Below are 56,736 nucleotides of genomic sequence, written 5' to 3'. Positions count from 1 at the left end.
CTGCACGAGATGGCGCACATGTGGTTCGGTGACCTGGTCACCATGCGCTGGTGGGACGACCTGTGGCTGAACGAGTCGTTCGCCACCTACGCCTCGGTGCTCTGCCAGGCCGAGGCCACCCGCTGGGGCCAGGGGGCCTGGACGACCTTCGCCAACGTCGAGAAGGCCTGGGCCTACCGTCAGGACCAGCTGCCCTCGACCCACCCGATCGCCGCCGACATCGTCGACATGCACGCGGTCGAGGTCAACTTCGACGGGATCACGTACGCCAAGGGCGCCTCGGTCCTCAAGCAGCTCGTCGCCTACGTGGGCCTGGACAACTTCCTCGCCGGGGTCCGCGACTACTTCAACGAGCACGCCTGGGAAAACACCACCCTCGCGGACCTGCTCGGCGCGCTGGAGCGCACCTCGGGGCGCGACCTGTCCTCCTGGTCGAAGGAGTGGCTGGAGACCTCCTGGGTCAACACGCTGCGCCCCTCGTTCACCGTCGACCCCGAGGGCCGTTTCCTGGAATTCGACGTTCTCCAGGAGGCCCCGGCCGACTACCCGACGCTGCGCTCGCACCGCGTCGCCATCGGCCTGTACTCCCTGCGAGACGGCAAGCTGGTCCGCGTCAGGCGGGTCGAGCTGGACGTCGTCGGCGCGCGCACGGCCGTGGCCGAGCTGGTCGGCGAGGTCCAGCCGGACCTGATCCTGATCAACGACGACGACCTGACGTACGCCAAGGTCAGGCTCGACGAGCGGTCGCTGCGGACCCTGACGGAGGGCGGCATCGGCAGGTTCACCGAGTCGCTGCCCCGCGCACTGTGCTGGTCGGCCGCCTGGGACATGACCCGCGACGCGGAGATGTCCACCCGCGACTACCTCACCCTGGTCATCTCCAACATCGAGTCGGTCACCGACATCACCGTCGCCCAGACCCTGCTCCGCCAGGTCCGCCTCGCCGTCCAGCAGTACGGCGACCCCGCCCGGCGCTCCGAGGGCCTGGCCAGGCTCGCCTCCGCGCTGCGCCGCCTGGTCGGCGAGGCCGCGCCCGGCTCCGACCACCAGCTCGCCTACCTGAACGCGCTGTCGGCCGTGGCCACCTCCACCGAGGACCTGGCGTTCCTGAAGGGGCTGCTGGACGGGGAGACGGTGCTCGACGGCCTCACCGTCGACGCCGACCTGCGCTGGACGCTGACCGGTGCCCTGGTCTCCGGCGGCCTGCTCGGCGAGGAGGACATCGCCCAGGAGCTGCTGCGCGACGCCACCGCGACGGGCGAGCGTTCCGCCGCGCTCTGCGGCGCCGCGATCCCGACCGCCGAGGGCAAGTCGAACGCCTGGACCGCGATCACCGAGGGCAAGCTGAGCGGCGCGCTGCTCCGTTCGACGATCGCCGGTTTCATGGACCCGCGTCACCCGGAGCTGCTGGAGCCGTACGGGGCGAAGTACTTCGAGGAGATCGGCGGGATCTGGGCGTCCTGGAGTTCCGACAGCGCCCAGAACTTCGCGAACGGCTGCTACCCGGCGCTGAGCATCTCTCCCGAGACGGTCGCCAGGACCCAGGACCTCATCTCGTCCACCCAGCCGCCGCATGCCCTCAAGCGCCTGCTGCTCGAGGGCGCCGACAGCATCGGCCGCGCCCTGCGCGCCCAGGCCAAGGACGCCTCGGCGGCCTGACCCGGCTGCGAGAGAGACCCGGGCGGGGCCGTCCCGCACCGCCCGGGTCGACCGATGGCGAAGTTTTGAGTGGTTCCTGGCGAACACTGGTAGGAATGTCGGTAAGCGCGAGAGGTGCCCCGCGTCTCGCCGCGTGTGGACGCCTGTCCCGTCGCCTCCGGGTCATGAGAGGGTAAATCACGTGGAATCAGCACGTGACCTGCTCATCTCCCTGGCCCGGAGATACGCCTTCGGTGACATCGGAGCCCTCGCCTCAGGTGTCGTGCGCGACGCGGACGACATCGAGGCGGCCTGCGAGTTCGGCCAGCGGCTGCTCTCCCTCGACGCGGAGGACTTCGCCGTCGAGGCGCGGTCCGTGCCGAGCGACCTTCGGCGGCGAGCGCGGGCCTGCACGATGCCGCAGACGCCCCGCGAGCAGCCGCGCGGCGCGCTGGAGTCGCTGCGGCCCGCGTACGGGCTGCTGCTGGAGGTCATCGCGGTCAGGTGGCACCGTCGCGAGCTGAGCCCCATGGTCGCCGCCCTCCACATCGCCAGCGAGTATCTCCCGCTGCTCGCCTTCGAACCGGTGCTCGGCAACGCCGGAGACCCGGCGCGCTGGCCGGAGGGGCTCAGCGCGCCGGACAGCAGGTTCGGGGTGATCGGCGACCGCGACTGCGACCACACCAGGGCCGAGCAGTCGGCCGCGAACCGGACCCTGCGCGTGGCCGGGGAGCCGCCCGAGGGATGGCGCGCCTACTTCGACCGCCAGCACAGCCAGGTGGCCGGGGCTCTGGCCACCTGCGTGGCCGACTGCCGCAACCCCTGCACCGCGATGGACTGGGTCGATCCGGACCTCCGCGAGGACCTCGCGCTGCGTTCCCAGGTGGCCCTCGCCTTCGCCGAGACCCCGCTGGTGCGGTTGCGCCACGCCGCCCCGGTGGGCCACGGATTCGGCGTGCCCTCCCCCGAGGAGGTCATCGAGGCCTGGGAGCGCAGCCGGACCACCCTGGCCAAGAACGGCGTGGGCGGGGAGGCCTCCAGTGACGACGGCTTCCCGCTGCCGGGGTTGCCCTCCCTGTTCTCCGCCGTCGCGGGCGTGGCGGTGAAGCCCTCGACGCTGCTGGAGGACACCAGCACGTACCTGGTGAGGCTTCTGCGGCACTGATCGTGCGGCCCGAGGAGCTCAGAGCCCGCCGTCGACGAACACCGCCAGCGCGCAGCAGGCGATGGAGACCATCATGAGCAGGACGCCGCGGCGGATGAAGCGCCGCTTGGCGTCCCCGACGGCGTTGAGTCTCCTGATCTCCAGGACGAGCAGGTCGACCCTGACCTCGGTACCACGGCCACTCCGTCCCACCCCGTACCCCAGCCGGGGGTCCGGCTCCGGCGGCGCGTCCAGGGCGAAGGTGCCGGGGTAGAAACGGCGCCGCTCCAGGACTCTGCCCGCGAGCCCGGAGGTACGGCCGCAGAGGGCTCCGGTGAGCGTGAGGATCCCCATCAGCCAGAAGAACACGCTCGTCCACCAGAGCCATTCGACCTTGCCGGACAGCTCGCCGGGCCTCCAGTGGCCGTTCAGCAGTCCGACGGCGACGGCACCGGCGGCGACGCCCGTCGTGAACAGCAGGGCGGCCGCCGTCTCGTCCTCCCCCCGGACCTTCCTGCGGGCGTCCGCGAGCGTCGCCTGGACGTAGTCGAGGATCCCGTCTGGCTCCCGTTCCGCCGTGGGGCGCCTGCGAGAGTGACCCGGCGGCGCGTCTCTCGTGATCCTCAGCACGAAGTGACCCGGCGGCGCGTCCCTCGTGATCCTCAGCACGAGCCGATTATCCGGGAAAACCGACCTCGTTCCGCCCGGACGGACCTTCGGGAAGATCACTTCCACCCCGGCGTGACCAGCCCACGAGATCACCTGCGCCGCGACGCCTGGTCCGCGAGCAGCAGGACCCCGGTGACCAGTCCGCCCACCAGGTCGCCCAGGCCGAGCACCGCGGCCATCGACGTCGCGACCACGCGGCATTCCGCGTCGGGCAGCCGCTCCCTGGCCAGGGAGCCCGTGACGATCTCCAGGGCCCTGCCCCGCTGGTCCACGAAGACGAGCACGGCCCTGTCGGCGTCGGCTCCCAGCGCGGCGTGCAGCCGCTCGGAGAAGTGGCGGCGCGGTCCGATCGCCGGACCGAGGTAGGCGGCGAAACGCAGCCCGGTGCGCTGTTCCGCGGTGCGCAGTGCCCCGCGGACATCGTCGCCCTGTGTCGAGGTCAGGGTGAGCATCCTTCGTCACCTCGCCTTTGTCGGTTTGGCGGTGGTCCGACGACCCGCCGGACCACCGGGTTCACCAGGCCGCCGACGCCCCGCCGGTGTGCCGTCCCGGCTCGGAGGTCACCGCGAGCGAGACCCAGTCGATCTCCGGCGCCGGGCCCCTCGCCGGACGCCGCTCGGTGAGCACGAGGACCGAGTCGGTGATCCCCCGCTCGCTGCCGAACGGGCCTCCCAGCCAGACCGCGCCCGCCGAGGTGCTCCTCGCGGCCCTGTCGCGCATCCTGCCCGGCATCGTCACGAGCAGGGCGATGAGCAGGAACAGACCGCCGGAGGCTGCGATGAGAAAGCCGAAGACCTCGATCGCACTGTCCACACCTCAAAAGTAACCCGGCGCGGAATCACCCGTCGAGAGGCACCAGGTGGCGGGGCGCGCCGGCCTGGGAAACCCCCTGCGGCGGCCTCGATCCGCGACTGCCGACCGCCCGGGACGTTAAGATCGCGAGTGTGAGCCACACCCCGCGCGGCACCCGGTGATCCAGAGTGAAAAGTCCCTAAGGTACCCGGTTCATAGCAGTGCCAAGCGGGTGACGGCGGTCACAAAAGTATGAGATACGCAATACTAGGCACCCCCGAGGACGTCAGCTACCGTGAGTTACGTGGATTCCGGTCAGGTACCAGAAGACGGTAACACTACGTCACCGATTTGGGTCAGTGACCGACAGGCCGAAGATCGGCCGACGTCTCGACCCGCCGCGCCAGCGTCTACGTACGCACCTGTTGAGCGCGCCTCACTACGCAACCTGCTCGACGACCCCAAATACCGCCACCTGCGCCGCCGCGCCATCATCGCGGTCGGCGTCGGCGTGCTCGCGGGCGTCCTGCTGGCCAGCTGGCCGCTGGGCTTCACCGCCGCCGTGGTGGCCGCGATCGTCGACACGGTGCTCCGCGCCCGCTCCAACTCCTCCGTGCCCGCCTGGCGGCGTGCCTCGGTCGCGGAACGGCGCACGGAGATGCAGCTCAAACGGCTGGAGCGCGGGGGTTACCGCACCCTGCACGCTCGCGCGATCCCCGGCAGCGAGGCCCAGATCGACCACCTGGTCGTGGGCCCCACCGGCGTCTACGCGGTCGACTCCGAGAAGTGGGACAAGCGCCTGCCGGTCCGCGTCCAGTCGCACCGCAAGCTGTTCCACGGCCCGTTCAACCAGAAACCCCGCCTCGACGAGGCCCGCTGGGAGGCGTCCCAGGCCGGCGAGCTGATCGGCGCCGAGCTGGGCCACGAGGTCACGATCGTGCCATCCCTCGCGATCTACGGCCCTGCCATCCCCTGGAAGGTCCTCAACGTCCGCGAGGTGGACGTATTCGACGGCAGTCGTGTCCGTAAATGGATCACCAAGCGGGAACGCTCACTCACCGACGCCGAGATCGACAGGATCTTCGAGGCCGCCGAGCGGGTTCTGCCCGCACGCTACCCGGAGAACTGATTTCCGGTTGTCCCGCGAGCCCTTTCCGGCACGCCCGTACCTCCGCCGTCTCTCGCACGACCGCACCTCTCCCTTCGGGGACCCGACGGGAGTCCGCCCCGCCACGACGCCCCGGCCGGGCGGCTCCCGTCCTCCTCCCCTCCCGGTTCCCGCGAGTGCGGGCCGGGTCGCGCTCCAGCGCGCGTTCCCTCTCGCGTGGACGTCGTGGCAGGTGATCGAGGGCCTCTCCGCGGATGGCGTTCGCCCCGGGTTCGCCGGGCGCGGAGACCTTCGGTAGTGTCGGAGAACACCCTGGGCCCGTATCGGGCCCGCCGGCCGTCGCCTCGGTGCCCATCCCGTGCCCCGTCGTCGTCCCGGAACCCTCCCGGCGACCAGCGCGCCCGCCTCGCCACCCCGGCCCCGTACGTCGATCACGCTCGTACGGTGTTCACAGAAAATGTGGCGAGAAGCGGGATGTCTCGCGGCATGGACAGGCGTCTCACGCACCGGGCGGTAGCCGTACCATTTGTAGACACGGTTTCGATGATGGGAGAAGCCTCATGCCCGCCCTCAGGTCTCGTACGGTCACTCACGGCAGGAACATGGCCGGGGCCCGGGCCCTTCTCCGGGCGACGGGCGTAGCCGGCGAGGATTTCGGGAAACCGATCATCGCCGTGGCCAACAGCTTCACCCAGTTCGTCCCCGGGCACGTCCACCTCCGCGAGGTCGGCGACGTCGTCGCCGGCGCGATCCGCGAGGCGGGCGCGATCCCGCGCGAGTTCAACACGATCGCGGTCGACGACGGCATCGCGATGGGCCACGGCGGCATGCTCTACTCGCTGCCCAGCCGGGAGCTGATCGCGGACGCGGTCGAGTACATGGTCAACGCGCACTGCGCCGACGCGCTGATCTGCGTCTCCAACTGCGACAAGATCACTCCGGGCATGCTGCTCGCCGCCTTCAGGCTCAACATCCCCACCGTCTTCGTCTCGGGCGGGCCGATGGAGGCGGGCAAGACCCCCAACGGCAAGCTCGACCTGATCGACCCGATGATCGCCGCCGCCGACGACGCCGTCTCCGACGCCGAACTGCTGGAGATGGAGGAGAACGCCTGCCCCACCTGCGGTTCGTGCAGCGGGATGTTCACCGCCAACTCGATGAACTGCCTCGCCGAGGCCATCGGACTCGCGCTCCCCGGCAACGGCACGATCCTCGCCACCCACAAGGCGCGCAGGAAGCTGTTCGAGGACGCCGGGCGCCAGCTGGTGGAGATCACCCGCCGCTACTACGAGCAGGACGACGAGACGGTCCTGCCGCGCGCCATCGCGACCAAGAACGCGTTCGAGAACGCCATGGCGCTGGACGTCGCGATGGGCGGCTCGACCAACACGATCCTGCACATCCTCGCAGCGGCCCGCGAGGCCCAGGTCGACTTCGGCCTGAAGGAGATCAACGAGATCTCGCTGCGGGTTCCCTGCCTGTGCAAGGTCGCCCCCGCCACGGCGAAGTACCACGTCGAGGACGTCCACCGCGCGGGTGGCATCCCGGCGATCCTGGGCGAGCTCGACCGGGCCGGCCTGCTCCACCGCGACGCCTACACCGTCAACGGCGGCACCCTGGGCGACTACCTCGACGGCTGGGACCCTCAGTCACCACAGGTGCTGCCCGAGGCACTGGAGCTGTGGCACGCGGCCCCCGGCAACGCCCGCACCGTCAAGCCCTTCTCCCAGGGCGCCCGCTGGGAGGAGCTGGACCTCGACCGCTCCGAGGGCTGCGTCCGCGACGCCGAGCACGCCTACACCCGCGACGGTGGCCTCGCCGTCCTGTACGGCAACATCGCCACCGAGGGCTGCATCGTCAAGACCGCCGGGGTCGACGAGTCGATCTGGAGGTTCGAGGGTCCGGCCGTCGTCTTCGAGTCGCAGGACGACGCGGTCGAGGGCATCCTCAACAACAAGGTCAAGGCCGGCGACGTCGTGGTGATCCGCTACGAGGGCCCCAAGGGCGGACCCGGCATGCAGGAGATGCTCTACCCCACCTCGTTCCTCAAGGGCAAGGGGCTGGGCAAGGACTGCGCGCTGGTCACCGACGGTCGCTTCTCCGGCGGCACGAGCGGGCTGTCCATCGGTCACGCCTCCCCCGAGGCCGCCGAGGGCGGCACCATCGCCCTCGTCGAGGACGGCGATCTCGTCGCGATCGACATCCCCGCCCGTTCGATCGACCTGAAGGTCCCCGAGGAGGAGCTGGCCGCCCGCCGCGAGAGGCTCCTGGCCGACCTGGGCGGCTACCGGCCGCGCGACCGCCGGCGCCAGGTGAGCGCCGCCCTGCAGGCGTACGCCGCGCTCACCACCTCGGCCTCCACCGGCGCCTCACGCGACCTGTCGCAGCTGTCCCGCTGACCTGGGCTTCCTGTCGGGTAGAGATGCCTTACCCGACAGGAAGTTCGAAAAAATGTCAGTGCTCGGACGTATTATCTGGGTATGACTAACGTCATGAAGCTCACCGCCCCGCTCACGACTGCCGAGATCGCCGCACTCGCCCTGTCGATGGCGCATCTGGGGTCGGGTCCGCAGGCCAATGCCGCCCGCAGCGGCCTGCGTCACGCCTTCGAGCAGATGGAGCTCGACGACGACATCGTCGCCACCACCCTGGCGACCCTCACCGAGCCGATGCCCGCCGAGATCGCCGACCGTGCCCGGACGATCGCCAACGCCATCACCTCAAACCTCGTCATCCGTCTCCACTACCAGGACGTCTCCGGACGGGTCACCGTCCGCGACGTCGACCCGGTGACCTGCATGGTTCACCGCGAACACTGGTATCTCGTCGGGATGTGCCGCCTGCGCGGCGCGATCCGGGCGTTCAGGTTCGACCGGATCATCGCCACCGAGCCCACCTTCGTGCCGGCCCGCCCGCACCGGGCCGAGGCGTTCCTGCCCTTCCAGGGCAAGCGCGCCGCATAACCCACGGTCCGGTCGCACGCTGCCGGGCGCGGAGCGGCCGTTTCGACTCGAGCTGTCACCCGGAGGCGCGAGCCGATCCGGGTGACAGCCCTCGGCGGGAGCTTTGCCGTGGCGGCTCCGGCTCCACACCGCGCGGACCTCGGCTCCTAACCGCAGCAGCCGCCTCCGCAACACCCACCGCCGCCTCCGGAAGGGCGGGGCGCGGCGGCGGAACCCGCGGAGCCTCCGGTCACGGCGACAGTGGAGAGCAGCTTGACGGTGTCGTCATGTCCCTCGGGGCAGCGCGCCGGATCGTCGGAGCGGGCCATCGGGCGGGAGATCTCGAAGGTGGACCCGCAGGCGCGGCAGCGGAAGTCGTATCTGGGCATGGCACCAAGGTTACCCAGCTCGCCGGGCTCGCTCACGCGAAGGTGATGGAGACATGGTCGCTCACCGGCCGATAGCCGATCGTCTGATAGATCGAGTTGGACGTGAGGTTGGACAGGTCGGTGAAGAGCAACACCTCCGTGGCGCCCTCGGCCCTCACCTTCGCACTAGCCGCATGGGAGACCGCGGTGCCGTAGCCCTTCCCGCGAAACTCGGAGGGCGTGTAGACCGGGCCGACCCGGCTCATCCCGCCGATAGGCGCGGAGACCCCGGCGAACGCGACGGGCCGCCCGCCCGCCTCCCACACGACCAGCTCCCGTCTCGCGATCCTGCTCGCCACCAGCGCGGTCAGGTCGACATGGTCGATGCCTTTCGCCTCGGCCTGAAACTCCTCGCTCCACCGGACCAGGAGGCCGAGATCGGCCGCGACGGCGACCCGTGAGGCCCCTGCCGCGTGGGATTTCGGGGGGACGAGCGCGTCGAGCCGGTAGAGGCGCTCGGCGCGGCGACTCTCCTCGGGCCGCCACCAGGAGGCGGCGAACGTCTCGGCCGGCGAGAGAGGACCGCTCACACCGGAGATCGCCCTCTCGGTCTCGATCAGGCGGGCGGCGAGCTCGGGCACGGTGTCGGCGGGGATCGCGGGGAGCAGAAGGGCGTGGGGCGGCGTCTGGATCGCCGTGGCCACGACCCGGCCGTCACGCTCCAGCCGCCCCAGCAGCGGGTCGTCACCCCACAGGCCGTTGCGTATGGCACGCAGGACCGTGAGAAGGACGGTGTTGCGAACCGGATCCCGCAGCAGCCACGGCTCCGCCACGCCCGTGTACGCCTCGACATCGGAGGTGAAGATCCACGTCATGAGGTGATTGTGCCCATCGGGGATCTTCCATGCCAGCGGATAAAGTCCGGCTCACGGGCATGACAAGGACCGCCGCGCTCCACCAGGTGGCGCGGCGGCCTCGTCATCGGGTGCCGGCCCTCAGGCCGCGCTCTCCGCGAGATAGGGCGCCCACTGGGGATCGCCGACGATGTGCGCGCCGATCAACCGCCAGTGGACGCCGCGTGGCACCACCGGGGCGACGTTGAGCGTCCACCCCAGCTCCTCCAACATGCGGTCGGCCTTGCGGTGGTTGCACGTCGTGCACGAGGCGACACAGTTCTCCCACGTGTGGGGGCCGCCTCGCGAGCGCGGGATGACATGGTCGATGGTCTCGGCCCGCTGACCGCAGTAGGCGCACCGGTAGTCGTCCCGGCGCATCAGCGCGGTCCGGGTCAGCGGGATCCGCGACCGATATGGGATCCGGACATATCTCCGAAGCCTGATCACCGAGGGGACGTCGAGCGTACGGCTCGCCGAGCGGAACACGGCGCCCCGCCCGTCACGGTGCACGACATCGGCCTTCTCCCTGAGCACGAGCACGACGGCCCGGTGCAGGGAGAGGGTGGTCAGGGGTTCGTAGGTGGCGTTCAAGAGCAGGACCTGGCGCATCAGCGGGCCTCTCCCGCCGCACGACGTGTCACATGAGGGGGCACGCCACTGCGTGCCCCGGCTGGCGGCCCCTCCTGGGGCCCGGGCGCTTCCGTCACGAGGACCTCCGCCGGACGGCCCAGCGGATGCTCACCACGGCACCGTCCTTCACCAAGTTTGGCTGCTGCTACCTGGTTCTCGCCACCCATAAATGACTGGAGAGACACCTGATACGTTTTATGCCCCCATTACCAGTTCTTAACTCCTCCTGCCGCAGATCAGATACGCCGCCCGCGCAATGGCCGCGTCTCGTGGCCTTTAGGTCGTAGGGTTCCAGCCATGACGAGACAGCCGTATCCTCCAGCCAGCCGTCTTGAGCTCGTCGACGAGCTCCACGGTGTTCCTGTTCCCGACCCCTACCGGTGGCTTGAGGACCCGGACGATCCGGCGACGAAGGACTGGCTGGTGGGGCAGGAGAGACTGCTGGAGACCGAGCTGGACGCCCTTCCCGGACGTGAGGGCTTCAAGGCCCGGATCGCCGAGTTGCTCGGCTCCGGGTCGATCGGCGCACCGACGTGGCGCGGGGAGCGGCGGTTCTTCATGCGGCGCACCCCCGGGCAGGAGCACGCCGTCCTCTACACCGTGGACCCCGGTGGTGCCGAGCGGGCGCTGCTCGACCCGATGGCGCTCGACCCGACCGGGCTGACGACCCTCGACTCCTGGCAGTCCGACAAGGAGGGCCGCCTGCTCGCCTACCAGGTCTCGGTGGGCGGTGACGAGGAATCGAGCCTCTACCTGATGGACATCGCGTACGGCGACCGGATCGAGGGGCCGATCGACCGTTGCCGCTACTCCCCCGTGGCGTGGCTGCCGGGCGGTGAGGCCTTCTACTACGTGCGCAGGCTGCCCTCCACCGAGGTGCCCGAGGGCGAGGAGCAGTTCCACCGCCGGGTCTACCTGCACAGGGTCGGCACCTCCACCGAGAAGGACGTCCTGATCTTCGGTGAGGGTCTGGAGAAGACCAACTACTACGGGGTGGCGGTCTCCCGCGACGGCCGCTGGCTGCAGATCTCCGCCTCCAGGGGCACGGCGCCACGCAACGACCTGTGGGTGGCCGACCTCCAGGCGTCCTCGCCCTCCTCACCCGAGCTGGTCGTCGTCCAGGAGGGGGTCGACGCCCAGAGCGCCCTGCACTTCGGCCGTGACGGCCGCCTGTACGTCTTCACCGACCGGGAGGCCCCGCGCGCCCGCGTCTGCGTGACCGATCCGTCCGATCCCCGGTTCGAGAACTGGCGCGACCTGATCCCGCAGGATCCCGAAGCCGTGCTCAGCGACTTCGCGATCCTCGACGACCTCGACCGGCCGGTGATGCTGGTGGGCTGGACCCGTCACGCGATCAGCGAGATCTCGGTCCACGACCTGGTCAGCGGCGAGCGCGTCGGCGAGGTGCCGACCCCGGGGCTCGGCACCATCGGCGGCATCAGCGAGCGCCCCGAAGGCGGCCACGAGGCCTGGTTCGGCTACACCGACAACACCACGCCGCCGAGCATCCAGCGCTACGACGCCCGCACCGGCGAGACGACGCTCTGGGCGTCCTCCCCCGGCGCCATCGAGGTGCCCGCCATCACCACCGAGCAGGTGACCTACCTCTCGGCGGACGGCAGCGAGGTCCACATGCTGGTGATCTCCCCTCCCGGCGTCGAGGGCCCGCGCCCCACCCTCCTGTACGGCTACGGCGGCTTCGGCATCTCGATGACCCCCGGCTACTCTGCGTCCGTCCTGAGCTGGGTCGAGGCGGGGGGCACGTACGCCATCGCCCAGTTGCGCGGCGGCGGAGAGCAGGGCGAGGAGTGGCACAGGGCCGGGATGCTCGCCAACAAGCAGAACGTGTTCGACGACCTGCACGCGGCAGCCGAGCACCTCATCGACACCGGTGTGACCACGTCCTCGCAGCTGGCCATCTCCGGTGGTTCGAACGGCGGCCTGCTGGTCGGCGCGGCCCTGACCCAGCGCCCAGAGCTTTACGCCGCGGTGGTCTGCTCGGCGCCGCTGCTCGACATGATCCGCTACGAGCTGTTCGGCCTGGGCGCGACGTGGAACGTCGAGTACGGCTCCGCCGAGAAGCCCGACGAGTTCGCCTGGCTGCACTCCTACTCCCCCTATCACCGCGTTCGGGAGGGCGTGGCCTACCCGGCGACGCTGTTCACCGTCTTCCAGTCCGACACCCGGGTCCATCCGCTGCACGCCTGGAAGATGTGCGCCGCCCTGCAGCACGCGCAAACCTCGGAGCGGCCGATCCTGCTCCGCAACGAGGCGGAGGCCGGTCACGGGGCCCGCGCGGTGAGCAAGACCGTCGAGCTCGCCGCCGACCAGCTCAGCTTCCTCGCCTACCACACCGGCCTGACCCCCTGAGGGTGCGGGCCTGAGAGCCACCGGTCGAAAAGGGCGCGTCCGGGAGTCCGGGGGCGCCCTCTCCACGTCCGCGACGGCCGGACCGTCGAGGGCTGTGGCCATGGTCGCGGCACGGTCGGGGCTGCCGGACTGTCTGGGGCGGCGGCTATGGTCGGGGCGTGAACGACGCGGCGACGTCCGAGGGCCTGACCTTCACCGAGAGTGAGCCGGGAGCCTTCCTGCGGCCCTACGTCACGCACCTGTCGGCCTACACCGAGCGTTACGCCGATCCCATGCCCCGGCGGCAGCCGCCGTTCGCCGGGGTCGTCATGATCTTCGGGTTCGGCGCGCCGCTGACGCTGAACGGCCCCGAGGGCGCCCAGCGGCTGGCCTCGTTCGCCGGTGGCCTGCATGACACCTACGTCGACACCACCACGACCGGGATCGCCGAGGGGGTGCAGGTCAACCTCACACCGCTCGGGGCCAGGCGGCTGCTCGGGATGCCCCTGCGGGAGCTGGCCAACCGGGTGGTCCCGCTGGAGGAGGTGCTCGGGGGGTGGGCCGCGGAAACGGTCGAGCGGCTGGTGGAGGCCCCCGGTGGGGCCGCCAGAATCGCCCTGCTGGACGAGGCGCTCAGCGCGCGCATCGGCGACGCACCGGCGCCCGACCGCCGCGTCGGCTGGGCGTGGCAGCGGCTGGTCGCCACCCGCGGCACCGTGTCCGTGGCCTCGATCGCCGCTGAGCTGGGATGGAGCCACCGGCATCTCGTCTCCCGCTTCCACGACCAGATCGGGCTGGCGCCGAAGGCCGTGGCCAGGGTGCTGCGCTTCGAGCACGCCACCGGCCGCCTGAGGTCCGGCATGTCGCCGGCCGACACCGCCGCCGTCTGCGGCTACTACGACCAGGCCCACATGAACCGCGAGTTCAGGGCCATGGCGGGCGTCACTCCCCGTGCTCTGGCGTCTCTCCCTCGTGCCATCGGGTGATCGAAAATCTTGGGCGCGGACCTCCGTGGGGAGGAAGTCCACAGGTCAGATTTTTCCAAGCCCTGACGCTCCCACCGGTGACATCGTGGTGATCACTACAAGGGAGGAGAGAACATGCGAACGGTGTATCCACTGGTCCATTACCGCGACGCGGGCAAGGCCGTCGACTGGCTGGTCCAGGCGTTCGGTTTCGAGGTCCACGAGCTCACCACGACTCCCGACGGGAGCATCGGTCACGGGGAGCTGATCGTCGGCACCGGAATGATCATGACCGGTCCGGGCGAACCTGGAGGGCCGGGAGTCTACGTCGCCGTGGACGACCCCGACGCCCACCACGCCAGGGCCGTCGCGGCCGGGGCGGAGGTCACCATGGAGTTGGCCGACAAGGAGTACGGCTCCCGCGATTACGCCTGCAAGGATCTGGAGGGCAACATCTGGTACTTCGGCACGTACCGGCCCTGATACGGCGGTCCCGGCGCGGCGACCGCATGCCCGGTGGTCCAGGCCCGGTAGCAGCGTGCCCGCTCAGGGAAGGCCGAGGGTGTCGCGGGCCGCGGCCACGGCGGCCTGGCCGAAGCTGATGCCGCCGTCGTTCGGAGGGACGGCGCGGTGGGTCAGAACCCGCAGCCCGTGTAGCCGGAGGGCGGTCACGAGACCGTCGAGTAGCAGCCGGTTCTGGAAGACCCCGCCCGACAGGGCGACCGTGCCGAGGCCGGTGTCCTCGCACAGCCGCGCGCACACCCGTGCGGCAGCGGCGGCGAGGCCGTTGTGGAAACGGGCCGCGACCAGCGCCGGAACCGCACCGGCACGTGTGTCCTCGACGACCGCGCGGACGAGGTCCGCGGCCCGGATCGTCAGGAGCTGCCCATCGTCGACGATCCGGGCTCGATAGGCGCCCTTCTCCACGGGGTCGGCGCACTGCTCCAGGGCGATCGCGGCCTGCCCCTCGTATCCGGCGGTGTCGCGGAGCCCGAGGATCGCCGCCACCGCGTCGAACAGGCGTCCGGCGCTGGAGGTGAGGGGGGAGTTCGTCCCGGACTCGGCCACCGCGACCACCTCGTCCCAGCGCGGGCCGTGGCGAACCCTGACCGGCAGGTCCTCGGGGAGCGCGTCACCATAGGCCGCGTGCAGGTGCGCGGCCGCCATCCGCCAGGGCTGCCTGATCGCCGCGGTGCCACCGGGCATCGGCACCGGCGCCAGGCGCCCTGCACGGGTGAAGCCCGCCAGGTCTGCCACCAGGAACTCACCGCCCCAGATGGTGCCGTCGGTGCCGTAGCCGAGACCGTCGAAGGCCACCCCGATGACCGGGCCGCACTCCCGGTTGTCGGCCAGGCAGGAGGCGATGTGCGCGTGGTGGTGCTGGACACCGGTCAGGTCCACCGACCCGGGCACCTCCAGATCGAGGGCGTACTTCGTGGACAGGTACTCGGGGTGCAGGTCGTGGGCGACGAGCGCCGGGGTGATGCCGAGCAGGCGCCGGAGGTGCTCGATCCCCTCGGTGAAGGAGCACAGCGTCTCGTAGTTCTCCAGGTCGCCGAGGTGGTGGGAGACGAAGGCGTGCTCCTGCCGCGCGAGGCAGAACGTGCTTTTCAGCTCGGCGCCACAGGCGAGTACGGCCCGGCGGGCGGGCGGTGAGAGCCACAAGGGCTCCGGGGCGTACCCCCGGGACCTGCGCAGCGGCATCGCGCCCCCTCCTACGGCGAGGAGCACCGAGTCGTCGGCGCGGGCGTGGATCGGCCGGTCGTGGGTGAGGAAGGCGTCCGCGACCCCGGCGAGCCGGGCGAGCGCGTCGCCGTCGCGGTAGGCGATGGGCTCGTCGGAGAGGTTTCCGCTGGTGAGAACGTACGGTCGGGCGAGTTCCGCGGCGAGCAGGTGGTGTACCGGCGTGTACGGCAGCATGAGACCGAGGCGGCGGTCGCCCGGCGCGACCGCTTCGGCCACCGCGGCTCCTGGGCGGCGGGGCAGCAGCACGATCGGGCGCCGGGAGCCGGTGAGCAGCCGCTCGCCCTCGGCGTCCAGCTCGCACAGCGCCCGCGCGGTACGCAGGTCGGGGACCATGACCGCGAACGGCCTCTCCTCGCGGCGCTTACGGGAGCGCAGGATCCGGATGGCCTCCTCGTCGGTGGCGTCGACCGCCAGGTGATACCCGCCTAGCCCTTTGACGGCCAGGACGCCTCCCGCTCGCAGCACCCGTGTCGCCGCCACGATCGGATCGGCGCCACCGTCCAGCCTCTCACCGGGATGCCCGGTGAGAGGTCCTTGAACATGCGAGCCGCCCTCCAGGAGGCGGAGGACCGGGCCGCAGGCCGGGCAGCAGATCGGCTGGGCGTGGAAACGGCGGTCCGACGGGTCGAGGTACTCCCTCTCGCACTCCCCGCACATGGCGAACCCGGCCATCGTGGTGGCGGTCCTGTCGTAGGGGACGTCCCGGATGATGGTGAACCTCGGCCCGCAGTTGGTGCAGTTGACGAAGGGGTGGCGGTGACGCCGGTCGGCGGGGTCGAACAGTTCGGACAGACAGTCATCACATGTCGCGACATCAGATGAGACAAGGGTGAACCGGTGGTTCCCCTCTCGGCTGGCCACGACGCGAAACCCCCGGTCCCCGCGTACCGGTATCTCGGTGGCCGTCAGGCGGTGGATCGCCGCCAGCGGCGGGGCCTGGTCCCGCAGGCCCTTCCGGAAGCGCGCGAGGTCACCGGGCTCCCCCTCAGCCTCGATGAACACGCCCCGGTCGTCGTTGCCCACCCACCCGGACAGACTCAGGCGCCGGGCGAGGACGTGGACGTGGGGGCGAAATCCCACCCCCTGCACGATTCCCTCGACCCTGATCCTGACCCTGATCCGTGCTCCCCGCCCCGCGCCCATCCCGCCATCCTTCCCGTCCCCACGGGAATGCCTCCGGGGCTCGCATGATCTGGACGGGAAGGTTACGTGGATGATCAGAGCTTTGCCGTTGGTTGTCGAGCCGGGGGTGTCGGGGCTGAAACGGCCAATCGTAATGTGGCGACTACCGTGAGAAATACGGAGCGTCAACATGCCTGGCACACCGAGTACGCGAACGATGCCTCTCTCACCACCGGTGGTCATACCGGTCACCGAGTCGACGGTGATCGCCGCCTTCGCGCGACGGGATCACGCCGGGCGCGCTCTGACGGGTGAGGTCGAGCGTGTCGCGTGTGCCGCCCGCGCCATGGCCGCGAGGTTTCGTCTCGGCGGCAAGCTGATCGTGTTCGGCGACGCGAGCGCGGACGCCGCGCACATCGCGGTCGAGTTCATGCACCCGGTCGTCGTGGGCAAGAGGGCGCTCCCCGCGGTGGCGCTGAGCAGCGACGCCGCGACGGCCGACCGGATGAACGATGAGTGCCGCGAGAGCGACGGGGACCGCAGAAAAGGCGGGACCGGAGGCGGAAAGAACGGAAACCACCGGCAGAGCGGGGACAGCCGGAAAGGCGGGGGCGGCGACGAGGTCTTCGCCCACCAGGTGCGCCACTGGGCGGACCCCGCCGACACAGCCCTGGGGATCTTCCGCGACGGCCGGTGTCCGAGCGTCCTGCGAGGTCTGGAGACCGCCGGGGAGCTCGGCCTGCTGACCATCGCCCTGACCGGCGCCTTGGCCGGTCGCCTTCCGGCCGACCATGTCCTGGTCGCCGCGTCCGACGAGCCGGCCGTGGTCAAGGAAATCCACGTCACCACCTACCACCTGCTGTGGGAGCTGGTTCATGTGTTCCTCGACCGGCTCGGTCCGCCCGCGCGAGAGGCGGGCCGATGAACGGGCCAGAAGACTGCACCGACGGTGTCTGCGTCACCTGTTCCGACCAGGCACTGCCGATGAGCGTGGTCAGGCTCCTTGAGGGGGACCTGGCGATCGTCGACGCGGGCGGGGTCCTCGAAGAGGTGAGCGTGGCACTGGTCGACCCCGCGGTGGGCGATACCGTCCTCGTCCACGCCAGGGAGGCCATCGCCGTCGTCGCGCGCGGAAGCGACAAGAAGAGCGACGAGGAAAGCGACGACGACGCCAAGGAGGAGGACGGCGATGAGCGCGCTTGACGAAACGCCCGCGGAGGGCGTGCGCGATCTGTACCCCTTCCTTTACGCCCACCCCGAGCACGACGAGCACCTCGGCCAGGCCGATTTCGGAACGGCCGAGGTGGAGGCGGAGGCGACGCGGTCGGCCGTGGAGAAGACCGGCGAGATCGTACGGCTGCGCGAGCGGATGGGCGAGGAGTCGGCGGCGGAGCTGGCGGCGTGCGCCGGGGAGATGGCCGCACGGTTCGTCGCGGGCGGGCGGCTGTTCAGCTTCGGCAACGGCGGGAGCAGCACCGACGCCCAGGAGGTCGCCACCGCCTTCCTGCACCCCTGCGGCGGCCCGGCCCTGCCCGCCCTCTGCCTGACCGGTGACGTCGCCGTGGTTACCGCGCTCTCCAACGACGTCGGCTTCGAGGTGGTCTTCGCCAGGCAGCTCGCGGCGCTGGGCCGTCCGGGGGACATCGCCGTCGGGCTGTCCACGAGCGGCGGTTCGGCCAACGTCGTCCGGGCGTTCGAGGAGGCGGCCCACCGGGGCATGCTCACCGTCGGGCTGGCCGGCGGCGGGGGCGGCAGGCTGGCCGAACTGTCCGAGCGGGGCGTCCTGGCCCACCTGTTCGTCGTCCCCTCCTCCTCGGTGCACCGGATCCAGGAGGCGCAGACCACCCTCTACCACGTCCTTCGGGAACTGACCTGGCACGCGCTCGGATCGGCGCCGATACCGCGAGCGCACAGCCCGGGGTGAGCCCGGCAGCCCGGGCGCACAGCCCGGGTGAGGAGAACCCCCTCCCCCTTCACGTTCCGCAGACATCACGAGGAGTGGGAGGCGTCATGGCAGCGCCGACGGACACAGCGAACGGCAGAGCTCAGGGGCGGGAGGAGCCCGTCGTCCACATACTGTGGATCAACGCCGGGCTGAGCTGCGACGGTGACTCCGTCTCGCTCACCGCGGCGACCCAGCCGAGCATCGAGGAGATCGTGCTCGGCGCGCTTCCCGGGCTTCCCAAGGTGGCCGTGCACTGGCCGCTCATCGACTTCGAGTCCGGGCCGATGCAGGGCGCCGATGTCTTCATCGAGTGGTTCTTCAAGGCCAAACGTGGCGAGCTGGACCCGTTCGTTCTGGTTGTCGAGGGCTCGATCCCGAACGAGACGATCAAGCAGGAGGGTTACTGGTCCGGGTTCGGCAACAACCCCGAGACCGGCCAGCCCATGACGACCAGCGAGTGGCTGGACCTGCTCGCGCCCAAGGCGACCGCGATCGTGTGCGCGGGCACCTGCTCGGCCTACGGCGGCATCCACGCCATGGCGGGGAACCCGACCGGGGCCATGGGCGTCGCCGACTATCTGGGCTGGGACTGGAAGTCCAAGGCGGGACTGCCGATCGTCAACGTGCCGGGCTGCCCGGTGCAGCCGGACAACCTCTCCGAGACGCTCCTCTACCTGCTCTACCAGGTCGCCGGGCAGGCACCGATGATCCCGCTCGACGAGGCGCTGCGCCCCACCTGGCTGTTCACCCAGACCGTCCACGAGGGATGCGACCGGGCCGGCTACTACGAGCAGGGCCAGTTCACCACTGAGTACGGCTCCCCGAAGTGTCTGGTCAAGATCGGCTGCTGGGGACCGGTCGTCCGGTGCAACGTCCCCAAGCGCGGCTGGATGAACGGGATCGGCGGCTGCCCGAACGTCGGGGGCATCTGCATCGCCTGCACGATGCCGGGCTTCCCCGACAAGTTCATGCCCTTCATGGACGAGCCGCCCGGCGCCCACATCTCCTCGACGGTGAGCGGCGCGTACGGGACCGTCGTCCGCGCGCTGCGCGGCGTCACCCTGCGGACCGTCGACAAGGAACCCAGATGGCGCCACAAGGGGCGCGAGCTACTGACCGGCTACAAGGCGCCCTGGAGCTGACATGACAACCTCGGAGCAGAACCCCGACCTCGTGGAGATGGCCTGGGATCCCATCACCAGGATCGTCGGGAGTCTCGGCATCTACTGCAAGATCGATTTCAAGAACCGGCGGATCGCCGAGTGTCACAGCACCTCGTCGATCTTCCGCGGCTACAGCATCTTCATGAAGGGCAAGGATCCGCGCGACGCCCACTTCATCACCAGCCGCATCTGCGGGATCTGCGGCGACAACCACGCCACCTGCTCGGTCTACGCGCAGAACATGGCGTACGGGGTGCGGCCTCCGGCCCTGGCCGAGTGGATCGTCAACCTCGGCGAGGCCGCCGAGTACATGTTCGACCACAATCTCTACCAGGAGAACCTGGTAGGGGTCGACTACTGCGAGAAGATGGTCCGCGAGACCAATCCCGGGGTGCTGGCGATGGCCGAGCGCACCGAGGCCCCGCACGCGGGCGACCACGGTTACCGGACCATCGCCGACATCATGCGTTCGCTGAACCCGTTGGAGGGCGAGTTCTACCGCGAGGCGCTCGCGGTGAGCCGCCTCACCCGCGAGATGTTCTGCCTCATGGAGGGCAGGCACGTACACCCTTCGACGCTCTATCCGGGCGGGGTGGGCACGGTCGCGACGGTGCAGCTGTTCACCGACTACCTGACCCGGCTGATGCGCTACGTCGAGTTCATGAAACGGGTCGTGCCCATGCACGACGACCTGTTCGACTTCTTCTACCAGGCGCTGCCCGGCTACGAGGAGGTCGGCCGCAGGCGGGTGCTGCTCGGCTGCTGGGGAAGCTTCCAGAACCCCGAGCACTGCGACTTCACCTACCGGAACATGAGCGGCTGGGGTCGCGAGATGTACGTCACGCCGGGGGTGATCGTCGACGGCAGGCTGGTCACCAACGACCTGGTCGACATCAACCTCGGCATCCGGATCCTGCTGGGCAGCTCCTACTACGACGACTGGCAGGACCAGGAGCCGTTCGTCACCCACGACCCGCTGGGCAACCCGGTCGACATCCGGCACCCGTGGAACCAGCACACCATCCCACACCCGCAGAAACGCGACTTCAGCGACAGGTACAGCTGGGTCATGTCGCCCCGCTGGTTCGACGGGGAGGACGCGCTCGCGCTCGACACCGGCGGCGGGCCCATCGCCAGGCTCTGGTCGACGGCGCTGTCCGGCAAGGTCGACATCGGCTACGTCAGGGCGACCGGCCACAGCGTGCAAATCAATCTGCCTCGGACGGCGCTGAGGCCGGAGAAGACGTTCGAGTGGAAGATCCCCGAGTTCAATGGGCAGCCGCTGTCCAACGCCCTGGAGCGCAACCGGGCCCGCACCTACTTCCAGGCCTACGCGGCGGCGTGCGCGCTCTACTTCGTCGAGCAGGGCCTGGCCGAGGTACGGGCGGGCCGTACCCAGACCTGGGAGCCGTTCACGGTTCCCGACGAGACGATCAGTTGCGGTTTCACCGAGGCCGTGCGGGGCGTGCTCTCCCACCACATGGTGATCAGGAACGGGAAGATCGCCAACTATCACCCGTACCCGCCGACGCCCTGGAACGCCAGCGTCCGCGACGTGCACGGCACGCCGGGGCCGTACGAGGACGCGGTGCAGAACACGCCGATCTTCGAGGAGAACCCGCCCGAGGACTTCAAGGGCATCGACATCATGCGCACCGTGCGGAGCTTCGATCCGTGCCTGCCGTGCGGGGTGCACATGTACCTCGGCGGCGGCGAGGAGCTTCGCAGGGTGCACACCCCCCACGCCTTCGACACCCAGTGAACCGACCGCTTCCCGGCGCAGGAAAGGGGGCCCTGGCAGATGCCGCGAACACATGACGTCCAGGCGACGGGCAATCGTGTCGAGGCGCTCATCGCCGACCTCGGCGCGCTGAGCGACGCCGTGACACGCGCCAAGGCCGAGGACCTCGTACGTGCCCTCGTCGAGCTGTACGGCGCCGGCCTGGAACGCGTCGTCGAGATCGTCACCGATGCCGAAGCCGCCGAGGTGCTGGGCCGCATGGTCGGCGACCCGCTCGTGTCCGGGCTGCTGGTGCTGCACGACCTGCACCCGCTGAGCACGGCCGAACGCGTCCGCGACGCGCTGGAGAGCGTACGGCCCCACCTGGGGTCGCACGAGGGCGGTGTGGAACTGCTCGGCGTGGGCGAGGACGGGATCGTGCGGCTCCGTCTGGAGGGCGCCTGCCACGGCTGCCCGTCCTCGCTGGTCACAGTGACCGACGCCATCGAACGAGCCGTCACCCAGGCGGCGCCCGAGGTGTCGGGGGTGGAGGTCGAGGGGGTGAGCGACGGGCGGCAGGGGCTGCTGCAGATCCAGCGCCGCGCGCCCGGCCCGTGCCCGGTTCCGGAGCGGGCTCCGGGCTCCGGGTCGGCCCCGGGAGCGGCGCGAGGACCGGGAGCGGCGCCGAGGTCAGGGCCGGGACCGGCCCCTGATCCGGGGCGGGAGCCAGGATCGGGGTCACCGCAGACGGCGAAGCCGGAGCCGGTGTCGTGACGGCCACCGGGCTGCGCAGGTTCCGCGAGCCGCCCCGGACGGACCGGTCCGCCGGGTCGCCGACGACGCCAAAGACACCAGCGACACAGACGACGCTGTGCGAGTTGTGCGCGGCCCCCGCGGGCGAGGAGCACGGCCACGTCGTGAATGTCGAGAGCCGGGGGCTGCTGTGCGCCTGCCGGGCCTGCTACCTGCTGTTCACCCGTGACACGGGCGGCCGGGCACGCTACTGTGCCGTCCCGCGACGCTACCTTCACGCCCCGCGTTTCCTGCTGGGCGCGGCCGACTGGGACGAGATGCAGATCCCGGTCCGCACGGCCTTCTTCTTCCACAACTCCGCGATGGACCGGACCGTGGCGTTCTACCCGAGCCCGGCCGGGGCCACCGAGTCGCTGCTGCCGCTGGAGACGTGGCGGCGCGTCCTGGCGAACAACCCGGAGATGGCCGACGTCCGGCCCGACGTGGAGGCGCTCCTGGTGGACCGCCGTCCCGACGGCGGTTTCGCCTGCCATCTGGTGCCGATCGACGCCTGCTACGAGCTGGTCGGCCTGGTGCGGCTGCACTGGAAAGGCTTCGACGGCGGTGAGGAGGCGCGGGAGGCGATCGACGGTTTCTTCGCCGACCTGCGCGGACGCAGCCGCACCGTACCACCGGTCCGAGGTGGTGAGGGCGGTGGATGAGATCACGTTCGACTGCGTGGGTGTGCGGGCGGAGGCGTACGCGGCCTTCCCGACGCTCGTCTTCCGGTTGCGCGTCACCGCCCCCTCCCCTTCGGGGGTGCACACCGTCGCGCTGGGCTGCCAGATCCGGGTGGAGCCCCACCTGCGGCGCCACGGCGCCGGCGAGGCGGAGTTGCTCGGCGACCTGTTCGGTGACCCGGCGCGCTGGGGCGACACGCTGAAGCCCCTGCGGTTCGCCGACGTCTCCGTCATGGTCCCGGCGTTCACCGGAAGCACCGAGATCGACGTACCGGTGCCGTGCGGCTACGACCTGGAGGTGTCGGCGGGCCGGTATTTCGCCGCCCTGGAGGACGGCGAGATCCCGATGCTCATGCTTTTCCACGGCACGGTGTTCGCCAGGGCACGAGACGGCTTCTCGGTGAGCCAGGTGCCGTGGCATCGCGAGGCCCGCTGCCGGTTGCCGGTGGCGGTGTGGCGGGAGCTGATGGACCGCTACTTCCCGGACTCGGGGTGGCTGCGGCTGCGCCGCGGCACGCTGCGGGAACTCAGCAGGTTCAAGTCCGGGCGCGCCCTGGCGACCTGGGACGAGACCCTGGAACTACTGCTCAAGGAGACGCGGCGATGAGCGTTCCGATGGACATCGCGCGGCGGGTGGCGGACGCGGTGCTTTACGAGGGCTACCTTCTCTACCCTTACCGCGCCTCGGCGACCAAGAACCAGGTGCGCTGGCAGTTCGGGGTGCTCGTCCCCCCGGGGTTCACCGCGACCGCCGAGTATCCGTACAGCGTGACCGAATGCCTCCTCGAAGGGGCCGCGTACGCCGTCGCGCACCTGAACCTGCGCTTCCTGCACGTAAGGACGCGCGGCGTCGAGCGCGCCGAGGACGACGGCTACTGGCCGGTCCAGCAGTTGCGGAACGGCCACCGGACCTACCTCGCCTTCGACGAGGCGACCGAGCGGGAGTCGGAGGTGACACTTCCCATCGCCGGCCTGCTCGACGCCCCCGAGCGGGTGATCGAGGTACGGATTCCCGGGGACCGCGTGGTCGAGCCGATCGTGGCGCCGTCCGAAGAGGTGATAGGGCGCCTCGTCTCCGAGCACCTGCCGCTGAACGCGGCGCTCAGGGTCTCCGCCGAGTTGGTGCCGGGCCCCTACGACCTCGTCAAGCTGCGCGTCCGGGTGGAGAACACCGACCCATGGAAACCGCTGGGCGCGCCGCGCGAGCAGGCGCTGCGGCACTCGCTGATCTCGGCGCACCTGCTCATCGCGGTGACCGCCGGGGCCTTCGTCTCCCTGCTCGACCCGCCGAACTGGGCCCGGCCCGCCGTGGAGACCTGCCGCAACGAGCACACCTGGCCGGTGCTCGTGGGCGAACCGGGCCATCGGGACGTGGTGCTGTCCTCTCCGATCATCCTCTACGACCACCCGGACATCGCGCCGGAGAGCCCCGGACCCCTGTTCGACTCCACGGAGATCGACGAGATGCTCCACCTGCGCACCCTCACCCTCACCGACTCGGAGGCGCGGGAGGCCCGGGAGACCGACCCCCGGGTGGCCGAGCTCATCGACATGGTCGGCAGCACGCCACCGGAGCTGCTGGAACGACTCCACGGCGCGGTCCGTCCGGCGGCCGAGGCCACGGTCTCCCCGGAGACAGAAAGCGTGATCGTTTCCGGGGTGGCCGTCTCCAGGGGCAGCAGGGTCAGGCTGGTTCCCGGCCGACGACGCGCCGACGCGCACGACATGTTCCTCGCCGGTAGGACCGCCCACGTCGAGGCCGTGCTCCTCGATCTCGACGGTGCCCACCACCTGGCCGTCACCCTGGAGGAGGACCCGGGCGCCGACCTGCACCGATCGCACGGCCGCTTCCTCTACTTCGCCCCCGACGAGGTCGAGCCGCTCACGGACGACTCACCTACGGGCCCGGCGACGGGATCCGCGACGCGATCGGCGACCGGGAGGTCGGCGGCGGAGGACTCGGCCGGAGGTCCACGGTGCGATCTCCCGCCCGGCGGCGGGGAGGTGGGCGCGTGAGGATCCTGGTGGCCGGTGTGGGAAACGTCTTCCTCGGCGACGACGGCTTCGGGGTCGCGGTGGCCGGACGCCTGGCCCGCGCCGACCTGCCCGGCGAGGTCGAGGTCAAAGACTTCGGCATCCGGGGCGTCCACCTGGCGTACGAGCTGACCGGCGGCGGGTACGACGTCACGATCCTGGTCGACGCGGTCTCCCGCGACGGGCCGCCCGGCACCCTGTACGTCCTCGAACCGTCGGCGGGCGACGTACCGCGATCCTTCGCCGACGCGCATTCGATGACGCCGGGGACCGTGCTCTCGCTGGTGGGCGTGCTCGGCGGCAGGGCCGGTCGCGTCCTGCTCGTCGGCTGCCAGCCCGCCGACACCTCGCCGGGCATGGACCTCAGTCCCCCGGTCGCGGACGCCGTCGCCAGGGCGGCGGATCTGGTCGTCGAGCTCGCGGGGCAACAGATCGCGATGGCGCTCGCCACCGCGGGCCACGAGGAGGAACGGACGTGCTGAAGCGCCTTCTGGCCGGAGCGGTGCTGGTGGGAGTGGCCGTACTGGTCTACCAGTCGCTCCCCGACATCAAGCGCTACCTGAGGATGCGGAACATGTGACGTCCTCCTCGGCGTGAACGCCGAAGATTCCTGCCATGTCGCTCACGCGACATCTTGGTGGGTTCCTGTTTCACAGCCAGGAGCCTGGACGAGTCCAGGTCTTACCTCAGCTCCGCAGGCGTTTAACGTCTCCGCCCGTCCAGCGGCGACTCGAACACACTACCGGAGCGTGTCCCGACCTGACGGCAAAACCAGGAGGGTCAGGGCACGCTCGCGTCAGAATGAGAGGAAACGATCATGCACGAGTTCGGGATCGCCGAGGCGATCCTCACCGCGGTGGAGAAACGGGCGGACGGCAGGCGGGTGCGAGGCGCACGAGTCCGCGCCGGCGCCCTGCTCCGCCTCACGGAACCGGCGGTCAACCTGGCGTTCTCCTCGATCTCCGAGGGGTCCGTGGCCGAGGGCGCCCATGTGGAACTGGTCATCGTCCCGGTGAGGATGACCTGCCGTTCCTGCGGGAGCACGTCCACCTCCGTCGAGCCCTTCGCCCTCTGCGCGGGGTGCGGCGACACCGATATCGACACCGAGGGCGGCGACGACCTCGTTCTCGAATCCATCCAGATGGCGGAGGCCTCTCATGTGCCTGGGAATTCCCGGCGAGATCGTGGAAATCCTGTCGGACCGTCCTGATCTGGCCATGGTCGACGTCTGCGGCGTCAAGCGCGCGATCAACATCGGCCTGCTTGAGGACGAGCGCGTCGCGCCCGGCGACTGGATCCTCATCCACGTCGGGTTCGCGCTGTCGAAGATCGACGAGGTGGAGGCGAGGGCCGCGCTCGACTTCCTCGAAAGCATCGGCCAGGCGTACGAGGACGAGATCGCGGCCCTCCGAGAATCCACGATCGAAGAGGGGTGAGGGCCGATGCGTTTCGTCGACGAGTACCGCGACGCCGAGAAGGCCCGGATGCTCGCCGCGCGGATCGCCGCGCTGTGCGAGCCGGGCCGGGACTACAAGTTCATGGAGGTGTGCGGTGGGCACACCCACACGATCTACAAGCACGGCCTGGAGGACTACCTGCCCGAGGCCGTCACCCTGGTGCACGGTCCCGGCTGCCCGGTCTGTGTCATCCCGATGGGAAGGGTGGACGACGCCGTCCACATCGCCGGACAGCCGGACGTGATCATGACGTCGTTCGGCGACATGATGCGGGTGCCGGGCGGGAACGGCTCGTTCCTCGACGCCAAGGCGCGGGGGGCCGACATCCGGATGGTGTACTCCCCGCTGGACGCCCTGAAGATCGCCCGACAGAACCCGGAAAGGCGCGTGGTCTTCATGGCCATCGGGTTCGAGACCACCGCGCCCTCGACGGCGATGACGGTCCTGCGCGCCGAGGCCGAGGGGATCGAGAACTTCTCGATCTTCTGCAACCACGTGACGATCATCCCCGCCATCAAGGCGATCCTGGACTCTCCCGACCTGCGCCTTGACGGGTTCATCGGGCCGGGCCACGTCTCGACCGTGATCGGCTGCCAGCCGTACGAGTTCGTCGCGCGCACCTACGGCAAGCCCATGGTGGTCGCCGGTTTCGAGCCGTTGGACGTGCTGCACACGGTCTACCGCATCCTTCTGCAGCTGTCGGAAGGCCGTTCCGAGGTGGAGAACCAGTACTCCCGGGTGGTCCCGCGGGAGGGCAACCTCAAGGCCCTGCGCGTCATCGGCCAGGTGATGGAGTTGCGGCCGTACTTCGAATGGCGCGGGCTCGGCTTCATCTCGCAGTCGGCGCTCAGGGTCACCGAGCGGTACGCCGCCTTCGACGCCGAGCGAATCTTCCGGATTCCGGGCGGGAGGGTGGCCGATCCGAAGGCCTGCCAGTGCGGCGAGGTGCTCAAGGGAGTGCTCAAGCCCTGGGAGTGCAAGGTCTTCGGTACCGCGTGCACCCCGGAGACGCCGATCGGCACGTGCATGGTGTCGTCCGAGGGCGCCTGCGCGGCGTACTACAACTTCGGCCGGTTCTCGCGCGAGCGCGTCAGGGAGGCGACCCGGACGTGAACGGCGCAGAAGGCGGCGACGGGCGGACCGAGGAGTACGCCGTACGGGAGATGGCCCCCCCGGGACCACCCGACGGGTGGCAGGTGCCGGGCCTGAGGGAGGAGACACCCGGCCGCGGACACCTACCGGACCTGAAGGACCCGAGGGAGGAGACGCGCGTCCGGGAGCAGCGGGTGCTGGACCGGATCGAGCGGGTACGGCGACGCGGGGCGCGCGTGCGGGAGGACCTCGTCACCCTGGCGCACGGCGCGGGAGGCAAGGCCACCAGGACCCTGATCGAGGCGGTGTTCCTGGAGTCGTTCCGCAACCCGATGCTGGAGCCCCTGGAGGACGGCGCGGTCATCGACGGGCTCGCCCTCACCACCGACGCGTTCGTGGTCACTCCGCTGTTCTTCCCCGGCGGCGACATCGGCGACCTCGCGGTCAACGGCACCGTCAACGACCTGGCCATGTGCGGGGCCCGCCCCCGCTACCTGTCGGCGGGGTTCATCCTGGAAGAGGGGTTTCCGGTGGCCGACCTGCGGCGCGTCACCGCCTCGATGGCTGAGGCGGCGCGGGTGGCGGGCGTGTGGATCGTCACCGGTGACACCAAGGTCGTGGAGAGGGGCAAGGCGGACGGCTGCTACGTCACCACCTCCGGCGTCGGGATGCTCGACCGGCCCGTCCGGCTGAGTGCCGCCTCCGCGCGGCCGGGGGACGCGGTCATCGTGTCCGGGCCGATCGGCGAGCACGGGATCACCATCATGCTCGCCCGGGGAGAACTCGACATCGAGGCCGACCTGTGCTCCGACACCGCTCCGCTCAACGCCCTCGTCGACCTGCTGCTGGACGCCTGCGGCGCTGAGGACGGCGGCGGCGGCACGGTGCGCTGCCTGCGCGACGCGACCCGGGGCGGGGTGGCGACGATCGTCAACGAGATAGCGGAGGCCTCGCGGGTCGCCGTCGTCCTCGACGAGGACGCGGTGCCGGTCCGTCCCGCCGTACGGGGGGCGTGCGAGCTGCTGGGGATCGACCCGCTCTACGTCGCCTGCGAGGGCCGGATGGTCGCGGTGGTGGCCGGGGATTCCGCCGAGGTGGCCCTGGCCGCACTCCGTTCCCACCCGCTCGGCTCCGACGCGGCGATCATCGGGCGGATCGCCGACGACCCGCCGGGACTGGTCCTGCTCAGAACCTCCTTCGGCGGCACCCGCATCGTCGACCTGCTGGTCGGCGACCCGCTACCGAGAATCTGCTGACCACCGAACAAATCCAGAGGTGCCGGACATGAACGACAAACGCAAATACGGAGAAAAGGGCCGGAATGGTAAGGGCGAGAAGGGCGGCCACTCCCGCGACGTGGGCCATGCGAGCGAGGAGGTCGTGAGGTCGGGCAACCTGGCCTTCGGCACCCCTCCGGATGACAAGGGGCCGCCCCGCGTGGTGTCCAAGGTGGAGCGCAAGGGCGTTCCCTCCACCGACACCAAGGCCCGGTCACCCCTCGGCGTCGGCACCAGCGAGAACCGCGGTGCCGAGAAGATCGCCTCCCGGAGGAAGGAGAAGGGTCGCGAGAAGACCGGCGTCGACGAGAGGGGACGCCCCTACGGCGTCTCCCACCCCGAGGACGTCACCGGCGTCAGCCCTCGGAAACCCGGCCACCGGACGCGGTGATCGGTCGCCTCGCCGACCCCGCGTTCCACACGTCCCCCCGATCGGCCCTGGATGATCACCCGCCGCACCGGATCGGATATGGCCGTTGACCCGCGATGCGGCGGTACGTACGGAAAACGCGGTCAGCGTGGGAAAACGATCGTCTTGTGGCCGTCGAGCAGGATGCGCTGCTGGGTGTGCCAGCGGACGGCCCGCGCCAGAGCCTGGCACTCGACGTCACGGCCGATGGCGGCGAGGTCGTCCGCGGAGTGGGTGTGGTTGACCCGGGCGACCTCCTGCTCGATGATCGGGCCCTCGTCAAGGTCGGCGGTCACGTAGTGCGCGGTCGCGCCGATCAGCTTCACACCGCGGGAGTGCGCCTGGTGGTAGGGCTTGGCGCCCTTGAACGACGGCAGGAACGAGTGGTGAATGTTGATCACATTGCCCGCGAGCTTGACGCAGAGGTCTTCCGACAGCACCTGCATGTAGCGGGCGAGCACCACCAGGTCGGCCCGGTAGTGGTCGACCAGGGTGATGACCTCCGCCTCCTGTCTGGGCTTGGTCTCGGGGGTGACCGGCAGGTGGTGGTAGTCGATGCCGTACGACTGGGTCAGCGGCCGCAGGTCCGGGTGGTTGGAGACGACCGCGACGATCTCGATGTCGAGCAGGCCCGAACGCATCCGGTACAGAAGATCGTTCAGGCAGTGGCCGAACTTGCTCACCATCACCAGCACGCGCGGCTTGACCGAGACGTCGCGCAGCTTGAAATCCATGCCGAACTCGGGGGCGAGCGCGGCGAAGGCCTCGCGCAGCTCCCCGTCGGACAGCGGAGAGGCGAACTGCACCCGCATGAAGAACCGTTCGGCCACGGCGTCACCGAACTGCTGGCTCTCGATGATGTTGCATCCCCGCCCGGCGAGGAGACCGGAGACCGCGGCCACCACTCCTGGACGGTCCGGGCAGGACAGCGTCAACACAAACTCGGCCCTGGAACTCATGCCTTCACCCTTGAGCTTAAGAGGTCGGATCGTACGGTGCTCGCACCTGACCTGGGCAGGGTACAGCGAATCCCGCCGCCGCATCCGGCCGTCCGGCACGTGGCGGGCCACGAGACCTCAAGGCCACCACAGACACCCGGAACCACCACAACCACTCGGTCTCGCCCTGACCGTCGGAGCACCCGGGACCGGCCGGTATCGGGAGTCAAGGAAGTCCCCGGAACCGTCCGAGGCGCTGATCCGATGGGCGGACAGCGGTGCTATCGTCCCTTGCTCTATGGACTCCCACCCTATGGACCCCCGCCCTGTGGAGACCCCAGACACCGCGGACACCCCTCAGCCGAGCGACAGGCCCGCGGCCCGGGTGATCTGTGTGGACGGGGCAGGCCGGGTGCTTCTCATGCACTGGCGCGACCCCGTCGGCGGCCAGACCCTCTGGGAACCGCCGGGCGGCGGGATCGACCCGGGCGAGACCCCCCTGCAGGCCGCGCGGCGCGAACTCACCGAGGAGACGGGACTGCCGGGCGAGGCGGTGCTGAACCTGTGGGTGCCGGTACGCAGGGAGTTCCGCTGGATCGGGGTCGACTACGCCAAGACGGAGCGGTTCTATCTGGCGAGGTTCGAGGGCACCCCCGAGGTGAGCACCGGAGCGTTCACCGCCGAGGAGCACATCACCTACCTTGGCTGCGACTGGTTCTCACCGGCGGAGATGGTCGATCTCCCCGGCTCCCTGGAGCCTCCTGACCTGCCGGAGGTCGTCTCCCGCCTCAGACTGCTGGGATGAACCGGCCATCGGCCAGAAAAGTGCACGAACAGGCGGACAAGAAAAGCTTGCGCGGCCCTCGATCTCTCGGATCGAGGGCCGCGACCGTTGGAGGAGGATTCTCTCGACGGGGAAGAATCTCATCCCTTGTGGATGGTGCCGGCAGCGCCACCCAGTCTCGACACGCCGACTTTGTTGACAATGATCTTTTTCATCGCACTCACCAGGGAATGGCGGTAGGTATGAAAATAATTATTCGGATATTTCCGAAATAGGCAATACCAAACCGAAAGATATCCATAAATATAGATCACTTAGTTAAAGAGGACATAGCGGCTATTAGGTCTTTTTCTCCGTAAATCACCACACACCCCCCTCGTTCTTCCCGGCGGACCTCGTGCCAGCCGAACTTACGATAGAGCTCCATCGCCGCGAGCTGATTCATGGTGGTGTCACCGCGAAGACGTACATAACCGAGTTCGGTGGCCCGCATCTCCAGCGCGAGCACCATCTGGGCACCGAATCCGCGACGCTGGAACTCCGGATGGACCCGCATGCGGCACATCTCGGCGGTCTGGTCGTCGACACGGCGCAGACCGCCCATCGTGATGACGCGCCCCTCGGGCGTCTCGCCCACGAGGAACTCACCCCGGTCGGCGAGATAGATCTCGTGGATCCTCGGGAAGTCGTCCTCGTAGTAGACGCCGTCCCCCGGCGCGAGACCGACCTGCGCGAGGCAGATCTGGTGAAGCGCCCATACGGACTCCAGGTCGGACCAGCGATAACGCCGAAGCCTCGGCTTCAAGTGCCACTCCTGTCGGTCACCGGATCCTCCGTCGACGTGCCGCGGCTGCGCAGCGACTCCATGTAGGTCTTGAGCTTGGGATGGCCGGGGACCTTCACCTCGACCTGCTTGCCCACCTCGTGGGCGCGCTGCATGAGGATGTCGGGCCGGCAACTCTCGTCAAGGCCCAGGACCGTACGGTGGGCGATCTCCAGCGCCTCGTCCACATCACCCTCAAGGATCTTGCACTGGGCCCGGTCGAACTTGATGAAGGTCGGGTCGAGCCAGTCGGTCGGGCCGTACTTGGTGAGCGCCTGCTCCAGGATGAGATCGGCCTCCATCGCCTGCCCGAGCTTGACGAGCGCGTCTCCCTGGTGGAAGTAGAGCTGGCGCTCGGTGTAGCCGAAGGTCGAGTCGTCCTGGTCCGTGGCGGACATCTGGGAGAAGGCGGCCCTCGCCCTCGACAGCGCCCGCTTCGCCTGGTCGACCACGTCCTTCTTGCCCGAGCCCGACATCATCGCCAGCGCGCGGGCCTCGACCACCGGGGCCATGACCTGGGCCGCACAGGGCGTCTGCCCGGCCAGGTCCCTGCTCTTCCTGGCGAGGTTGAGAGCCTCACGCGGGTCGCCGTAGTAGAGGGGGACCAGAGCCTCCCTCGCCGTGACCCACGCCCTCAGCGCCCGGTCGCCGGTCTCGTCCGCCGCGGTCCTGCCGGTCCTGAAGAAGGACCGCGCGAGCCTGTGGTCGCCGAGATTGATCATGATCATGCCGCTCAGACCGGCGAGTTTCGCCGCCATGCGGCACAGCCGTTCTTGCAGGTCGACCGGTTGGTGCCGCTCCATGGCCTTGCGCACCGCGGCGAATTCGAGCATCACGTCGCACAGCAGCCTGAGCGGGGGGGTGTTCATGTACTGGCGGCCGAAGCCGATGGTGGATTCCTCCCACTGATCGAGCATCGCGGGTGAGACGGTGGCCGAAACCAGCGTGTCGTCCATCCGCCTGCGCATGCTTTCCACCGATCCGAGCACCTGCCCGTCCAGCGCGATGCCGCCGCCGGCCAGGAGCTGTAAGAGCGTCCTCCGTAGCACGTTCTCGTCCTCCTCACCCCCGTCCGCGGGAGGGTCGGCGCCGATCGGCTGGATCAGCAGCTCACGCGGACCAGGGGAAATGTCGGGTCTTCCATCCTGGAGATCACCTCGAACGGCACCGGGCATCTTGTGGCCGTGGCCACAGATGCACGGGCCGTCGTACCCGAGGGAGGCGGGCTCGACCCGGTAGGCGGAGCACAGGTAGTGCAGGTATTCGGGGCCGGGCCGCTTCAGCCCGCTCTCGTACGCGGAAAGGAGCGTCTCCCCGATGCCGGGGGGCGCCTTGCCGTCGCGTTCGAACAGCGCCCGTATCTGTTCGATGACGTCCGCGAGAGCGACACCATGCGCGAGGCGGTGACCTTTTATCCGAGTGGTCCCGAATTGCGAACTACACTTTTCATATATTTCCTCGGCTATCTGCGCCGAGGACTTCCCGGCTGCCAGGCCACGGGCCCGAACCTGCCTCGCTAACTCTGTCTCCCTGTGCTGCCTGCCGGACATACCGGCCCCTCTCTCGTGACCAGCTGGGCTGGCTGGCACACTGGCTCCCGACCGGATCCCCATCTCCCTTGACGCAGTGTGATCTTTCGGTCGCACTGCGCCTACCGAGAATGATGGACCACGTTTGACTCATCCGGAACACGCCAATAAAGCCGCTGGCTAAGAATCGTCCTCCGAAGGACTGTTTCTTTCAACCCACTTGGCACATCGCCCACCCTGAACTGGGTTTTCCCTGAATTGACCCGTAGGGCCGCTGTGAGTCATCTTTGGCGGGCAGCATCGGAAGCGTGATCGGACGAACACGATTCGGTGCCGGCAATCCGAGAGCACGAGGAGGGACGAGGTGGGTGAAGACGATTTCCAGCACCTTGAGCGGCTGGTAACGGAGCTTGACTGTCGCGGGCTGCACGCCCGCGTGGTGCGGACCCACTCGGGCCGTGCGTTCGTGCGTGTGATCAATCCGAAGGCGACCAGCCTGGCGGAGAACGTCACCTGCAGGGCGCAGGCCACCCCCAGCCATCGGGACTGGTACTACTGGTGGTCCTGGGGCGAACGAATGCACACGGTGGAGGACCCCGCCGGTGCCGCGACCAAGGTCGCACGCGTGCTAGCCGCGGTAGGAGAGTGAGGTGAGCGGCACAACGGGCGCTCATTCGCCCGGTGTGCCGCGCCTACCGCGGCCCGACGGAGCCGGCGGGGTGATCCGGTGCGGAGCGTCTTCGGACGCTGGGCACCCCGCCGGCTCCGAATCGTCAGGCCCGCACCCGCGGGCCGCCGTTCCACGAAAAGCGCTGAGGCTCCCCGCGAGCCGAAGCCCACGAACCGCTGCAAAGCACAGGCTGCCGTCCGGTCTCTCGTCCGGGCGGTGAGTAGGAGGGATCCCTTTCGGGAACGGCACGGGACACGCTTCCGGGTGCGTGCCCCGTGCCGGGTCACCCCGTCACCAGGGGCATCCGGGTCCGCCTCCGCGGCTCCAGACCAGGATGTCCCCGTCTTCCCCGGCGTGATGTGACGGAGGCCGGTTTGATCGGCAAGATGGGTGGGTCCCATGACTCACCCAGTCAGCCTGTCGATCCGATCCGAAAGGGATCCACTCCGTGTTCCTGCTCTCCCCCACACCCATCCCTACTCCCATCCCCAGTGTCACCCCCACTCCCAGCGTCACCCCGACATCCGGGGCGGAAGCCGTCGTCGAGGACCTCCTCGACGCGAGTGCGGGCCTGACAAAAGGGTGCGGAGACGGTGGGGGAGTAATCTGCGACTTCGTGAAGATGCTCATCCCCACGTCCGTCGACTGGGTGGCCCCCGTGATCGCGTGGCTGATCGCCATCACACTGGTCGTGGCCATCGCGCTCATCCTGCGCAACCTGTCGCACCGGTTGATCGGCCGGATCGTGCGCCGGGCGTCCGCCGAGCGCACCTCCCTGGCGGGACGGCTGCGCGGCAGGGAGACGGTCGCCCCCGAGGGCCTCGACGCGATCGTGGCCGAACGGCGCAGGCAGCGGGCCGAGACCATCGGCTCGGTGCTCAGGCACGTCGCCTCGATCATCATCCTGGGCACCGCCGCGCTCACCATCCTCGAACGCCTCTCCATCCCCATCGCCCCCCTGCTGACCAGCGTCGGCATTCTGGGCGTCGCGATCGGCTTCGGCGCCCAGGAGCTCGTCAAGGACTTCATCGCCGGCATGTTCATGCTCCTGGAGGACCAGTACGGCGTGGGTGACGTGATCGACACGGGCACCGCGATCGGCACCGTGGAGGCGGTCACCCTGCGCATCACCCGCCTGCGCGACAGCGACGGCCGCGTCTGGTACATCCGCAACGGCACGATCACCCGCGTCGGCAACGAGTCCCAGGGCTGGGCACGCGCCACGGTCGACGTGCCCGTGGCGTACGCCTCGGAGATCCCCGTGGTCCGCGACCTCCTCAAGGAGGTCGCCGACGAGATGTGGAACGAGCCCGCCTTCCGCGACAGCGTCATCGTCGAGGAGCCCCAGGTCTGGGGCATCGAGCAGATCTCCGACACCGCGGTCATCTTCCGGGTCAGCGCCAAGACCCTCCCCTCCCGGCAGGGCGAGGTCGCCCGCGAGCTCCGCCTGCGGATCAAGTTCGCCCTCGACCGCGCCGGCATCACGATCGCCTCCTGACGTCAATTAGGCTGGATGACGTGTCCGCTACCCCCGAGGAATCCCAGTCCTTCTACGACGCCGTTGGCGGCGAGGAGGCCTTCAGGCGTCTGGTGCACCGCTTCTACCAGGGAGTGGTCACCGACCCGATCCTCCTGCCGCTGTATCCCGAGGAAGACCTCGAAGGCGCCGAGGAGCGGCTCAGGCTCTTCCTCATCCAATATTGGGGCGGTCCCAACACCTACGGCATGCAGCGGGGCCACCCCCGGCTGCGGATGCGGCACAACCCGTTCGTCATCCGCTCGGCCGAGCGCGACGCCTGGCTCCGCCACATGCACGACGCGGTGACCTCCCTGCAGCTCCCCGACGAGCTGGAGAAACGCCTCTGGGACTATCTCGTGTACGCGGCGCACAGCATGGTAAACACCCCCGACGCATAAACCACGGTAAGGCCGGGGTCTGCCACGCATAAACCCCACCGGCCTGGGGCAACCCATGCTCATGGAAACCCCCTGGTGGCGTGATGCCGTCGTCTACGAGATCTACGTTCGCAGCTTCGCCGACGCCTCCGGAGACGGCGTCGGCGATCTGCCCGGCATCCGGCAGCGCCTGCCGTATCTTGCCGAGCTCGGCGTGGACGCGATCTGGTTGACCCCCTTCTACCGCTCCCCCATGGCCGACGGCGGTTACGACGTGGCCGACTACCGCGACGTCGACCCGCTCTTCGGCACGCTCTCCGACTTCGACGAACTCGTCGCCGAGGCGCACCGGCTCGGGCTGCGGGTGATCGTCGACATCGTCCCGAACCACAGCTCCTCCGCCCACGAGTGGTTCCAGGCCGCCCTGCGAGGCGAGGGGCGCGACCGCTACATCTTCCAGGACGGCGGGGAGTCCCCTCCCAACAACTGGCAGTCGACCTTCAGCGGCCCCGCCTGGAGCAAGACTCCCGACGGGCAGTGGTATCTCCACCTCTTCGCCCCCGAACAGCCCGACTTCAACTGGCGCAATCCCGAGGTCCACTCCGAGTTTCTCGACGTGCTGCGGTTCTGGCTCGACCGCGGGGTGGACGGGTTCAGGATCGACGTCGCGATGGGCCTCTACAAGGCCGAAGGGCTGCCGGACACCCCGCCGGAGGACCAGGCGTTCAAGGCCGAGTCGCCGATCTGGGGGCGGCCCGAGGTGCACGAGGTCTACCGCGACTGGCGCAAGGTGCTCGACTCCTACGAGGGCGAGCGGATGGCGATCGGCGAGGTCTGGACCGACTCCGCCGAGGATCTCGCCCTGTACGTCCGCCCCGACGAGCTGCACCAGAGCTTCAACTTCGCCTGGTTGGAAGCGCCCTGGTCAGGGCCCGCGTTCAAGAAGATCATCGATGACACGCTCGCCGCCGTAACCGCCCCCACCTGGGTCCTTTCAAACCACGACGTGATCCGCCACGTGACCCGGTACGGCGACGGCCTCACCAACTCCACGACGGGTCTCGCCCGTGCCCGCGCGGCCCTGCTCGCGATGCTCGCCCTGCCGGGGTCGGCATACCTCTACCAGGGGGAGGAACTCGGCCTCCCCGAGGTGAAGGATCTTCCCCCGGAGGCCCGCCAGGACCCGATCTTCGCCCGCTCCAAGGGAGAGCTGGCCGGCCGCGACGGCTGCCGGGTCCCCATCCCCTGGTCCGGTGCGGCCGAGCCCTACGGCTTCTCGCCCGAGGGGACACGGCCCTGGCTGCCACAGCCGGTCGAGTGGGCCGCGCTCTCCGCCGAGCGCCAGTCGAACGACCCGGGCTCGACGCTCGGCTTCTACCAGGAGGCTCTGCGCGCCCGCCGCGAGCTCCGCGGCACGCTGCCGGACGAGATCATCTGGCTGGACGCCCCCGAGGACGCCCTCATCTTCAGCCGGGGTCCGCTCACCTGCGTCATCAACTGCGGTTCCGAGCCGGTGCGACTGCCGCCGCACGACCGTGTCCTGATCGGCAGCGCCCCGGTGGAAGGTCACCTTCTCCTGCCGGACACCGCGGCGTGGCTGCACATTCCTGAGGCCTGACAGACCGCCTGCCACCGGCGTATATCTGGTGGCAGGCGCCCTCAGCCCGTGACGAACCTGTCCAGGTAGGCGAGCTCGTCCTGGTTCAGCCGTCGAGGGGAGGCCTTCTCCACGTCGTAGGCCACGATCACCGAGCGAGCCCTGACGAAGATCTCCTCGTCGTCGCGGATCTCGTACACGAGGGTGAACCGCACCGGCCGGATCTCCGTCACCCATGACTCCACCCGGACCGGATCGGGTCGGAAGGTGAGGGGCCGCACATAGTCGATCTCGTGTCTGGCGATCACGAGCCCCTGGAAGGGCTCGTTGCCCTCACGCCGAGGATCGACATGGAACAGCGCGAGCCGCGCGTCCTCCAGGTAGTCGAGAAACCGCACGTTGTTGACGTGTCCCAGTGAGTCGATGTCGGCGAACCTCACGGCCCTGGGGAACACATGCCGGTGGCCACGGCCGACGCCGTCCACGATGCTCTGTCCAAACACACCCAAAACCGTAGCGGGCCCCGACGCGCCGCCGTACGGCGGTACGTCGGAAGCCCGTCGGCGCGACGACACCGCACCCGTCGCGGACAGTCCCGCGCCAGATGCGACACCCCTGCCCGAAGACCCGGCCGATCTCCGGGCCGGTCTCCGGAAAGGGGGATCAGGGGATCAGTCGCGGGTGAGCTTGCGGTAGGTGACCCGGTGCGGCCTGGCCGCGTCGGCACCCAGGCGCTCGACCTTGTTCTTCTCGTAGTCGGCGTAGTTGCCCTCGAACCAGAACCAGTTCGAGCCCTCTTCCCAGGCGAGGATGTGGGTCGCGATGCGGTCCAGGAACCACCGGTCGTGCGAGGTGATGACCGCGCAGCCGGGGAATTCCAGCAACGCGTTCTCCAGGCTGGAGAGCGTCTCGGTGTCGAGGTCGTTGGTGGGCTCGTCGAGCAGCAGCACGTTGCCGCCCTGCTTGAGGGTGAGCGCCAGGTTGAGCCGGTTGCGCTCTCCGCCGGACAGGATGCCCGACTTCTTCTGCTGGTCAGGACCCTTGAACCCGAACGCCGCGATGTAGGCGCGGGACGGCATCTCGACCTGACCGACCTTGATGTAGTCGAGCCCGTCGGAGACGACCTCCCAGACGTTCTTGGAAGGGTCGATCCCTCCTCTGCTCTGGTCGGCGTAGGAGATCTTGACCGTGTCGCCGATGACGATCTCGCCGCTGTCGGGCGTCTCGCTGCCGGTGATCATCCGGAACAGGGTGGTCTTTCCCACACCGTTCGGGCCGATGATGCCGACGATGCCGTTACGCGGGAGGTCGAAGGAGAGGCTCTCCATCAGGACCCGCTCCTCGAAGCCCTTGGTGAGCTTCTCGGCCCGGATCACCGTGGTCCCCAGGCGCGGGCCCGGCGGGATCTGGATCTCTTCGAAGTCGAGCTTGCGGTGCTTGTCGGCCTCGGCGGCCATCTCCTCGTAGCGCTGCAGACGCGCCCGGCTCTTGGTCTGGCGGGCCCTGGCGTTGGAGCGGACCCACTCCAGCTCCTCCTCCAGGCGCTTCTTGCGCTTGGCGTCTTTTTGGCCCTCAAGCTTGAGCCGCGCCGCCTTCGCCTCCAGGTAGGTGGAGTAGTTGCCCTCGTAGGGGTGGCAGCGGCCCCGGTCGAGCTCCAGGATCCAGGTGGCCACGTTGTCCAGGAAGTAGCGGTCGTGGGTGACGGCCAGGACGGTGCCCGGGTATTTCTCCAGGTGGGATTCGAGCCACTGGACACTCTCGGCGTCGAGGTGGTTGGTGGGCTCGTCGAGCAGCAGCAGGTCGGGCTGCTCCAGAAGCAGCTTGCACAGGGCGACCCTGCGGCGCTCTCCACCGGAGAGCTGGGTGACCTCGGCGTCCGGCGGAGGACAGCGAAGGGCGTCCATCGCCTGCTCCAGCTGGCTGTCGAGATCCCAGCCGTTGCGGTGATCGAGGGCGTCCTGAAGCTTGCCCATCTCGTTGAGCAGCTCGTCGCTGTAGTCGGTGGCCATCAGCTCGGCGATCTCGTTGAAGCGGTCGAGCATCGCCTTGGTCTCGGCGACACCCTCTTCGACGTTGCCGAGGACGGTCTTGGATTCGTTGAGGGGGGGCTCCTGCTGAAGCATGCCGACGGTGAAGCCGGGCATGAGCCGGGCGTCGCCGTTGGACGGCTGCTCCAGGCCCGCCATCATCTTCAGCAGCGTCGACTTCCCGGTGCCGTTGGGGCCCAGGACACCGATCTTGGCGCCCGGCAGGAACGACAGCGTCACGTCGTCGAGGACGACCTTGTCACCGTGCGCCTTGCGCACGCGCTGCAGCGTGTAGATGTACTCCGGCATGCCCTTAGTTTAGGGCCTGGGGAGTTCAGCTATGGGCGGCCCCGGATAGGGCGCGGTTCAGCCGGGAGCGGCCTCGGATCCGGGCCTGCGGGCCGGGGGCACAATGGTGGCCGACAGGCAGATCTGGTCGCGGCCGAGCTCCTTGGCCCGGTAAAGAGCGAGGTCGGCCGCCGCGAGCAGCTCGATCAGGTCGTCCCCGTGCACACTCATGATCGCGACACCGACCGAGATGGTCACAGTGATCATGTTGTCGTCGGCCGGGACGGCCATCCGCCCTACCCGTGAGCGCAGTCGCTCCGCGACCCTGCGCGCCTCGGTCACATCGGCCCTGGGCAGCAGGACGACGAACTCCTCACCGCCGAAGCGGCCCACCACGTCGTAGTCGCGCAGCTGGCTGCGGATGGTGTCGGCCACCCCGACGAGGACCTGATCTCCGATCAGGTGACCGTAGGTGTCGTTCACCTTCTTGAAGTGGTCGATGTCGACGATCAGCAACGCGAGCGTCTCCCCGGTGCGCCGCGCCCTGACGATCTCGGTGTCGGCCTCCCGCTGCCAGGCCGCGGCGTTCAGCAGACCGGTCTTGAGATCGGTGCGGGCCGCCGCCTGGAGCTGGGCGTGGAGCAGGCTGCGCTGGAGCAGCACGACCGGGGGCAGCGCGAGGACCAGCAGGGCCAGGTTGAGCCCGCAGGTGATGGAGACGAGGACGCCGAGACAGAGCTCGACGAAGTCGAGGAGCAGGTTCTCCCGGTTCCACAGGACCTCCCGCCAGCGGCTTTCGGGGTCGGCGGTGTGCGCGGCGATGGCGATCAGCGCGGTGTTGATCACTGTGAATAAGATCGCGCAGCCGATGGCGACGAGGATCGGCCATCCTTCCCCCCTGGTCAGCGCCCCCAGGTCGCCGACCACGGCGTGGAAGAGCAGCGAGGCCGCGCATCCGGCCAGTCCGATCGCCGCCGAGCTGACGACCCGCCGGTAGACCACCGTCGCACGCACCCGCTTCTGCAGCAGGAACTGGAGCGGGATGGGCGCCAGGAGTGCGTAGATCGGCGGGAGGAGCAGAGCTGCGGGTAACCACCAGGCGGACAGCAGATCACGGTAGACGCCCGCGGGCATGCCGAGCCTCCGGGTCGCCTCGATGCACACGGCTCCGCACATCATCAACGCCGCGAACGTCAGCACATCGGACCAGCGGAAAACACCGGAAATCGAGAAGAACACGATCGCGACGAGATCCAGCGCTACTATCCCGCACAGGTAGCCGACCAGCGGACGACGCTGCCCCAGCAGGGGCCATCGATCGACCAAAGGTGTCATGCCGTCGCGTGGTTTGACCGGTGAGTGACTGGGAGCCACCATGTCGTCCCCCTCTCCGACTAACGATGTGTAACACAATAGTTGCGGAGTGTGCGACGCGCGATGGCAACCGCTACCTTTGGCGGAGTGAGTCAGCCCACCGGCCGGCTCACGACTTGGAAACCGCTCGCTCGCGAGCGGGCCGTGGTGGGAAAGGAGCAAGCCATGCTGCGGGGCGTGACCTGGACCTAACAGGTGTCTCGGCATCTGACACGGGCAAGACCATCGGCCGGTTATCTCGGCGTCACCGCGCAGTCACGGCGAGACCCCGACCGCGCCCGGCCGGTGCCCCCTCACCTCGCCCGCACCCAGGCTCTCGCCGTGTTCCATGCGAGCCTGCTGCCCCCCCACCAGACACCCTGCTCACTCGAACCCCCTGGATCTCCCCTCTCCCCTCGTCGAATCCTCCAGCGCTTCCTCTCCCCTGCCTTTTCAGGGCCTCGTGGCCCGATCACGGCCGTTCGACGTCCGGCATCGTCATCCGACACCCGGGCACAGGTCGTGGGATCGAAAACGAACCAGGTAGGGGGAGGACGCCAAGAGGGCACCTCCCTCTCAACATCGAAGAGCCGTCAAGAGAGTCATCTCCGAGAGCACGTTCGGCCGGTTCCACGGCGATGACTCCGCCAGGGCCGCGGAGACCGGCTCCGGCGACGCGTCGAGGTTCGGGCACGGTCACCCGGTCAGGGTGGACAGCCTCTGGTCGAGGTCGCTCCTGCGGGTGTCGTCGGGTAGGCGATCGCGAACGGCGAGCAACTTGCCGACGTTGCGCTTGGAGGGGGCCTGCTCGATCAGCGGAACCGCCTGGTGCAGCAGGTCACCGGCCTGGTCGGCGTTGCCGAGGTCGTTCTGGACGCGGGCACGCCTGATCAGGTAGGTGGCATAGTCTCTGCGCCGGGTCGGGGCGTACCCGTTCCTGGCCTTTTCCAGGTGGAGGTCCGCGCGTCGCAGGTCGTCCAGATCGAGGTGACAGGCGCCGACATGGCTGTGGAAGGCCCCCTCGTCGAACCACCGGACCCATCGGGGGTCGTCCGCGCGAGCGCCACGCCCGAACTGGGTGTCGGCGATGCCCAGGAAGCGATGAGCCTCGGCCTTGTCACCGACACTCGCGTGAGCACCGGCCAGACGCACGGCCAGCACGCTGGCGGTGCGCGGCGTGACCTCTCCGGCGCTTCCGTAGGCGGCACGGGCAAGGGTCAAGGAACCGGGAAAGTCGCCTACGTCCCTGCATTGCAGAGCCATCGACTTGAGGATGTCCGCCCCCAAAGCGCGGTCACCGGCCGCGTGCGCGGAATGGACTGCGGCGACCCAGTATCGCTGAGCCGCGGAATGCAGGCCCGTGTCGAATGAGGCGAACCCTGCTATCTGCCCGAGTTCTGCGGCCAGTGTGTGAAGACGCCGGGCGATGGCCTCGCTGTAGGAGGACTTCTCCAGCACCCCGGTGACCATGCCGAGCTCGGCATCGAGCAGTTTGCGAACGTACTGCCCGCCGTGGCTGCCCTGCAGGGTGTACAGGCGAGGCAGGCTCGCCTCGATCTGCTCAACGAACTCCTCACCGATCTGGCCCCCGCCCAGCACAGAGGTGAGCCGGGCCGGTTCGACGTTGAGCCAGTCGGTCGCGAACGCGGTCAGGCTCATCCCGGTCAGCCGCACGAAACCTCGCCGGTCCATCATCGCCTTCTCCAATGCGTGGTTGAGAGCGAGCCGACTGCCCGTCTGGTCCCAGGAGAAGTCGACTCGGATGGGGTCGCCGACCGGCAGCCAGCCGGGCCAGGGCCGGGCGTGGACAGTCTCCGGGGAGACGCCGAGCTCGGCGGCGAGAGCGAGTTGGGTATCCCGGTCGGGCACGACCCCCCAGTGCTCCCAGCGCCACGCCTTCTCCCTCCTTCGCGCCATGTTCCCGACGCGTCGGGCGATGACGGTCACCAGGTCCTGGTAGGTCCAGCCGCGCTCGGCGCGGACATAACTCAACGGATGGACGAAGACCTCTCCGGGCTGCATAGAGACTGGTCCGGACATTCGCCACTCCCCTTTCTCCGACTGTAAATCTGATTAATCCACCCGGACAGGCCACGAGAGGCTTCCCTGAAGAGGGGACAACCCCGGACGACGAGATCTCCCTGTTCGAGAGGGGTGCGAGCAGGTTTTCTTGAGGCCGTTCGGTTCGTTCCGCCCCCGCAACACTACGCTCCGAAATCGTCTCATCACAACGGATAATTAGGGCAGGAATTTCACGAAAGCCCTAATGAACAGCGCCCCATCCCGCCATAGGCGACTTTCCCAAAACCGGTTTCCGTCCGCCGGCGAAACGTCTCCATTTCCCACCCGTTAGGAGCGACGATGCTCATCGAGCACGTGCCCGTCCCGGACCCCGACGGGCACGGCAGACTCCACAACCGCTTCCGGATGACCGCCTGGTGCCTGCCTCTCGGCAACGCCGCCCGCCGTGCCCGGGAGCTGTTCCGCGACCAGCTGGCCAAACAGCTCCCGGACCCCGACGTGCTCGACGACCTGGAGATCGTCATCTCCGAACTCGTCACCAACGCCACCCGTTACGCCCCCGCCCCCTACGAACTACGCCTCCTGCACGACCACAACCTGCCCGTCCGCGCCGAGGTCGTCGACGCCGGAGCAGGAACCACCCTCATCGACCACCTCCTACGCCGCCCACCGGCCGTCCCCGAACACCTCGACGACCTCGAACCCGGCGGCCGAGGTCTGCGCATCGTCACCGAACTCACCCACGGCCACTGCGGCACCCAATGGACCCGGCTGTGCGGCACCGGCCAACTCGGCACCGCCGTCTGGTTCGACCTCCCGACCGAGCAATGCCAGCTCGACCTCACCCCCCGACGACACCACCCCTGAACTCCCCCAACCTCCGGGCAGCCAGGATCGTCCCCCGATCCCCCTGGCCCCGGAGCCGGCCCACGCCCACCACTCCCCCACACCGGGCGTGGACCGCACCCGGAGGCCGGCGTCCACGGACCCGATCCCATCCCCGTCCGTGACGCCGGCCTCCCCACCCTGTACCTCTTCCAGTCCGCGCTCCGGCCTTGAGTTCCCGGTCGACTGGAAGGTCCGCAGCCCAGACCTCTCCGCCTGAAGCGGCTCAGGCCGCGATGGGTGCCCGGGTCGGCCAGGGCGTCTCGTCGCTCGTATCCGGGTGGATCCTCATCGTGCCCGGCCCGCTCCCGACGGGCGCCTCCCCCACGCTCGGGCCTCGCGCCCCCGTCGTGCCTCGCCGCCTCGTCGTCGTGCTTCTCGCCGCCTTCGTCCTCCCGGTCACGGCCTGTCCCTCCGCCGTTTCCTCCCTGGCGGGACCGTGGCCCTGCCCGGTGAGCTCGTGGTCCGCCGGGCGCGGCGGGGCCTCGACGGCCTCCCAGACATGAGTGGTGTCCTGGGGGCCGGTGGTCTCCGGGTGAGCGGTGGAGCCAGCGGAGATCGCGCCGGCCTCGGTCGCCTCACCGTCCGGCGTGATCTCCACCTCGCGCGGCGTGGAGGGCTCGGCGTCGGAGCCGGTCTTCAGCGGAGACGTGGCGCCGAGGGCCCCGGCCGCGACGGGGGCGCCGCCGCTCATGGCCCAGTCGGAGGTCTCGCGGTCAAGCTCGATCCGCTCCGCGCTGCCCAAAGCCGCGACCGGCCCGCCGCGCTGCGGCTTGGAAAAGCTCCCGAGCCCCCAGCGCAGGTCGTGACCGAGCGAGTTCGCCTCCACCTCGGGCATGAACCGGCGCTCTCCCTCATGGGCGAACTCGCGGATCCGCAGCCTCCCCTGGACCACGACCGGCTGGCCCATCTGGACCGACTGGGCGACGTTGTCGGCGAGCCCGCGAAAGCAGCGGACGCCGAAGTAGGTTGTCTCGCCGTTGCGCCACTGCTGGTTCTCCCGGTCGTAGTAACGACTCGTCGAGGCGATCTTGAGTGAGGTCACCCGGGAGCCGTCGGGGAAGGTGTGCTGGCGCGGCGGAGCCGCGACGTTACCGGTCAGCGTGACGTAGATGTCGTTCATCGTGCCTCCCATGAGAGCCGGCCGAGCGCCGGCGGCATGAAGGACACGATCGCTCCGTCCGCCCCTCGCACGGATTACCGAATCACGCTCTGTGGAAAAGCCCGGGGTGCGCGAGGAGGCTGTGGACAACCGGACCCGCCGACCTCATCCCCGCTGAAAGCAGGTTCACGACATGCGTGGGAAAGCTGTGGACAACCAGGTCTGTCGACTTCGCCCCCGCTGAAAACAGCTTCACGACACGCGTGAGAAGGCCGTGAACAACCCGGCGGGGAGGGGTCAGTCCCGCAGGCCCCGCATCGCCGAGTTGAACTCGCTATAACGGGCCAGCTCCCGCTCCACCGGCTCGATCACCATGTTCTCGGCGATCCCGGCGACCCTGCGGCGCATCTCGCGCTCCAGCGCGTCACGCTCGTTGCCCGCGCCGAGCACGACGAAGTTGCGGCTCGCCGTCGCGGTGAGCACACCGAGCCCCAGGACAGAGAAGATCATCAATCCGACCCACGGCAGTGAGGCCGCGTCGGCGAACATCTCCAGCCCTTGTGGCGGGGTTCCCAGACCGAAAACGCCGTAGGCGAGGGCCGTACCGACCCAGGCCAGGCCCACGACGAAGAGCAGGACCAGGAAGTACTGCCAGGCCAGAAGCAGTCGCCACCAGCCGGGAACCCTGTCCAGTCTCGGCGCGACCTCCGACAGTTCCTCGGAGAGCACCTCGGGCAGCTGCGCGGAGCGGGAGCGCGCGGCGTCCCTGATCCCGTTCTGCCACGCCTCGTGCATGCCCGAGGTCAGACCGTCGGTGAGCGCCTGGACGGCGGTGTCCACCTCGGCGGGCTGCGCGCTGACCGAACCGCCGGTCAGGCCATGGATCTCGTCTCGCAGTTTGCCCAGGCGCAGGCTTTTCAGCGGGTCGGGGCGAAGCTTGGCGGCCCAGCGGGTGTAGGGCCAGCCGACCCACTCACCGGACCGCGCGGCGTACACGTTCTCCATCGCCTCGCCGACCGCGGGGACGCCGACCGCGTCGCAGAGCGCGTCGGTGAGACCGATCCTGCGGGCGTCGTCGATGGAGGAGGGTGGGGAGGCACCGTCGGCGGGCATGACCTTCGCGAGGCGGAGCGTCAGCCGGTCAAGGTCGGCCTCCAGCCGCTGGGTCGCGGCCCTGCGCTTGGAGACGGTCTCGGCGAGGACGGCCTTGAGCTCGTCGACGCCTCTGCCCATGATCGCCGAGGTGGTGACGATCACGGGGTTCTCGACCCCCTCACGGCGGAGCAGGCCGTCCAGGTCCTCGACGCACTCGGCGAGTTCCTCCTGGTCGAGCTTGTCGGCCTGGTTGAGTACGAAGATCGTCACGGCCTCGTGCCCGGCCAGATCGGTCACGTAGCGCCGGTGTGTGGAGGCGTCGGCGTACTTCTGCGGGTCGAGCACCCAGACGACGAGGTCGGCGATCTGGATGAGCCGGTCGGCCTCGGTGTCGGTCAGCGCCCGGATGGAGTCGTGGTCGGGCAGGTCGAGCAGGATCAGCCCGTGAAGCTGGCCCTCGTCCTTGTCCAGGGCGCTGGCCCTCGCGAAGCGGTGCCGCCACTGGATCTGCAGCCAGTCGAGCAGCGGACCCGCCCCGTCCAGGCCCCAGACGCAGGCGTGCGTGCGGGCCGTGGTCGGGCGGCGCACCCCTGTCGGCGACAGTTCCAGGCCGGAGACCGAGTTGAAGAGCGTCGACTTGCCGCTGCCCGTACCTCCCGCGAGCGCGACCACGGTGTGCTCGGAGGAGAGCTTCAGCCTGTCACCGGCGCGCAGCAGCAGCTGACCCGACTCGGTGAGGAGCTTGGGCTCGACCTTGCCCGGCCCCAGCTCCACGATCCGAGCCAGCGCGGCGAGCCGGCTGCCGAGACCCTGGCCTGACTGGGTGGTGCCAACACTCATCGGGCGACCTCAAGGTTGTACGTTGCCTGGTAAAGGCGGGTGGCGGCGGATTCGTCAGGTATGCCCGCACCGTCGAGAGCCTGGGCGTAACGCGCCATCTCGTCGTCGAAGAGCATGCCGATCCGGGCTCGGAGATCGCTCCGGGCCTTCACGCCGAGGTTGCGCAGCGACTCCGCGCCGAGCAGCGCGTGCACCAGCCGTTGCGGCAGGGCCCCGGCGCCGTTCCGCTCGTCCGAGGAACCGAAACCGAGCAGCCCGATGGTCAGGATCAGCGAGAGGGACTCGTCGTCGAACGAGATCACCCTCGCCACCGCCCGTTTGGTCACCCCCTCGGTGCGTATCAGCTCGACGATGTGCTCCTGCCAGGCCGCGACGGCCCGGCCGGTCCTGCGCGCGAAGTCGTCGGACGGGCGGCCGAGATCGGGGGTCGCGGCCAGGGCCTCCTGCGCGCCGGGGCGGTTCAGCCAGCGCGAGGCGGCCTCCTCCGAGGCCCGCTGCGCCGCCGAGACGACCACCGACTCCAGCCCCGCCCGCAGCGCGGACTTCAGCGCGCTGATCCGCTCGGGCGCCTGCTGGTTCGCCTTGCCGCCGAAGCGGCTCGGCCTGCGCAGGTGGAGGGTACGCATGAGGTCGCCGGACCCGGCGAAGTCCTGCCAGCGGGCGAGCACCTCACCCCTGAGCAGCGAACCGTCCTCGGTGCTCTTGTCGATGTCGGCCATCGCGCGGGCGTAGGCGCCGTCCACGTCGCCGCGAAGGTCCCTCCGGAAGGCGACCTGGATCTCCAGGTGCTTGGCCAGGGCGGGGACACGGGTGCGGAAGCTGTTCAGCACCCCGTCCAGGGTCGCCCGTACGGCCTGCGCGCGGCGCCGGTCGTCGACCGAGAGATCCGTGAGCCACTGACGCAGCTCGCTCACCTCGGTGTCGGGGAGCATCCCGTCGGTGACCCTGCTCTCGTTGATGACGAACCGCTCGACCTCGCCGAGGCCGTACTCGGTGAGCATCCTGACGAAGTGCTTGGTGATCACTTCTCGGGACCTGGGCGGCACCCGGGAGAGCACGATGGCCAGCCGGGCTCCACGCTCCTTGGCCAGGCGCAGCAGCCGCCAGGCCGGGGCGTCGGCGTACCGGGCGGCGGTGGTGACGAAGATCCACAGATCGGCCGCGTCGAGCATGCGGTGGGCGATCTCGTGGTGCTCCTCGACGACCGAGTCGATGTCGGGGGTGTCGAGCAGGGCGACACCGGAGGGGAGATGCTCGGTGGAGACGAGCACGAGGCTCCCCGAGGCGGCCTCGGGGTCGGGCTCGCCGAGCCGCCGCAGGCTGCCGAGCAGGTCGCTCTCGGCGAACCACTCATGGTCGTCGGGGTGGCAGGCCAGAATGGGCGTGCCGGTCGTCGGGCGACGTACTCCGGTCGCGCTGATCTTGGCGTTGGCCAGGGTGTTGAGAAGCGTGGACTTGCCCGCGCCGGTGGAACCCGCCACCACGACGAGCGCGGGCGCGGTGCTCGTGTGGACGCGCGGGATCACGTAGTCGTCGAGCTGGGCGAGGATCTCGCTCTGGACCCGCCTCGCCTCCTCCGCGCCGGGGAGGTCCAGGCCGAAGGTGAGGTCGGTGACGCCGGTGCGTACGGCGGTGAGCGCGTTGCTCAGCGCCTCGGAGACGGCCTCGGGAAGCAGGGTCTCCCGCATCCCATCCGGCGCTCCATCCTCGCCCTCGCTCCGGCTTTCCTCGTCCTCACTTCGGCGTTCGTCGTTCTCGCCCTGGGTTTCCTCGCCCTGGGCCTCCTCGTTCTTGCTCTCCTCGTCGCCGTCGACGGTTCCGGCCTCGTCCCGGACATCGTCACCGGCCGCGTCGTCGCCCCCGTCCTCGTTCTCGCCTGGCGTCTCGTCGGCGGCCGCGGAGGGCTCGGCGTCACTCGCGGTTTCGTCGGCGATGCCGGTGTCGGCGGTGGCGACCGTGGCGTCGCTCCGAACCTCGCCGCTCTTGGCCTCGTCGTCCTCGGCGTGGCCGGTGTCCGGTGTGCTGCCGTCGCTCTCCGCGTCGTCCTCGGAGTCGTTCCGACGTTCCTGCGAGATCGTGCCGAGAACGACCTCGTCCGGCTCCGCGTCCTTGTCGGACCGTTCCTGCTTCTCCTCCGCCCGGCTCGCGCGGAGGGACGGAGCGCCTCCGGTGCCGGACTCGCTGTCGGGGGCGTCGCCCTCGGACCGGGAGGGGGCTTCCTCTACAGCGGTGCCGGAGGCAGAAGATCCCGTCTCCGGCGCGGGGTCCGGGACTTCCTCGGAGACGGAGGCCTCGGCGCCGGTTCCGGACGGGGAGGTGGCGGGGTCGGCGGTACGAGGGACGTTCGGAGGAACGGGTGCACCCGGACGGAAAAGCGCACCGGGAGCGGCATCCGCACCGGCAGGTGCGCTCGGAGGCACCGGAGCACCCGGACGGAAGATCGCGCCGGGTTCGGCCGGGGAGGCTGGAGCCCCGGAGGTCTGAGGTGCGGGAGCACCGGACGAGGGCCTGGCGGGGCCACCGGTGCGAGGGACGTTCGGAGGAACGGGTGCACCCGGACGGAAAAGCGCACCGGGAGCGGCATCCGCACCAGCGGGTGCGGATGGAGGGACAGGAGCACCGGGACGGAAGGCCGCATCGGGGGCGACGTCCGCACCAGCAGGCGCGCTCGGAGGCACCGGAGCACCCGGGCGGAAGGCCGCACCGGGAGCGGCGTCGGCACCGCCCGGAGCGCTCGGAGGAACGGGTGCACCCGGGCGGAAGGCGGCGCCGGGAGAGCCGGCTGCGGCACCCCCGCGGGAGACACCCGGAGTGCCACCGGGGGCGCCCCGCCCTCGGGGGGTACCCTGAGGAGCCGCGGGCGTGCCCCCACGGGGAGCAGTCGGGGGTGTGCCCCCACGGGGAGCGCCCGGAGAAGCAGGAACACCCGGTGAGGCGGGGAAGCCACGGGGAGCGGGCGTCCCGGGAGCCGCGCCGGGCGAGGCGGGAGCACCTCCACGGGGGACACCCGCGGAAGGACGAACCCCCTGACCAGGAGTCGCGCCGGGCGCGGAGGGAGTGCCTCCGCGAGGGACACCGGGGGAAGCGGGACCGCCCTGACCGGGGGCCGTGGCGGGGCCGCCTCGGGAGGGATTCGCCGGGCGGTTGCCCTGGGTGCCCGGGGAGGCGGGCTTGGCGGCCGCTTCGCGGGCACGGGAGGCGGTGATGGCTTCGATCTTGGCCTGTGCGGCGGCGGCCGCGGCGTGGAAGGCCTCCATCGTCTCCTTGGAGGCGGGCGGGGCCGCGGGGTCGCTCGCCTCGGCGGAGGTCGCGGGACCGCCTCCCGCCGGACCCGCCGTCCTGCCCGAGGGCGCGGTGGAGCCGCCCCCTCCGGCCTGGGTCGCGGGACCCGGTGTCCGGCCCCGGGGCACGGCGGGGCCGGTGGCCGCCCTGGGAACGGCTGTCCCCGGTGGCTGGGCACCCGGAGGTCGGGTGCGGGCGCGGATGGAGGCCGCGTCGTCGTCGGCACGGATGGCGCCGAAGGTCACCGTCTGCTCGCCGGGGGATTCCTTGTCGTCCGACGAGGTGTCGTCAGGCGGCTCCTGGGGGGTGCCGGCGAGGCGAGGGTCACGGCCACCACCCGGTTGAGGGGGCCTGTTGGACGCCGATTTCACGGTACTCGCTCCGCTCGAACCATCTCGACCTCCTGGCCGACCTTCACGACATCGCCGACGATCACGATCGCAGGTGGTCGAATCCCAGCCGCGCTCACACGCTCCGCCACGGTGGACAGCGTGGCGTAAAGAGCGCGTTGGGTGGGAAGGGTACCGTCCTGTACCACCATTACGGGAGTTTCCGGCGAACGGCCGTCACGAATCAGCGCTTCGGTTATCGCGCCGATTCGTTCGACCGCCATCATAAGCACCAGTGTTCCGCCGGATCTTGCCAGATTAGGCCAGTCGACGGTGGATCTCTCATCACCCGGCGGAACATGTACGGAAATCACGTGAAATTCCTGGCTCACGCCGCGATGGGTCACGGGGACGTTCGCCGCGGCGGGCACCGCGATCGGGCTGGTGATGCCGGGAACCACGGTGACCGGGATGCCCTCGCGGGCGCAGGCGAGCATCTCCTCGCCACCGCGACCGAAGACGAACGGGTCACCGCCCTTGAGCCTGACCACGAACTTGCCCTGTTTGGCGTGCTCGATCAGCAGTTCGTTGATCCGCTCCTGGGCCATGTAACGACCATAGGGGATCTTGGCGGCGTCGATCAGCTCGACGTCCGGCGAGAGCTCGTCGAGCAGAGGTTGCGGGGCGAGGCGGTCGGCGACGACCACGTCGGCCTGGGCCAGCAGCTGCCGCCCGCGGACCGTGATCAGGCCGGGGTCGCCGGGCCCTCCGCCGACCAGGGCGACGCCGACCGGCTTGGTACGGTTGCGCCTGGCGTCGACCGTGCCGTCCCTGAGGGCTCCGACGACGGCGTCCCTGATCCCGGCGGCGCGGCGGGGGTCGCCTCCGGCGGTGATCGCCACGCTGATCTCGTCCACCTTGCCGCTGGCCGGGGTCCAGGCCGCCGAGGCGTCCTTGTCGTCGGCGCGTACGCACCAGATGCGCTTGGCCTCCGCCTCCGCGGCCACCGCGGCGTTCACCGCGCGGTCGTTCGTGCAGGCCTGCACCAGCCAGGCCCCGTCGACGTCGCCGACCTGGTAGCGCCTCGCCTCCCAGGTCACGCGACCCGTGGCGATGAGGTCGTCGAGGGCGTGCGTGACGCTCGTCGAGACGACGGTGACCAGGGCGCCCGCGTCGAGCAGCGCCGGCACCCGCCGCTGGGCGACGCGCCCTCCGCCCACGACGAGCACTCGCCGCCCAGAGAGGCGCAAGCCAAGCAGGTACGGCGACATGGCGACCGATCTCCCATTCACGAGGAATTGCGAAGCATGGCGTGCTAGGAGGTAAACCTACCGGCTAATGGCGCCCGCTTCACTGCGCCCGTGTTAACAGCTGTCAAGACAGGGCTGACCGCTGTCAACCTGCCGCCCCAAGACTTCCGTACTTGACTTCCTCCCCGCGACCGAAGCCGGAGGATTCCCGCGGCTGATCTGCGGACAAGCCGCGACCGTGACGGTTGGATCAGGTTTCCTTGTCCGTCACACCGGCGGAATCGAAGGTCGCGACCTCGTGCATCACCCTGACGGCCGCACAGACGATGGGGTGGGCGAGCAGGCCACCCGTACCCTCGCCGAGCCGGAGTTCCAGCTCGACCAGGGGCCGCAGGCCGAGGTGATCCAGGGCGACGGCGTGGCCGGGTTCGGCCGAACGGTGCCCCGCCACACAGTGGTCGACGACGTCGGGGGCGAGGGCCGCCGCCGCCAGCGCCGCCGCCCCGGCGATGACACCGTCCAGGATGACCGGTACGCGAAGAGCCGCCCCGGCGAGGACGAATCCGGCGATCGCGGCGTGCTCCAGGCCGCCGACCGCGGCCAGCGTCCGCAGCGCGGACATCTCCGAGGCACTGTCCCGTTCGAGCTCCAGGCCGTTCGCCCGCAGGGCCTCGCGGACCACCTCGACCTTGCGCGCGAGGGTCTCGTCGTCGACACCGGTGCCCCTGCCGGTCACCACGGCCGCGTCGTGCCCGGTGAACGCGCAGATCAGTGCGGCCGAGGCGGTGGTGTTGGCGATGCCCATGTCGCCGGTGATCAGGCAGCGGGCGCCTCCCTCGACGAGGTCGCGGGCCACGGCGATGCCGGCCTCCAGTGCCGCGACCGCCTGCTCCGGGGTCATCGCGGGTCCGGCGGACAGGTCCGCGGTGCCGTACGCGACCTTGCTGATCGTCAGGCCGGGCGCGGGGTCGAGGTCGGCGGCCACACCGACGTCGACGACCGTCACCGAGACGCCGGCCTGGACGGCGAAGGCGTTGGCCACGGCGCCGCCCGCGAGGAAGTTGCCGACCATCTGCAGGGTGACCTCCCTCGGCCACGGGCTCACGCCCCTGGCGTGGACGCCGTGGTCGGCCGCGAAGATCGCCAGAGCCGCGGGGGCGGGGAGGGGCGGAGGGCTCACCGCCGCGGCCCCCGCCAGTCGTACCGCCACGTCCTCCAGGGCGCCCAGCGCGCCACGGGGCTTGGTCAGGCGGTCCTGGTGGGCGCGGGCTTCGGCGACGGCCGCCGGGTCCGCGGGACGGATCGCCGCGATGGTCTCCTCAAGGGTGGTCATATGATCATTCTCCCTTGAATACGGATTTTCGGGAAAATACCGAAAAGTCATACCAAGCTGCCGGGGATCGACGGATCACCAGGCGATGCCGCTGAGCGCCTCCTCGTAACGCTCGATGACCACGTCGGCCAGGCCCTCGCAGTCGCCGATGACGTCGGCGCAGCGGACGTCCAGATTCGGGTGTCCGGCGGCGTAGGCCATCGCCTGTGCCCAGACGCGGTCGAGCAGGCCACCGGCGAACAGCAGGTAGGGGACGACGATCACGCGCTTGGCGCCGAGGCGGCGGCAGCGCTCGATGCCGCCGGGTACGCCGGGCGGGGTGAGGGAGACGAAGGCCGTCTCCACGGTCATGTACTCGTGGGCGTGGGTCTCCCAGAAGAGGCGGGAGACCCGGTGCACGTCGGCGTTCGTCTCGGGACTGGTGGAGCCGTCGCCGACCAGGACCACGGCGGTCTCACCGATCTCGATGTGCTCGGGCTCGTCGTCGAACACCCCGGCGGCGGCCGGGACGAGCCGGAGGCTGGCGACCTCGGCCGCCGCGTCGGCCAGACGCTCGGCGAGCAGCGCGAGGATGCGCGGGTCCGAGCCGAGGGGACGGCCGTAGTCGCAGGTCAGCATGGGGTGCCTCTCCTGCTCGCGGGCCATCGCCGAAGGGATGTCCGCGCCGAGCCACACGTCTCCGGCGAGGCTCATCGGCTGGGCCACCATCCGGTGGTGCCCGCGAGCGACCAGCGAGGCGACGGAGTCGCTGAGGCGCGGTCTGGCCCTGGCGATGTAACCACCGGAGACGTCCACTGCCGTCTGATCCAGGCGGCAGCGGAGCCGATGGATGAACCTGCCGAATTCAGCGGATCCATTGTCGTCGTGCGAGCCCTGCCCGATGAGCAGCAGCGGCGGTTTCGTGACTCCTCCGCCCCCTGAGGGGAGCGGCTTCTCGCTTCCCTCGACGGAGGTAGGCGACGGCCAAGCCCTGACCGCTTCAGACATCGGAACCATAGCAGGGAAGCAATTCACCTGCCGGGTAAATCCGGCAGTCCCCTCGCTAAATATCATGGAACAGGACTCCAATGACCTTGACCTGGGACTACGCAGTAGCGAATCGCGACCATATCCGATTTCGGCACCGCATGAACAGGTAACGGATCGGTAAATTCTATCTTTTCTTCCCGTTGATCCCGCGGATGACGAAGATCGGATCGACCGCGGCGGGCGACGCTCCCCAGCGGGTCGGCCCATGTGGATCACACGCCCTGGCGCGTCAACCAGGCTCGCGGGAGACGTCCGGCACGGCCACGCCGCCGTTCCACATCCCGCGTACCCTCCCCGCCCGTTCCCCCCTCCCGACCAGGCATGACGTCCATCGCGCCGCCCGCGACACGAGAATCCCGCGTGGATCAGGACAGATCGCTTCTGAGCATTCCCAACACCACGATGTCGCGCGGGCCGTCCTCCCCCAGGTCGGCGGCGCGAAGTACGCCCTCCCTGACGAAACCGGCCTTCTCCGCGACCCGCAGGGAGGCCGTGTTGTCCAGGGCGGCGCGAAGCTCGATCCTGCGCATCTCCGTGGTCTCGAACACCCAGCGCGCCACACCGAGCAGGGCCTCGGTGGCGTAACCCCGGTCCTGGTGCAGCGGATGCACCCCGTACCCGACCTCGGTGGTCCCCGCACCCCAGAGGGTCCTGAAGAGGCTGATCGCGCCCACGATCAGCCCGTCGGCCTCCATCGCCAGGTGCACGCCCTGGCCGGAGCGGTGCAACTCGTGCACGCCGTGGGAGAGCCACTGGGAGATGCCCGACGGGTGCCCGGGGGCGCCTGGCGGCAGGAACCTGTCACGCGCCCTGATCACCGAGCGGACGCGAGGGGCGTCACCCGGGCGGAAGGGCCGGATCACGAGCCGGCCGGTCAGGATCGGCGGATCGGGTACGAAGGCGGTCACGCGCCCTCCTTGCCGGGGGATGTGTGGTCCCAACCTCACCTCGGCGGGACCCGCCCGCGCAAGATCCCGATCCTGCCCGGACGGGCCGGATCGGCATCCGAAGGGAACGGCTCAACGGACGACGAGTCGGTGGTGATCATCCAGACCGGGCCGGCTCGGGGTGCGGCTCAGCGGACGACGACCTCCGTCGGCGAGGATCGTCCCCGCCGAACCGGCTGGAGGTGTGACGGCTCAGCGGACGATGACGACCTCCAGCGTGCGTGGGCCGTGCACGCCCTCCACCCGGTTCAGCTCGATGTCGCTGGTCGCGGAGGGGCCGCTGATCCAGGTCAGCGGCCTGGTGGGGTCGAGCCTGCCGACGGCCTCTGGGACTCCTGCCACGATCTGCCCGGCCCGCACCACGCACAGGTGGTAGTCGGGGACCAGGGTGAGTGCCCGCCGCCCCTGGCCGGGTCCGGCGTCCAGCACGATGGTGCCGGTCACCGCGATCGCGACCGCGCATCCGGTGACGACCCCGTCCACCCCGTCCAGTTCCACCGCGCTCAGCGGAGGGTCGTCGGTGACCGGATCGTCCGGCGCCCACTCCGGCGGCAGTCCCTCAGGGACGACCAGCCGGGCGGCGCCCCGCCGGGCCAGCGCCGCCGCGATCGTCGCGGCGACCTCCGCCTCGTCCACCACGTGGACGACGGCCCGGTAGTCGGCCACACGCTCGGCGAACAGCTCCACCGCGCCCTCCGGGTCCGCCGGCCCCGGTGACGTGCGGTAGGCGCGGGTGATCTCGACGTCGGGAGCTCCGGCCACGGCGGAGCGGATCCTCGCCAGGATCCGCTCCTTGGCCCCCGTACCGGAGAGGTCGCCCGTACCCGAGGAGCCGCCCGTACCGGAAAGACCACCCGCAGCCGAGGAACCGCTCTTGTGGGAGAGGTCGCCCGCACCCGAGGAGGCACCGGACGGGCGCCCGGGACCGGGCGCGGGGGATGCTGCTCCGGCGGTCATCGGGCACCTCCGTCGGTACGGTTCCACCAGTCGCGGAAGGACTCGGCGGGGATGTCGGGAATGTCGCGGGTGTCGGTCCAGGCGGAGAGCGGCCCCGGCAGGCGGCCGGGGACGAACCTGCGCAGGCGTCCGCCGAACCGCTGGGCGCGTGCCAGCCGCGTGGGGCGGTCGAACACCCACCCGGCGGCGCGCATGCCCAGGCGCTCGGCGCGCGCGTGGCGGACCTTGCCGCGCAGGTGGACCAGGACCTCGGGAATGTCGATCGCGACCGGACAGGCGTCGAAGCAGGCGCCGCAGAGAGTCGAGGCGTACGGCAGCGACGCGTCCAGCTCCGAGGCGGTCCCGCGCAACTGCGGGGTGAGGATCGCACCGATCGGTCCCGGATAGACCGATCCGTACGCGTGGCCTCCGGCGCGCTCGTAGACCGGGCAGACGTTGAGGCAGGCGGAGCAGCGGATGCAACGCAACGCCTGGCGGCCCACCTCGTCGGCGAGCACGTTCGTGCGGCCGTTGTCGAGCAGCACCAGGTGGAACTCCTGGCCCTCGGTCGCGCCCGTCCAGGTGGAGGTGTAGGGGTTCATCCGCTCGCCGGTGGAGCTCCTGGGCAGCAGCTGGAGGAAGACCTCCAGGTCCTGCCAGCTCGGCAGCAGTTTCTCGATGCCGACCACGCTGATCAGCGTCTCGGGCAGGGTGAGACACATCCGCCCGTTGCCCTCGGACTCCAGCACCACCAGCGTGCCGGTCTCGGCGATCATGAAGTTGGCGCCGGAGACGGCGACCCTGGTCGACAGGAAACGTTCGCGCAGGTGGAGCCTGGCGGCC

At 69.7% G+C, this 56,736-nt stretch carries 53 protein-coding genes (2 of these 53 only partly in view); 30 read left to right on the top strand and 23 right to left on the bottom strand.

The features are described from left to right. Positions 1–1,659 carry the 3' portion of an aminopeptidase N gene (gene pepN, locus ABZ664_RS25465; protein ID WP_362514906.1) on the top strand. Its footprint begins 909 nt before the window's first position, so 1,659 of the gene's 2,568 nt are visible here — the last part of the coding sequence; its start codon lies off the left edge, out of view; it ends in the stop codon at positions 1,657–1,659. Positions 1,660–1,840: 181 nt separating this feature from the next. After that, positions 1,841–2,803 (top strand): hypothetical protein, encoded by a 963-nt coding sequence (locus tag ABZ664_RS25460; RefSeq protein WP_362514903.1) that lies wholly within the window; start codon positions 1,841–1,843, stop codon positions 2,801–2,803. Positions 2,804–2,821: 18 nt separating this feature from the next. Here the strand turns inward: ABZ664_RS25460 and ABZ664_RS25455 are convergent, their stop codons facing one another. The 3 genes from ABZ664_RS25455 to ABZ664_RS25445 all read right to left on the bottom strand — a co-directional run bounded on the left by ABZ664_RS25455 (position 2,822) and on the right by ABZ664_RS25445 (position 4,264). After that, entirely contained in the window at positions 2,822–3,451 is a 630-nt protein-coding gene (locus ABZ664_RS25455; protein WP_362514901.1) for a hypothetical protein, read from the bottom strand. 89 nt (positions 3,452–3,540) lie between these two features. After that, on the bottom strand, positions 3,541–3,903 hold the full coding sequence (locus ABZ664_RS25450; protein ID WP_362514899.1) for a DUF5130 family protein: 363 nt from the start codon (positions 3,901–3,903) through the stop codon (positions 3,541–3,543). Between the two features lie 61 nt (positions 3,904–3,964). Next, positions 3,965–4,264, bottom strand: a complete 300-nt coding sequence (locus tag ABZ664_RS25445; RefSeq protein WP_362514897.1) for a hypothetical protein — start codon at positions 4,262–4,264, stop codon at positions 3,965–3,967. A gap of 490 nt (positions 4,265–4,754) precedes the next feature. Between ABZ664_RS25445 and ABZ664_RS25440 the strand changes: the two genes are divergently transcribed. The 3 genes from ABZ664_RS25440 to ABZ664_RS25430 all read left to right on the top strand — a co-directional run bounded on the left by ABZ664_RS25440 (position 4,755) and on the right by ABZ664_RS25430 (position 8,314). Continuing rightward, positions 4,755–5,372, top strand: coding sequence for a nuclease-related domain-containing protein (locus tag ABZ664_RS25440; protein WP_362514895.1), 618 nt, complete (start codon positions 4,755–4,757; stop codon positions 5,370–5,372). 539 nt (positions 5,373–5,911) lie between these two features. Beyond that, positions 5,912–7,750 carry a dihydroxy-acid dehydratase gene (gene ilvD / locus ABZ664_RS25435; RefSeq protein WP_362514893.1) on the top strand — a complete coding sequence of 613 codons (1,839 nt, stop codon included), beginning with the start codon at positions 5,912–5,914 and terminating at the stop codon, positions 7,748–7,750. A gap of 81 nt (positions 7,751–7,831) precedes the next feature. Beyond that, positions 7,832–8,314: a WYL domain-containing protein gene (locus tag ABZ664_RS25430; RefSeq protein WP_362514891.1), complete on the top strand. Its 483-nt coding sequence runs from the start codon at positions 7,832–7,834 to the stop codon at positions 8,312–8,314. Positions 8,315–8,460: 146 nt separating this feature from the next. Here the strand turns inward: ABZ664_RS25430 and ABZ664_RS25425 are convergent, their stop codons facing one another. The 3 genes from ABZ664_RS25425 to ABZ664_RS25415 form a co-directional block, all read right to left on the bottom strand. Beyond that, positions 8,461–8,682 carry a zinc ribbon domain-containing protein gene (locus ABZ664_RS25425; RefSeq protein ID WP_362514889.1) on the bottom strand — a complete coding sequence of 74 codons (222 nt, stop codon included), beginning with the start codon at positions 8,680–8,682 and terminating at the stop codon, positions 8,461–8,463. Positions 8,683–8,714: 32 nt separating this feature from the next. Continuing rightward, positions 8,715–9,536 (bottom strand): GNAT family N-acetyltransferase, encoded by an 822-nt coding sequence (locus ABZ664_RS25420; RefSeq protein ID WP_362514887.1) that lies wholly within the window; start codon positions 9,534–9,536, stop codon positions 8,715–8,717. A gap of 120 nt (positions 9,537–9,656) precedes the next feature. Continuing rightward, positions 9,657–10,166 (bottom strand): HNH endonuclease, encoded by a 510-nt coding sequence (locus ABZ664_RS25415; RefSeq protein WP_329084484.1) that lies wholly within the window; start codon positions 10,164–10,166, stop codon positions 9,657–9,659. A gap of 318 nt (positions 10,167–10,484) precedes the next feature. On the opposite strand from ABZ664_RS25415, the gene ABZ664_RS25410 reads away from it, so the two are divergent. The 3 genes from ABZ664_RS25410 to ABZ664_RS25400 all read left to right on the top strand — a co-directional run bounded on the left by ABZ664_RS25410 (position 10,485) and on the right by ABZ664_RS25400 (position 13,984). Next, on the top strand, positions 10,485–12,557 hold the full coding sequence (locus ABZ664_RS25410; RefSeq protein WP_362514883.1) for a prolyl oligopeptidase family serine peptidase: 2,073 nt from the start codon (positions 10,485–10,487) through the stop codon (positions 12,555–12,557). Between the two features lie 158 nt (positions 12,558–12,715). Then, positions 12,716–13,522 carry a helix-turn-helix domain-containing protein gene (locus ABZ664_RS25405; protein WP_362514880.1) on the top strand — a complete coding sequence of 269 codons (807 nt, stop codon included), beginning with the start codon at positions 12,716–12,718 and terminating at the stop codon, positions 13,520–13,522. 114 nt (positions 13,523–13,636) lie between these two features. Further along, entirely contained in the window at positions 13,637–13,984 is a 348-nt protein-coding gene (locus ABZ664_RS25400) for a VOC family protein (RefSeq protein WP_362514874.1), read from the top strand. A gap of 63 nt (positions 13,985–14,047) precedes the next feature. On the opposite strand, the gene hypF is transcribed toward ABZ664_RS25400, so the two are convergent. Continuing rightward, complete coding sequence (gene hypF / locus ABZ664_RS25395) at positions 14,048–16,390, bottom strand: carbamoyltransferase HypF (protein ID WP_362514870.1); 2,343 nt, start codon at positions 16,388–16,390, stop codon at positions 14,048–14,050. 196 nt (positions 16,391–16,586) lie between these two features. On the opposite strand from hypF, the gene ABZ664_RS25390 reads away from it, so the two are divergent. From ABZ664_RS25390 to ABZ664_RS25320, 15 genes are all read left to right on the top strand, one after another. Further along, complete coding sequence (locus tag ABZ664_RS25390; RefSeq protein ID WP_362514867.1) at positions 16,587–17,294, top strand: phosphoheptose isomerase; 708 nt, start codon at positions 16,587–16,589, stop codon at positions 17,292–17,294. Continuing rightward, positions 17,291–17,572 carry a HypC/HybG/HupF family hydrogenase formation chaperone gene (locus tag ABZ664_RS25385; RefSeq protein ID WP_362514862.1) on the top strand — a complete coding sequence of 94 codons (282 nt, stop codon included), beginning with the start codon at positions 17,291–17,293 and terminating at the stop codon, positions 17,570–17,572. The genes ABZ664_RS25390 and ABZ664_RS25385 overlap by 4 nt, the downstream gene beginning before the upstream one ends. Further along, a complete protein-coding gene (locus ABZ664_RS25380; protein ID WP_362514858.1) occupies positions 17,559–18,293 on the top strand; it encodes an SIS domain-containing protein in 735 nt (244 codons plus the stop codon). The genes ABZ664_RS25385 and ABZ664_RS25380 overlap by 14 nt, the downstream gene beginning before the upstream one ends. 86 nt (positions 18,294–18,379) lie before the next feature. Beyond that, positions 18,380–19,456 carry a hydrogenase expression protein HypE gene (locus tag ABZ664_RS25375; RefSeq protein ID WP_362514854.1) on the top strand — a complete coding sequence of 359 codons (1,077 nt, stop codon included), beginning with the start codon at positions 18,380–18,382 and terminating at the stop codon, positions 19,454–19,456. Position 19,457: 1 nt separating this feature from the next. After that, the gene (locus ABZ664_RS25370) at positions 19,458–21,239 is read left to right on the top strand and encodes a nickel-dependent hydrogenase large subunit (RefSeq protein WP_362514849.1); all 1,782 of its coding nucleotides are present in this window, start codon (positions 19,458–19,460) and stop codon (positions 21,237–21,239) included. A gap of 39 nt (positions 21,240–21,278) precedes the next feature. Continuing rightward, the gene (locus ABZ664_RS25365) at positions 21,279–21,971 is read left to right on the top strand and encodes a NifU family protein (protein WP_362514844.1); all 693 of its coding nucleotides are present in this window, start codon (positions 21,279–21,281) and stop codon (positions 21,969–21,971) included. Beyond that, positions 21,968–22,651, top strand: a complete 684-nt coding sequence (locus ABZ664_RS25360) for a DUF5947 family protein (protein ID WP_362514840.1) — start codon at positions 21,968–21,970, stop codon at positions 22,649–22,651. The genes ABZ664_RS25365 and ABZ664_RS25360 overlap by 4 nt, the downstream gene beginning before the upstream one ends. Next, complete coding sequence (locus tag ABZ664_RS25355) at positions 22,644–23,276, top strand: DUF6084 family protein (RefSeq protein WP_362514837.1); 633 nt, start codon at positions 22,644–22,646, stop codon at positions 23,274–23,276. Before ABZ664_RS25360 ends, ABZ664_RS25355 begins: the two co-directional genes overlap by 8 nt. Then, on the top strand, positions 23,273–24,685 hold the full coding sequence (locus tag ABZ664_RS25350; RefSeq protein WP_362514834.1) for a hypothetical protein: 1,413 nt from the start codon (positions 23,273–23,275) through the stop codon (positions 24,683–24,685). The genes ABZ664_RS25355 and ABZ664_RS25350 overlap by 4 nt, the downstream gene beginning before the upstream one ends. Continuing rightward, positions 24,682–25,185, top strand: coding sequence for a hydrogenase maturation protease (locus tag ABZ664_RS25345; RefSeq protein ID WP_362514831.1), 504 nt, complete (start codon positions 24,682–24,684; stop codon positions 25,183–25,185). The genes ABZ664_RS25350 and ABZ664_RS25345 overlap by 4 nt, the downstream gene beginning before the upstream one ends. A gap of 335 nt (positions 25,186–25,520) precedes the next feature. Further along, positions 25,521–25,913 (top strand): hydrogenase maturation nickel metallochaperone HypA, encoded by a 393-nt coding sequence (locus ABZ664_RS25340; RefSeq protein ID WP_362514828.1) that lies wholly within the window; start codon positions 25,521–25,523, stop codon positions 25,911–25,913. After that, complete coding sequence (locus ABZ664_RS25335; protein ID WP_362514825.1) at positions 25,888–26,139, top strand: HypC/HybG/HupF family hydrogenase formation chaperone; 252 nt, start codon at positions 25,888–25,890, stop codon at positions 26,137–26,139. The genes ABZ664_RS25340 and ABZ664_RS25335 overlap by 26 nt, the downstream gene beginning before the upstream one ends. Before the next feature lie 6 nt (positions 26,140–26,145). After that, entirely contained in the window at positions 26,146–27,273 is a 1,128-nt protein-coding gene (hypD, locus tag ABZ664_RS25330) for a hydrogenase formation protein HypD (RefSeq protein ID WP_362514820.1), read from the top strand. Further along, on the top strand, positions 27,270–28,508 hold the full coding sequence (gene hypE / locus ABZ664_RS25325; protein WP_362514817.1) for a hydrogenase expression/formation protein HypE: 1,239 nt from the start codon (positions 27,270–27,272) through the stop codon (positions 28,506–28,508). The genes hypD and hypE overlap by 4 nt, the downstream gene beginning before the upstream one ends. A 28-nt stretch (positions 28,509–28,536) precedes the next feature. Next, the gene (locus ABZ664_RS25320; protein WP_362514814.1) at positions 28,537–28,920 is read left to right on the top strand and encodes a hypothetical protein; all 384 of its coding nucleotides are present in this window, start codon (positions 28,537–28,539) and stop codon (positions 28,918–28,920) included. A gap of 122 nt (positions 28,921–29,042) precedes the next feature. On the opposite strand, the gene purU is transcribed toward ABZ664_RS25320, so the two are convergent. Continuing rightward, positions 29,043–29,897 (bottom strand): formyltetrahydrofolate deformylase, encoded by an 855-nt coding sequence (gene purU, locus ABZ664_RS25315; RefSeq protein ID WP_362514811.1) that lies wholly within the window; start codon positions 29,895–29,897, stop codon positions 29,043–29,045. Positions 29,898–30,204: 307 nt separating this feature from the next. Between purU and ABZ664_RS25310 the strand changes: the two genes are divergently transcribed. Beyond that, on the top strand, positions 30,205–30,681 hold the full coding sequence (locus tag ABZ664_RS25310) for an NUDIX domain-containing protein (RefSeq protein WP_362514808.1): 477 nt from the start codon (positions 30,205–30,207) through the stop codon (positions 30,679–30,681). Between the two features lie 289 nt (positions 30,682–30,970). Here the strand turns inward: ABZ664_RS25310 and ABZ664_RS25305 are convergent, their stop codons facing one another. After that, on the bottom strand, positions 30,971–31,465 hold the full coding sequence (locus ABZ664_RS25305; protein WP_362514805.1) for a GNAT family N-acetyltransferase: 495 nt from the start codon (positions 31,463–31,465) through the stop codon (positions 30,971–30,973). Continuing rightward, entirely contained in the window at positions 31,462–33,033 is a 1,572-nt protein-coding gene (locus ABZ664_RS25300) for an XRE family transcriptional regulator (RefSeq protein ID WP_362514802.1), read from the bottom strand. Before ABZ664_RS25300 ends, ABZ664_RS25305 begins: the two co-directional genes overlap by 4 nt. 343 nt (positions 33,034–33,376) lie before the next feature. Between ABZ664_RS25300 and ABZ664_RS25295 the strand changes: the two genes are divergently transcribed. The 4 genes from ABZ664_RS25295 (at position 33,377) to ABZ664_RS25280 (ending at position 37,196) form a co-directional block, all read left to right on the top strand. Further along, positions 33,377–33,661, top strand: a complete 285-nt coding sequence (locus ABZ664_RS25295) for a hypothetical protein (protein WP_362514799.1) — start codon at positions 33,377–33,379, stop codon at positions 33,659–33,661. Between the two features lie 643 nt (positions 33,662–34,304). Further along, positions 34,305–35,180 carry a mechanosensitive ion channel domain-containing protein gene (locus tag ABZ664_RS25290; RefSeq protein ID WP_362514993.1) on the top strand — a complete coding sequence of 292 codons (876 nt, stop codon included), beginning with the start codon at positions 34,305–34,307 and terminating at the stop codon, positions 35,178–35,180. 20 nt (positions 35,181–35,200) lie between these two features. Next, positions 35,201–35,599, top strand: coding sequence for a globin (locus tag ABZ664_RS25285; RefSeq protein WP_362514796.1), 399 nt, complete (start codon positions 35,201–35,203; stop codon positions 35,597–35,599). A gap of 61 nt (positions 35,600–35,660) precedes the next feature. Beyond that, positions 35,661–37,196 carry a glycoside hydrolase family 13 protein gene (locus ABZ664_RS25280; protein ID WP_362514991.1) on the top strand — a complete coding sequence of 512 codons (1,536 nt, stop codon included), beginning with the start codon at positions 35,661–35,663 and terminating at the stop codon, positions 37,194–37,196. A 41-nt stretch (positions 37,197–37,237) separates the two neighbouring features. On the opposite strand, the gene ABZ664_RS25275 is transcribed toward ABZ664_RS25280, so the two are convergent. The 4 genes from ABZ664_RS25275 to ABZ664_RS25260 all read right to left on the bottom strand — a co-directional run bounded on the left by ABZ664_RS25275 (position 37,238) and on the right by ABZ664_RS25260 (position 42,883). Beyond that, positions 37,238–37,678, bottom strand: coding sequence for a thioesterase family protein (locus ABZ664_RS25275; protein WP_362514793.1), 441 nt, complete (start codon positions 37,676–37,678; stop codon positions 37,238–37,240). A 168-nt stretch (positions 37,679–37,846) separates the two neighbouring features. Next, a complete protein-coding gene (ettA, locus tag ABZ664_RS25270; RefSeq protein ID WP_362514790.1) occupies positions 37,847–39,511 on the bottom strand; it encodes an energy-dependent translational throttle protein EttA in 1,665 nt (554 codons plus the stop codon). Positions 39,512–39,568: 57 nt separating this feature from the next. Beyond that, complete coding sequence (locus ABZ664_RS25265) at positions 39,569–40,825, bottom strand: GGDEF domain-containing protein (protein WP_362514787.1); 1,257 nt, start codon at positions 40,823–40,825, stop codon at positions 39,569–39,571. Positions 40,826–41,539: 714 nt separating this feature from the next. Then, positions 41,540–42,883: a hypothetical protein gene (locus tag ABZ664_RS25260; RefSeq protein WP_362514785.1), complete on the bottom strand. Its 1,344-nt coding sequence runs from the start codon at positions 42,881–42,883 to the stop codon at positions 41,540–41,542. 321 nt (positions 42,884–43,204) lie between these two features. Here ABZ664_RS25260 and ABZ664_RS25255 point away from each other — a divergent pair, with 321 nt between their 5' ends. Then, positions 43,205–43,732, top strand: coding sequence for an ATP-binding protein (locus tag ABZ664_RS25255; RefSeq protein WP_362514782.1), 528 nt, complete (start codon positions 43,205–43,207; stop codon positions 43,730–43,732). A 244-nt stretch (positions 43,733–43,976) separates the two neighbouring features. Here ABZ664_RS25255 and ssb read toward each other — a convergent pair whose 3' ends face one another. The 3 genes from ssb to ABZ664_RS25240 all read right to left on the bottom strand — a co-directional run bounded on the left by ssb (position 43,977) and on the right by ABZ664_RS25240 (position 49,207). Beyond that, a complete protein-coding gene (gene ssb / locus ABZ664_RS25250) occupies positions 43,977–44,873 on the bottom strand; it encodes a single-stranded DNA-binding protein (protein WP_362514779.1) in 897 nt (298 codons plus the stop codon). A gap of 276 nt (positions 44,874–45,149) precedes the next feature. Then, entirely contained in the window at positions 45,150–46,787 is a 1,638-nt protein-coding gene (locus ABZ664_RS25245; RefSeq protein ID WP_362514776.1) for a GTP-binding protein, read from the bottom strand. Next, positions 46,784–49,207: a dynamin family protein gene (locus ABZ664_RS25240; protein ID WP_362514773.1), complete on the bottom strand. Its 2,424-nt coding sequence runs from the start codon at positions 49,205–49,207 to the stop codon at positions 46,784–46,786. Before ABZ664_RS25240 ends, ABZ664_RS25245 begins: the two co-directional genes overlap by 4 nt. Positions 49,208–49,991: 784 nt before the next feature. Here ABZ664_RS25240 and ABZ664_RS25235 point away from each other — a divergent pair. Continuing rightward, a complete protein-coding gene (locus ABZ664_RS25235) occupies positions 49,992–50,414 on the top strand; it encodes a hypothetical protein (RefSeq protein WP_362514771.1) in 423 nt (140 codons plus the stop codon). 22 nt (positions 50,415–50,436) lie between these two features. On the opposite strand, the gene cobA is transcribed toward ABZ664_RS25235, so the two are convergent. The 6 genes from cobA to ABZ664_RS25205 form a co-directional block, all read right to left on the bottom strand. Beyond that, positions 50,437–51,669 (bottom strand): uroporphyrinogen-III C-methyltransferase, encoded by a 1,233-nt coding sequence (cobA, locus tag ABZ664_RS25230; protein ID WP_362514768.1) that lies wholly within the window; start codon positions 51,667–51,669, stop codon positions 50,437–50,439. Between the two features lie 229 nt (positions 51,670–51,898). Further along, positions 51,899–52,981, bottom strand: coding sequence for a nicotinate-nucleotide--dimethylbenzimidazole phosphoribosyltransferase (gene cobT, locus ABZ664_RS25225; protein ID WP_362514765.1), 1,083 nt, complete (start codon positions 52,979–52,981; stop codon positions 51,899–51,901). 75 nt (positions 52,982–53,056) lie between these two features. Further along, positions 53,057–53,968 carry a sirohydrochlorin chelatase gene (locus tag ABZ664_RS25220; RefSeq protein ID WP_362514762.1) on the bottom strand — a complete coding sequence of 304 codons (912 nt, stop codon included), beginning with the start codon at positions 53,966–53,968 and terminating at the stop codon, positions 53,057–53,059. A 407-nt stretch (positions 53,969–54,375) separates the two neighbouring features. Further along, complete coding sequence (locus ABZ664_RS25215) at positions 54,376–54,918, bottom strand: GNAT family protein (protein ID WP_362514759.1); 543 nt, start codon at positions 54,916–54,918, stop codon at positions 54,376–54,378. A gap of 231 nt (positions 54,919–55,149) precedes the next feature. Further along, entirely contained in the window at positions 55,150–55,914 is a 765-nt protein-coding gene (locus ABZ664_RS25210) for an LUD domain-containing protein (RefSeq protein ID WP_362514756.1), read from the bottom strand. Then, positions 55,911–56,736, bottom strand: the 3' portion of a protein-coding gene (locus ABZ664_RS25205) for a lactate utilization protein B (protein ID WP_362514753.1). It continues 581 nt past the right edge of the window; only the last 826 of its 1,407 coding nucleotides appear in the window; the start codon falls outside the window, past its right edge; it ends in the stop codon at positions 55,911–55,913. Before ABZ664_RS25205 ends, ABZ664_RS25210 begins: the two co-directional genes overlap by 4 nt.

Source organism: Streptosporangium sp. NPDC006930 (assembly GCF_040635605.1).
Lineage (GTDB): Bacteria > Actinomycetota > Actinomycetes > Streptosporangiales > Streptosporangiaceae > Streptosporangium.
The sequence above is the reverse complement of the archived record's forward strand: the minus strand, read 5'-3'. Positions and strand labels throughout refer to the sequence as shown.

What these genes read in the sequence shown, in the direction of transcription:
- ABZ664_RS25450 (WP_362514899.1), bottom strand. Translation starts at nt 3,903, where the DNA reads ATGCTCACCCTGACCTCGACACAGGGCGACGATGTCCGCGGGGCACTG.
- ilvD (WP_362514893.1), top strand. Translation starts at nt 5,912, where the DNA reads ATGCCCGCCCTCAGGTCTCGTACGGTCACTCACGGCAGGAACATGGCC.
- ABZ664_RS25430 (WP_362514891.1), top strand. Translation starts at nt 7,832, where the DNA reads ATGACTAACGTCATGAAGCTCACCGCCCCGCTCACGACTGCCGAGATC.
- ABZ664_RS25425 (WP_362514889.1), bottom strand. Translation starts at nt 8,682, where the DNA reads ATGCCCAGATACGACTTCCGCTGCCGCGCCTGCGGGTCCACCTTCGAG.
- ABZ664_RS25420 (WP_362514887.1), bottom strand. Translation starts at nt 9,536, where the DNA reads ATGACGTGGATCTTCACCTCCGATGTCGAGGCGTACACGGGCGTGGCG.
- ABZ664_RS25415 (WP_329084484.1), bottom strand. Translation starts at nt 10,166, where the DNA reads ATGCGCCAGGTCCTGCTCTTGAACGCCACCTACGAACCCCTGACCACC.
- ABZ664_RS25410 (WP_362514883.1), top strand. Translation starts at nt 10,485, where the DNA reads ATGACGAGACAGCCGTATCCTCCAGCCAGCCGTCTTGAGCTCGTCGAC.
- ABZ664_RS25400 (WP_362514874.1), top strand. Translation starts at nt 13,637, where the DNA reads ATGCGAACGGTGTATCCACTGGTCCATTACCGCGACGCGGGCAAGGCC.
- hypF (WP_362514870.1), bottom strand. Translation starts at nt 16,390, where the DNA reads ATGGGCGCGGGGCGGGGAGCACGGATCAGGGTCAGGATCAGGGTCGAG.
- ABZ664_RS25390 (WP_362514867.1), top strand. Translation starts at nt 16,587, where the DNA reads ATGCCTCTCTCACCACCGGTGGTCATACCGGTCACCGAGTCGACGGTG.
- ABZ664_RS25385 (WP_362514862.1), top strand. Translation starts at nt 17,291, where the DNA reads ATGAACGGGCCAGAAGACTGCACCGACGGTGTCTGCGTCACCTGTTCC.
- ABZ664_RS25380 (WP_362514858.1), top strand. Translation starts at nt 17,559, where the DNA reads ATGAGCGCGCTTGACGAAACGCCCGCGGAGGGCGTGCGCGATCTGTAC.
- ABZ664_RS25375 (WP_362514854.1), top strand. Translation starts at nt 18,380, where the DNA reads ATGGCAGCGCCGACGGACACAGCGAACGGCAGAGCTCAGGGGCGGGAG.
- ABZ664_RS25370 (WP_362514849.1), top strand. Translation starts at nt 19,458, where the DNA reads ATGACAACCTCGGAGCAGAACCCCGACCTCGTGGAGATGGCCTGGGAT.
- ABZ664_RS25365 (WP_362514844.1), top strand. Translation starts at nt 21,279, where the DNA reads ATGCCGCGAACACATGACGTCCAGGCGACGGGCAATCGTGTCGAGGCG.
- ABZ664_RS25350 (WP_362514834.1), top strand. Translation starts at nt 23,273, where the DNA reads ATGAGCGTTCCGATGGACATCGCGCGGCGGGTGGCGGACGCGGTGCTT.
- ABZ664_RS25340 (WP_362514828.1), top strand. Translation starts at nt 25,521, where the DNA reads ATGCACGAGTTCGGGATCGCCGAGGCGATCCTCACCGCGGTGGAGAAA.
- hypD (WP_362514820.1), top strand. Translation starts at nt 26,146, where the DNA reads ATGCGTTTCGTCGACGAGTACCGCGACGCCGAGAAGGCCCGGATGCTC.
- ABZ664_RS25320 (WP_362514814.1), top strand. Translation starts at nt 28,537, where the DNA reads ATGAACGACAAACGCAAATACGGAGAAAAGGGCCGGAATGGTAAGGGC.
- purU (WP_362514811.1), bottom strand. Translation starts at nt 29,897, where the DNA reads ATGAGTTCCAGGGCCGAGTTTGTGTTGACGCTGTCCTGCCCGGACCGT.
- ABZ664_RS25300 (WP_362514802.1), bottom strand. Translation starts at nt 33,033, where the DNA reads ATGTCCGGCAGGCAGCACAGGGAGACAGAGTTAGCGAGGCAGGTTCGG.
- ABZ664_RS25290 (WP_362514993.1), top strand. Translation starts at nt 34,305, where the DNA reads ATGCTCATCCCCACGTCCGTCGACTGGGTGGCCCCCGTGATCGCGTGG.
- ABZ664_RS25280 (WP_362514991.1), top strand. Translation starts at nt 35,661, where the DNA reads ATGGAAACCCCCTGGTGGCGTGATGCCGTCGTCTACGAGATCTACGTT.
- ettA (WP_362514790.1), bottom strand. Translation starts at nt 39,511, where the DNA reads ATGCCGGAGTACATCTACACGCTGCAGCGCGTGCGCAAGGCGCACGGT.
- ABZ664_RS25265 (WP_362514787.1), bottom strand. Translation starts at nt 40,825, where the DNA reads ATGACACCTTTGGTCGATCGATGGCCCCTGCTGGGGCAGCGTCGTCCG.
- ABZ664_RS25260 (WP_362514785.1), bottom strand. Translation starts at nt 42,883, where the DNA reads ATGTCCGGACCAGTCTCTATGCAGCCCGGAGAGGTCTTCGTCCATCCG.
- ABZ664_RS25255 (WP_362514782.1), top strand. Translation starts at nt 43,205, where the DNA reads ATGCTCATCGAGCACGTGCCCGTCCCGGACCCCGACGGGCACGGCAGA.
- ssb (WP_362514779.1), bottom strand. Translation starts at nt 44,873, where the DNA reads ATGAACGACATCTACGTCACGCTGACCGGTAACGTCGCGGCTCCGCCG.
- ABZ664_RS25245 (WP_362514776.1), bottom strand. Translation starts at nt 46,787, where the DNA reads ATGAGTGTTGGCACCACCCAGTCAGGCCAGGGTCTCGGCAGCCGGCTC.
- ABZ664_RS25235 (WP_362514771.1), top strand. Translation starts at nt 49,992, where the DNA reads ATGGCTTCGATCTTGGCCTGTGCGGCGGCGGCCGCGGCGTGGAAGGCC.
- cobA (WP_362514768.1), bottom strand. Translation starts at nt 51,669, where the DNA reads ATGTCGCCGTACCTGCTTGGCTTGCGCCTCTCTGGGCGGCGAGTGCTC.
- cobT (WP_362514765.1), bottom strand. Translation starts at nt 52,981, where the DNA reads ATGACCACCCTTGAGGAGACCATCGCGGCGATCCGTCCCGCGGACCCG.
- ABZ664_RS25220 (WP_362514762.1), bottom strand. Translation starts at nt 53,968, where the DNA reads ATGTCTGAAGCGGTCAGGGCTTGGCCGTCGCCTACCTCCGTCGAGGGA.
- ABZ664_RS25210 (WP_362514756.1), bottom strand. Translation starts at nt 55,914, where the DNA reads ATGACCGCCGGAGCAGCATCCCCCGCGCCCGGTCCCGGGCGCCCGTCC.